Below are 57,671 nucleotides of genomic sequence, written 5' to 3'. Positions count from 1 at the left end.
CGCCATCAACATGCATCAGGTCGTTTCTGATGCAGATGACACTCTTGCGCTCCTTTCATCAAACAACGGATATTTTCCTGCAAAGATTATTTCCAAAGCTACAAAAGCCACTTCTTCCTTTAAAACACCGGGTGCATTCGATTGGGAAGTGATCAATTCAAATCATTCCGCGGAAACGCCCTTTCAGGCAAGATATTTCTGGGTAAAAATGGATTCTCATGCCAATACGATAAAAATTAATACCGTCCACATCGCATCAGTTTCGCACGATATCGCCGAGCAATATGCAAAAGATCTGTACTTTTCAAACTCAAGAAAACTCGGCTTTTATCATTCCTACAGATATCTGATATCCGATGCCTCGGACGGCACGAAGCTTCTTCTTTTCCTTGATCTGAGTACCGCGATAATAAATGCCAAACAACTTATGGTCCAGTCACTGGCGATCGGCATACTTGCTCTTATCGCCATGTTTATTTTGGTATTTCTTTTTTCCGGACAGGCTGTTGCACCCGCCGTCGAATCCTTGGAGAAGCAAAAGAGATTTATCACAGACGCAGGACACGAGCTCAAAACTCCTCTTGCCGTAATCTCCGCAAATATCGACGTTCTTGAGCTTGAGCAGGGCAAAAACGAGTGGACTTCAAGCATAAGAAATCAGCTAAAGCGCATGAACAGTCTTGTAAAAAATATGCTGACTCTTTCCAGACTGGATGAAGAGAGGATGCACGTTGTATTTACAGACTTTGACCTCAGCGAAACGCTTAAAGATGCCGCTATTTCTTTTGAACCAATCGCTGAATCGCAAGAAAAAAAATATAAGATTGACATCCCAGACGGAATACATATCGTAGGAAATAAGAGCTCAATGAACCAGCTCGCCTGTTTACTTATAGACAATGCCTTTAAATATTCGTCTCAGAACGGAAGCATCCATGTTCTTCTTTCAATGGGAAAACACATTGTCTTTGAAGTTTCCAATACCTGTGATACAATTCCTTACGGTAATCTGGACAGACTTTTTGACAGGTTCTACAGAGCCGATTACTCAAGAAGCAGAGAAACGGGCGGATACGGCATAGGTCTTTCCGTTGCAAGAGCTATCGTCACTTCCCACGGGGGAACGATCGAAGCGATACGTGACGGCGATAAGATAATAAGATTTGTCGTAACCCTTCCGAAATCACAGAACAAAAATACTCAGAAGAATAAATAGGTAATATGAATAATACTCTTAATATAATACATGAAGACAATGACATTATTGTTTGCCACAAGCCTGCAGGAATGGCCACTGAAGGCGCCACCGTCGGAAAGATGGACCTTGTAAGTAACATTCGCAACTACCTTGCGCGCAAGAACAGAGCGGCCGGTAAAACCGGCAAGCCTCCATACGTCGGAACCCTCTATAGACTGGATCAGCCCGTGGAGGGTGTCGTTGTTGTTGCCAAAAATAAAGCGGCGGCCACTTTTATCGCCAAGCAGATAAAAGAGCACACCACCGATAAGTATTACTATGCCCTTTGCTACGGAAATGTAGCTGACGACGCCGGACATCTTGAAGATCTTCTTGTAAGAAAACAGAACGATGGCCTGGCGCTCGTAGTGAGTAGAAAGGAGGCAAACTCACTAAAGAACCAGACCATCATCCTGGGTAAGGGCCAAGAACAGCGTATTTTTTCCGGAGAGATAAAGAAAGCTGTCCTTGACTATGAGGTTATGCAAAGAGATGAAAACTCATCGCTTTTGAAAATAAAGCTTCAGACCGGGCGTTTCCACCAGATCAGGGTACAGCTTGCTCACATGGGGCATCCCATCCTCGGCGACAGGAAATACGGAACAAAAGAGTCCCTTGAGTATTCCGAAAGATCGGGAAAAACAAACGTGTGTCTTGCCTGCTACCGATTTGGTTTCGTGCATCCTTCGAGCAAGAAAAAAGTATTTTTTGAGATTACAATTCCTCAGTCTTTGAAGCTATAGACCTCGAACAGATAATCTCCAGATTGCCATTTCTTTCACGCATTTCATCGAGCATACTCTTTGTAGAGGTTTTTGCTCGCAGCGTAATTTTATAGCTGAGTCTGTAAAGACTTCCCATTGCTGTGGTTCTGACCTCCATCAGCTCAGCCTTGTTAGTATATCTTTCAAATATGTCATCAAATATTCCTTCAAAATCAAGTCCCTCAGGAACTGTGATCTTGAGATATTTTTCCCCGTTAGCTCCGTTAAACATATTAATGTTGGTAAATATCAGGTTTGCAAGTGTAATAGTAACCACAAAGATTACTGCGATTCCAATGTATCCCATTCCGGTTGCCAAACCTGCCGCCATTGAAAGGAATATGCTTGTTATCTCTTTTCCGGAACCCGGTGCCGATCTGAAGCGGACCAATGAGAACGCTCCCGCTACCGCAACTCCGGCTCCTATATTTCCGTTTACCAACATGATGATAACCTGTACGATTGCCGGTATCAGCGCCAACGCCATTACAAAGCTACCGGTGTAATCATTTTTTATGGTGTACATAAATGCTATATATACGCCAATTGCCAAAGAACATAGAATAGAGATAATAAAAGTCAAACCTGTAATCGTGCCGTTAGGCATTATTGTGCCGAAAACTATGTCTGTCGTTGTCATGCTGTCAATACTCCCTTCAACTTGTCATTATGTCTTTTGTTAAACCGCTCTACGCAGTGCAACAATCTTAGATTTGTCTTCTTTCTTGGGTACGATGCCCTTTTCAGCCATCTCAGCCGTCTGGCCATACATGTACTCAAGATATCCTCTTCCGTACTTGGAAAAAGAAGTCTTTCTGATATTAAGTTCATCAAGGATCTTAGCAAGTTCAGGAGACATGGCTCCTGCGATCTTAAGCTCCATAAGGTGTTGTCCCGGAAGCAAGATCTCATGCCCGGAAGTACTTTCCTTGAGGCTAAGCTTATCAGTCCTCCATCTGATATTTGTATCAAATGTGATTCTTAGTTCAGGATCGTTTATGCCCACCATCGCGATTCGGTCATACGAAATAACCATCGCAGGGGCAATCCCTTTGTAGTACTTAAGAAAATAGTCTATCTCATTAGAGATCTGAGACTTTTCCTTAGGTTCCTTGTGATTTACAAGATAGTCAACAGCTTCCGAATATGGCATGGAAATTCTTCTTTTATAAACAACCCCCTTAAACTTCTTCTTGATCTCGATAAAAGATGTCGTATCATCTTTGGCCGTTCCGTAGCTTCTTAGTCGAAGCTTTTCCTTATAAACGGGCTTTTCAAGAGATCTCTCGATCAGTTTATAGTCAGGTGTGTCAAAATAAATGTTCTGTATGGAAGTCTTACCGTAGCAGTCTACTTTTGCCATATTTTCAAGCTTTTTCATGAGCTTTGTATATTGCTCATCATTAAGCAGATATTTAACTTCAATTCTTTGAAACACATCTTTGAACCCTGCCATTCCTTCTCCTTTCCGATTGAGTTTCTCACCTCCTTAAAAATTTTATTAGCCGAACCTAAAAATAACTTAAAATTACGAAAAAACATTCGCAATTTTGTTAATAATTATGTTATAATGAAATTGAAACATCGGCTGTCTTTTACGGAAAAAGCGAGGTGCCCATGTACAAAAAAGGTGATAAAGTCATTTTACTTGATTACAGTGGAAAACCGGTTGTACCCAACATTGTTGCAGTTATTGAAGATGTTTTTGGCAATGACAGAGTCAGGCTCTTATTGCCCGACAACGGATGCTGTATGGAATTTGTCGACAGATTTGAAAAGATCGACGAAAAGAAATACGACGAGATTCTTCATTCGGTAAAAGAAAATGAGAAGAATCTTCCGGTGGATCTGCAGCTGGACATAAGAAAATTTGCTGCAAAGCATCCCCGTCGAAGAAAAGATGAGATTCTTAATATGTTCGATCAGGATAAGCGCTATATCTCCATCCTTCAAGCTTATTCCGGACGTGTCATGATGTATGGAGAAGAGAATATAAACGAACATTTCCTCTATGAATACAATGACGCCGTCAGGGGCATCATTAAGACAAGAACTTTTTTCCATGAACTCGATGAATCAATCCCCGTTCCCGATCTGTGATTCGCCGCTGTTTGCCACATACAGCCCGATTCCCAAGCAGATGAACGCATAGGGTGTTGATAACACCTGGGAAAAAGACACCATTCCGTTAAGATAATATGAAACTATAGGGAGCGCGCAGATAATAGCTGCGGGCCCCTTTTCTTTATTGCATTTTTTTAGGCTTCCAAGAACATAGAAGGCAAGGAAAAGTAATCCGACAAGTCCCGCAAGACCGCCTTCTATAAGCTCTGTAAGGAAAATACTGTGCGCGTTTGTAAGTCTGTTTTCTCCAAACTCATTTATCAAGATTTCGGCCCGTGCAGGCTTTGAATAGGCATAGGTACTAAAACAATCCCTTCCCACACCGATAATTTTCCTGAAAGAAGGCAGTTCTTTGTACATATCAAGAGTCACGCGCCAGATTGTTCCGCGTCCGTTTCCCGCAATATCGTCAAATCTTAACATCACAAATATAAGTGCGGCAGTTGCAATAACGGATACAACAGTCCTGTATATCCTTCTGTTTCTTTCGCCTTTTAAGCTCTCTTCCTCTTCTTCCTTATTGATTGACAGTAACATGTAGGATAAAAGCCCGACGGTCATAAAAAATATTCCGCCGTTCATATCGCATATTCTTATAAGTATGTTATCCGAATACGTATATTTTTCGGGAAATATTCCAAGCAAGATCTTTACCTCGAACATGGAAAGTCCGAGAATAAACAGTTGTATCATGAGCGCCTGTAATCTCTCTTTTTCATAGAGGCAGTACCAGATAAGAAGGCCATAAGTACCTATAAGTATCAAAAGAGCGCTGTCACTTCCCTGCACAAGAAGTGACATAATAAGGGCAATGCTGTATAAACTCCAAAAATAGAACTCTTTTCCAAAAAGTTCACGAGTCACGGCAAATCCGATCCCAAGCGGTGCAAAGATTGAAAGATATCCGGCATACCAATTGATATTACCGATACATGCGACAAATGAAGGATCTGTTCCGGATACGCTTAGAACATGCATTCCAAAGCGCTCTGCTATAACTATGATGCTTATGACAAAGGGAGTTATAAAAATTGCGGCAAGTACATATCCGTTGGTGGATAAGCCCTCAGAATACGCAAAGCAGAAAAACAGCATAAGAAACATTGTGATAAATCCCGTTCTCCATCCTTCAATCCCAAAGAAACTTACTTTTTGATCGACAGAAAAAGCGAGATTGATCAGATTCAGACAGAGGAACACTTTAAAAAGGCTTCGTATCTCGGATTTCTCCACACCTTTTTCGATAAACTCAGAAATGTACGCAAAAATAATAAGCCCCGCGATGGCAGCGCTTATTATCATGTATATATTCCACTTTTCCTCTCCGAGCATATAATACCCGTCCTTCATATAGATAGGAAGGATAGCAGAAAGCATTATCAGATAAAATGTCAAAAGAATCTTTCTATACTGCATAACACAAAATCAAACCTTAAATCTGTAACCTACGCCCCAGATTGTCTCTATGTACTGAGGATTTGATGTATCATACTCAATCTTCTCACGGATTTTTTTGATATGAACGGTTACTGTTGCAATGTCTCCGATGGAATCCATATTCCAGATCTTTCTGAAAAGTTCTTCCTTCGTAAATACGTGATTCGGATTTTCTGCAAGGAATGTGAGAAGGTCGAACTCTTTTGTTGTAAAGCTCTTTTCCTCATCATCCACATATACTCGTCTTGCAGTCTTGTCGATCTTAAGGCCTCTTATCTCAACAAAGTCATTGCTCTCATGTCCCGATCCGACAAGTCTTGAGTATCTTGCCATGTGAGCCTTAACACGCGCAACAAGCTCCGAAGGGCTAAAAGGCTTTGTGATGTAATCATCTGCTCCAAGTCCCAGTCCTCTTATTTTGTCTATGTCATCCTTCTTGGCTGAAACCATGAGGATCGGCACATCTTTCTTTTCCCTTATGTGCTTACAAACTTCGAATCCATCCATTCCGGGAAGCATGAGATCTAAAATCACAAGATCGAACTCCTCGGCAAGAGCTGTGCGAAGTCCCGCATCTCCCGTGTTTTCGATAGCCACCTCAAAGTCACTGAGTTCTAAATAGTCTTTCTCAAGGTCAGCAATTGCCTCTTCATCCTCAACAATAAGTATTCTGCTCATACACTCTTCTGCCTTTCTTTAAATATTATGGTCAACTGTAACTGTTTCGGAACCACCTGCAAATTCAATGTACTTTCTGAGCACGAAATGCATACACGTTCCCTCTCCCTCATGGCTTGTTGCCCATATATATCCGCCATGATCTTCTATGATCTTCTTTACAATAGAAAGACCTATTCCGCTTCCGCCCTGCTTGGAGTTTCTGGAAGCATCCGTTCTGTAAAATCTGTCGAAGATATTCGGAATGTCTTTCTGGGCTATACCTTTTCCGTTATCTTCAAGTTCAACGCGGATCGAATCGACTTCGTCCAATATCCTTATGTCGATCTGTCCCGTTCCGTCATCCCTGTCCAGATACTTAACGCTGTTGCTCACTATGTTGTTCACAACTCTCTTAAGCTGCTCGGGATCTGCAACTATTTGCGTATCCGGTCCCGTAAGATTTGAATAATTAAGCTTTATGGATTTGCTCTCAAGATCTGCACCGATCTCTTCGATACAATCTCCGAAATACTCCGCAACACCCAGCTTTACAAAATTATACGGGATTCTGTTGTTATCAATACTGGAGTATAGCGTCAGCTCGTTAATAAGATTATTCATGTCATTTGCCTTATTATAAATAATCTTAATATACTTGCGCTGCATATCGGGATTGGCCGCAACGCCCTCCATAAGTCCCTGTGAATATCCTTTTATGGCAGTTATCGGGGTCTTAAGATCATGAGAAATATTACTGATAAGCTCCCTGTTCTGCCGTTCTCGTTCTATCTTTTCTTCCGCGGATTCTTTGAGCCTAAGGCGCATGTCCTCGTAGTTCCTGTAGATAGCACCTATCTCACCTTTTTCCTTTATATCTGTCGGAAGTATGTAATCAAAGTTACCGTCCTTGATGTGCTGCATTGCAATATTCAGCTCATCTATCGGTTTAATAAAACTTCTTCCAAGCCATGTCGTAAGCAATATACTCGTCAACAAAAGAACAAGCACTATCGACACTGCCATATATATAATAAGAGATTTTGGAAATTCTGCTTTTATTCCTGAAATAATATAAAGACTTCCGGGTTCTCCGGTTGAAAAAATAAAATTGTATTGCCTTACAAATAATCTTGATTCCGGTAATACAAATATACTGTTGCCGCCACCTTCGTAGTTGAGCTCGCTTATAATGCTCTCAGCATCTTCCGCATTTTCAGCGGCGACATAAAAACTTACGTCTCCTCTTTTTACAATTATATATGAATATAAAGAGGCCACCTCTTCATCAATACTCCGCAGTACATCGGGATCTTCCAGAATAAAAGGATGAATCAGCCTCTCCGCTTCTATGCCTTTTATTAATTCATCCGTTCCCCTTGCAAAAGCTTCGATAGGATTTGAGACCATATTGTAGTCCACAGACCCTGACCGTTCCTGTGATATCTGCTTTTGTGCAATATATCTTCCACCCACAAGGAACAATCCAAACACAAGGAAAAGCGGGAATATAACAATCACTACTGAAGTGATAATAAGTTTCGTACGGAATCGCATAATAACCCCCTACTTATTTTTAGTATACCATATTTTGTAAACAAGTGTGCATATTGAAGATAATTGTAAAAAAATATAGATACTGTCCAAAAATCGATAACACTATTTTGGAAGTATCTACATCTTTTCACTTTATATCACATATTCAAGCTTATCCGCAAAATGTCCGAGGAACTTGACTGTTCGCTCGTCTTTGGGATTTTTAAGCACTTCTTTTGCCGTTCCTTCTTCAACTACTTTTCCGTCTGCAAGGAACATGATCTTATCGGCAACATCAAGAGCAAATTCAAGCTCATGCGTGACGATCACGGATGTTATGTGCTGTTCTTTGGAAATTCTTTTTATTATCTCAAGTACGTCCTGAACTTTCTCGGGATCGAGCGCACTTGTAGGCTCGTCAAAAAGTATCACTTCGGGATTTAGCGCAAGTGCTCGCGCTATGCCCACTCTTTGCTGCTGTCCTCCCGACAATTGAGACGGGTAGTGGTCTTTCCAATCAAGAAGTCCTACTTGAGTAAGATTCTCAATAGCAATCTTTTCTGCCTCGTCTTTATTTATCTTTTTTGCCTTGATAAGCGGAAGGGTGATGTTCTGAAGCGCTGTTTTATTCTCAAAGAGGCTGAAATTCTGAAATACCATTGCTGTTGATTGTCTGATCTCCAGAATTTCTTTGCTTGTAAGTTTGGCAAGGTCGTAGCTCTTTTCCCCGATGGTAAGCGTTCCTTTATCAGGTCTTTCAAGGATGTTGATGCACCTTAGGGCTGTGGATTTACCTGCGCCCGAAGGCCCGATAATAGCTACAGTTTCTCCCTTATTAACTTCGATATCTATTCCGTTTAATATATTTTTGGCCCCGTATGATTTATATAGGCCCTGCAGCTTTATCATCTTTGCTTCTCCTTTATGCTATCTGAGCGTTCTTCGAGTTATAACTTAGTTTTTTCTCCGCATACTTTTGTAAGTAGGTAAGTCCCGTACTAAACAAAAGATATATGAGCGCAACTTCAATGTACAGTGCAAGCGGTTCGTAAGTCGTTGCAACGATTCTCTGTGTCTTCATGAACATCTCGGTTATCGTAATGTTCGCTGCGAGTGACGTATCTTTTACCAATGAGATAAAAGTGTTGAAAAGAGCGGGTATGCAGGCCTTTATTGCTTGAGGAAGAACTATATGATATATCGCCTGCCATGATGTCAGTCCGCATGCAATCGCTCCTTCTGTCTGGCTCCTTGGCACAGAGATTATCGCTCCTCGTATCGTCTCGGAAGCGTATGCTCCCACGTTTAATGAAAATGCTATGATAGCTGACGGAAGTGCAGGAATATTGAGCCCTACTCCCGGCAATCCGTAAAAGATGATAAACAATTGTACAAGTAGCGGCGTTCCTCTGAATACCCATACGTAGAATCTGAATATTTCAGAGAGTACCCTTATCTTCAACACTCTGACCACTGCTACTATGATAGCCAGTATCATTCCGATTGCAAAAGAGATAAGTGTCAGCGGAATTGTAACTGTGATTCCGGCCAATACGATATTTGGTAGCGCCTTTATTATTATATCAAGTAGTCTTGTGCTCATATATTTCTCCGTCTGTCTGCAATATTACTTTGCAACTGTTATATCTTCTCCAAAATACTTTTCTGAAATGCTCTTAAGTGTTCCATTATCTCTGATCTCTTTGAGTGCGGAGTTAACTGCTTCCTGAAGGTCGCTGTCGTCTTTTCTGATAAGGATTGCAGATTCTGTTGCTTCGTCAGATGTTGCTACAACCTTTGCATTTGCATCGGGCTGATTTGCCTTATAGTCAAGGAAAGTAACGTTGTCATTTACTGTTGCATCTGCGCGTCCCTGAATTACAAGCTGGATTGACTCTGAAAATCCGTTTGTTGATACAATCTTTCCGCCATAGCTCTCTGCAAGTTCTGCCCAGTTACTTGTGACTGTAAGTGCAACATCTTTTCCCTTTAATTCTTCAAAGCTGTTTATATCTGTGTTGTCACCGTTTACTATGACTACGCCGTACACGTATGTATATGGATCTGAGAAAAGATATTTCTCTTTTCTCTCATCTGTGATTGAAACCTGGTTTGCGATGGCATCATACTTTCCTGCATCAAGTCCTGCGATGATTCCGTCCCACTGAGTCTCTGTGAACTTTGCTTCAAGGCCGAGCTTGTCTGCTATAGCCTGTGCAACTTCGATATCAAAACCTGTGAGCTTATCACTTTCATCATGGAATGAATACGGTGCGTAAGTTCCTTCTGTTGCAAAAGTGATATATCCGTTTTCTTTTGCTGTCTCGTAGGTTGTCTTTGCTCCCGCTTCTTTAGCCTGTCCTGCTTCGCTTCCTGCCTCCGCTGATGCTTCTCCTGCTGTATTTGCTTCTGTTGATGATGCTTCCTCACTTCCGCATCCTGTAAGTATTGTTCCAAAAACACCGACTGTTAATAGTGCTGCTGCTAACTTTTTCATAATATCTTTTCTCCTATACTTCTGTAATTCTCTGTCCGCTTGGGATGGAATCATAGTATCATCGGAGGCGCCTGTTGAAAATTCAATTGATTTTATGTCTGGCAATAAGGATTCATTATCGCGGGGTGTAGTATGAATCATTCACTGCTATGAGTATTTGATGCAAAGTATATAAAAGTATATAATAAGATTAAAAGTATATAGAAGTATATAAACATTCACAAAGTATATAAATGTATATAGGAGGAGCAGCATATGGAACGAAATCCTTTTGTAATAAATTTCGGAAAAGTACCAAGTCAATATATAAGCAGAGAGCTGATAATCGATGAGATTGTTCAGGAGATGACTGACGAAGATTCGCAGAATACTTGCTTCATGCTTACGGGAACCAGAGGAAGCGGTAAGACTGTAACCATGACTGCAATTGAGAAAAAGATTTCCATGTCAGAGGACTGGATCGTAATAAGGCTGAACGCTGAGAGAAATATGCTCGAGAGCTTAGTCGGTAAGCTCTATGACAGCAGAGAATTCGTGACAAAATTTGTTGATGCAAATCTTAATCTTTCGAAGTTCGGAATTGGCCTTAATCTCAAGACCAAATCTCCTGTCGCTGATATTGAATCCGCGCTCGAGATAATGCTTAAAGAAGTTCGAAAGAAAAAGAAAAAAGTTCTCGTAACTGTTGATGAGGTGTCAAACACCGCCTATATGAAAGAATTTGCGAGCAGCTTTCAGATTCTTATAAGAGAAGAACTGCCTATTTTCCTACTGATGGCAGGCCTTTATGAAAACATCAGCAATTTAAAAAATGCAAAGAATCTCACTTTTTTATACAGAACACCGCAATATGAGATGGAGCCGCTTAACCTTACTTTAATTGCTGCGAAGTATTCAAAGGTATTCGGAATCGATAGAGAAAAAGCAATGGATATGGCACTTATTACAAAGGGCTATCCCTTTGCTTATCAAGCCTTGGGTAAATACATCTGGGAAGAAAAAAATCATGAATTAACCGAATCTGTACTTATAAAATTTGATGAAGCGCTCAGCTACTACGTTTATAAGAAGATGTGGTCCGAATTGTCTGAAAAAGATAAATGGTTCATGTCCTTCATAGTAAAAAAGGATGTCATGCCGGTTTCCGAACTACTTGAACTTACTAAGCAAAAGAAAAACGAGTTCTCACAGTACAGAGAAAGACTTAGAAACAAAGGACTTATCGATGTTTCCGGCAGAGGAATCATTAAACTTACTTTGCCCAGATTTGACGTGTTCGTAAAAAATGAATTGAGATATTTTTTTCCGGAGGATAACTATGATAAGACTCGTTGAACTCAAAGATAAAGAATCATGGTACTCCCTCGATAAGCATCTACCTGAAGCGGTATTTGATGAAAAGGTAGCATGCAAGCAGGGGTATGTTTATGTTAAAGATGAAAAGGTTATCGGTATGCTTAGATATAACCTTTTCTGGGACAATACGCCGTTTTGCACAATGCTCTTTATTGATTCTACTTATCGCAGTAAAGGCTACGGAAAGCAGATGATTGAATACTGGGAACAGGATATGAAATCACAAGGCTACGGAATGATCATGACATCTACTCAGGTCGATGAGGATGCACAACATTTTTATCGCAAGCTTGGTTACAAGGATTGTGGCGGATTTATCGTAGATATTCCGGGTTATGAACAGCCTATGGAAATGATCATGATAAAGAAAATATAGATGCAATATGACTTACATTAAATAAAGTCAGCTGAACATTGTTTTTTGACATTTCTACATACTAACAACACGAGGATAGCATAATGACAGAAAAAGAATTATGGGCAGAGTTTTGCTCAAAAAAGAATGTCTTGATGAGACAGATATGCCTTTTAATCAAGAGTCCAAAATAATATGTGAGAAATTCAGCGTTGAATATATTCCGGGCGAAAATCTACCGGATGAAGAACTTCTTTTTGTTGAACCTTCCATGAATTTTGAAAAAGAAATAGCGGCATATAGACAAGAAATGCTTGATGCTGATTCTTCTTTTGACGGATGTTTTTCTATGAAAAGAATGCCAAATATAAAAGAATATGTTGATCATTGCATTGAGTGGGCTAATCCCAGAAGGGAAGCAGATGAGCGTGGAGCCTGGGGAAATGTGCTTCTGGCCATAAGAAAGTCTGATATGAAAATGATTGGCTGCATGCAGGTTCACAACGTTCTCACTGAGAGAATGAAGAATTATACAGGACATGTTGGATATTCTGTTCGCCCATCAGAAAGAAGAAAGGGTTATGCAAAAAAAATGCTTGCTAAAGCAGTAGATTTTCTTTCGAGCTTTGGTTTTGAAGAAATCATTGTCAGTTGTCTTCCTGAAAATGAATCAAGTAAAAAAACTATTCTTTCTAACGGAGGCGAATATATAGAGACCGTTTTCTTGGATGAAGATAAGGTCTATCTGGAAAAATTTAAGATTAAAATTTGAGCCAGAGCAAAAAAAATTCTGGGAGGATTATGGGACAACTTAAGTGAGATAATTCTATATCAAAACGATTAAATGAAAGTTTAAGTTATTGGAGTAATGATATGGGATTATTTTGGGTTGGGATATCTTGTCTTTTGGTAGCAACTGTAATGATGCTACTTCAATATGGGTTTTATGCTTTTTTGATAATAATATTTATCATTTTGCTTCTTTCTTCTCGAAAGAAATGATGTGCAAGAAATACATGCAAAAAAATGTTAGAGGGTAATTATTTTATGAGAAGAAATATATTGTTTATTATTGTGCTTACGGGAACAGTACTTCTTGCGGGATGTTCAAAAACATCGCCGGAGGATGGCAATATCCTTGTTATTGAGGAGCAGCCTGCAGAGGCAGGAGCTGAGTTTGTGACTGTACATGGACTTAAATATGTGATTCCGGAGGGATTTGAGGATGCTTCGGTACATCCCGAAGGTTATGAGAAAGGTAATGCTGCAGGCGGCTATACTCATACATATAAGAATGAAAGTCTTGGCATGGAGATTGAGGTAGCTGAGTACGTCTGGGCAAATGTGCCGGTTGAAGCTGAGAACAAAGAAGAATTCTTAAAGAAACAGTATGATAGTTCTGTAGGAGCTGATTTCGAGTCAGAGATAGGTGATGATTATTTTTATAATTCAATACTTGATGTAGCAGGCACACGCACTTATTTCCGTGAAATCGTAACAGATGATGCAGCATTTGATATTACAATAACTTATACAGACGGTGACAGTGAAAGCGAAGCTGTAAAAGATGAATTTATTAATTCATGCACTATAGATAAAGAATGATGGGATAATGAAAAGTTTCGGTTTGATATTGACCTGTCTTGGGGATATCTGTACCCTGCTCTATTCAAGCTAGTTATGGATGATATTGATATGAGAAAAACACAACGTAATACGAGTATTATTATTTTTGCTTTCTCTCAGATGCCATCTTCTTTGCCCTTTCCAGTACCTCAGATAAATTATCAGCAGATAACTGTTCTCCATATGCTTCCGCGTTTTTGAGGAGCTGAAAGTTTTTCCTCTCGCTACTTCGTTCCTCATCATAGAGATTTTTTAAATCTATGGAACTATAGATTTCATCTAAAAAAGCCACTGCCTCTTTAGAATGCTGTAAAGAATCGATACTTCCGTATAGATTTTCCACTGCGGTAATGATATCCTCTTTACTTATTTTTTCTTCTGAGATGACCCCAATAATATCAGACCTGTCATATTTATAAGGACGCAGTGAAGCTAATTTCATTGCAATAATATATGGTCCAGGCATAGTTCTGACATGAAGAATATTTGAAAAGGTTTTATATGGAATTGAATATTGCGGTATCTTATCAGAATATGAGCGAGTCTTTTTAAAATCATCATTGAGCCAACCGCTTTTTAATCCATTTTCATCACCAACAATATTTATGGCATCTTTCATAACGGAAGATGCTCTTATAAATGCATCTATATCTGTAGTTGAATTACGGAAATTGAATCTTGATACAATTGCTGCTCCGCCTATCAATATAATTTCCGCATCAGTATATTTTCCATTAAGCTTTCTAAATTTTTTACCTAATTGCTTAAGATAATTATCCAAGTTTTCTTTTGAATAAAAGATATCATTATCAGCCATGTATCACATCTCCCTCGACAATGTTGAATGCTAAAAATTCAGGGATAGCATCTTTTTCCATCTTTTTTAGAAGCGAATTTTTATTGGTCAGCTTTTTTTCTATAACCGCATCAATTGGATAGATTTTCTCTTTTAATTTTTGACTTCTGATGTAGTTGTAGTTTGTACATTTGGGAATATCATTTAATCTGCTGAGATAATCAACCATGGCAACCATATACATTGCCTCAGCGTAACAACATAATCTCCAAAAGCGATCTATCTTCTTATCTTCCAGAACCTCAATAACATACTCGACCTGGCCCATACGATTCACCAAATGGCATTGTTCACTCTTAAATAATGTGAATGTATATTTCTGATTGCATAAAAAGACCAAATCTTCCACTGACAGATCCAACGCTTTTGCTATTGGCAAAACTTTGCCCAAGGCACAATTATTTATATCAGATTTGCCATTTACCAAATTATATACTGTCGGATATGATACTCCGGATAATTCTGCCAACTTGTATAAAGAAATTTTCTTATTTTTTATATACTCATCTATAAGCATATCTTCTACCTCGCACTCATTATATACGTTGTCGTATATATCTCTTGTCCAAATTATATACGCTAACGTATATAGCAGTCAACACTAATTATATACGTAACCGTATATATGATCAGACAAAAAAATCCGAGACTTTTACATCCCGGATTTTTCCAAATATATTTTTATCCCAAATTTCTGATAAGATTAACCATCTCAATAGCGCCCTGTGCACATTCAAAGCCCTTGTTTCCTGCTTTTGTGCCGGCTCTCTCGATTGCCTGTTCAATATTGTCTGTTGTGAGGACACCGAACATAACGGGAATACCGCTGTTTAAGCTGACCTGCGCAACTCCTTTTGAAACTTCTGCGCAAACGTAGTCATAGTGCGATGTCGATCCTCTGATAACTGCGCCGAGGCAGATAACGGCATCGTACTTGCCACTCTTTGCCATCTTGTCAGCGATAAGAGGAATCTCAAATGCTCCGGGAACCCATGCAACTTCAATGTCATCATCATTTACATTCTCTCTCTTAAGCGCATCAACCGCACCACCGAGGAGCTTTGACGTGATAAATTCATTGAATCTTGCTACTACAATACCTACTTTAATCTTTTCCGATACCAGATTTCCTTCATAAACTCTCATATATTTTTCTCCTTATCAATATTTATGAATTTGTATTTAAATGTTGTCAGGGACTAAACTCTATCAATTGCAAAAACTATGTTAGCCCCTGAGTTCATTGTGGTCCCATTTATTAAAATCTCAATATAATCGCTATTTCCGAATCGGTCACACCTTCAGGATATGTCCCATGCGGATTTTCTTGGTCTGAAGGTAGAACATATCAAACGGATTTGCCTCTATCTCTATCGAAACGCGCTGTGTTATCTTCATCCCGTAGTCTTCAAGCTGATATACCTTATCCGGATTATTGGTCAAAAGATTCAGCGACTTAATTCCAAGGTCTCTAAGTATCTGCGCTCCTGTGTAGTATTCGCGCATATCTCCGGGGAATCCCAACGCAAGGTTTGCATCAAGAGTATCTGCTCCCTCGTCCTGCAATTTATAGGCTTTGAGCTTGTTCACAAGCCCGATGCCTCGTCCTTCCTGACGCATGTACAAAAGAACTCCGCGTCCCTCTTCAGCGATCATCTTCATCGCCTTATCAAGCTGCTGTCCGCAGTCACATCGCATCGAACCAAAGACATCCCCCGTAAGGCACTCGGAATGCACTCTGCAAAGAACATCTTCTCCGTCTGAGATATCTCCCATAACAAGCGCCACGTGATGCTCACCGTTTATCTTGTTAATGTAGCAATGAGCCATGAATTTTCCGTATTTAGTCGGCATGTTTGCGATTGAAACACACTCTACAAGGTTATCGTAAATCTTTCTGTACTCAGCGATATCGGCAACCGTTATGTACGTAAGGTCATGCTCTTTTGCAAACTCCTTAAGATCGCCCTCGCGCATCATTGAGCCGTCATCCTTCATAATCTCGCAGCACAGTCCGCATTCCTTAAGCCCTGCGAGTTTAAGAAGATCCACTGTTGCTTCCGTATGCCCCTGTCTTTCTATAACACCACCACTTTTGGCAACAAGGGGAAAAAGATGTCCCGGCCTTCTTAAATCATACGGATCACAATCATAAGATGCACACATTCTTGCCGTCAAAGCTCTTTCATCTGCCGATATTCCCGTAGTTGTATCCTTGTGATCTATGGAAACGGTAAATGCCGTCTCATGGTTATCCGTGTTGTTATTGACCATAGGATTAAGACAGAGCCTATTGGCAATTTCTTCGCTTATCGGCATGCAGATAAGCCCGCGTCCGTACTTTGCCATAAAGTTTACGACTTCTCCGGTCACATTCTCAGACGCACATATAAGATCCCCTTCATTCTCTCTTTTCTCATCATCAGCAACTACAATTACTTTTCCTTCTCTCAAATCGGAAAGTGCCTTCTCTAAAAGCTGCTTATCCATTTCTGCTATCCTCCTTAATAAAACCCGTTCTGTAAAAGAAATTCTTTCGTGATACTTCCGTTATCCTTATTTGTGTCGCAAAATTTTTTTATGTACTTTCCTATGATGTCTGTTTCAAGATTTACTTCATCTCCAACCTTTTTCGCGCCTAAAATGGTTTCCTTTAAAGTGTGCGGAATTATGGAAACGCTGAATGATGAAGTGCTGAGCCCGGCAACCGTAAGGCTTATCCCGTCTATTGCTATCGAGCCTTTTTCTACAATTCCTCCAAGGATTTTTTCTGAAGTTGTTATCTCAAACCACACCGCATTACCGTCATTTTTTATCGAAGCTATCTTGCCGGTTCCGTCTATGTGTCCCGAGACCATATGCCCGCCAAATCTGCCGCAGGCGCTCATGGCTCTTTCAAGATTTACAGGACTTCCTGTTCTGATTTTCATAAGGCTCGATCTTGAAAAGGTTTCATTCATAACATCGCAGGTAAAAGAGCTTTCGGTATAAGTTACAACGGTAAGGCAGATGCCGTTTACCGCGATACTATCACCGATATTTACATCTTCCAAAACTTTTTTACATGATATGCACAGGGTGCTTTCCTTAGAGCCTTTAGATATACTCTTGACTGTCCCCATTTCCTCAATTATTCCGGTAAACATTTATACTTAACCTCGCTTTCTATAAGCAGATCTTCTCCGACTCGAGAAATCTCTGTGACATTAAGTTCTATTGCCTCATCCGGTTCATCTATAAAAATGCCTGTTACAGGACTCTTTCCCATTCCGCCAAATATCTTAGGTGCCATAAATGTGTGCACTTCATCAACAATGTGTGCTCTTAGCGCACTGTTATTAAGAGTTCCACCGCCTTCAAGGAGTATTCCGTCAATCCCAAGTTCTCCAAGTTTTTTCATCAGGATGTTTAAATCTATTCCCTCAGAATTCATCGGGACATTTACTATCTTGCAGCCCTTTTTCTCATATTCGGAAAACTTCTCTTTATCCTCTGAAGCGGTAGCTATTATGGTCTTAGCAATATCTGCTGTCTGAACAACTTTTGAATCAAGAGGTGTCCGCAGGTTTGTATCGCAGATTATCCTGACGGGATTTCTGTGCGGCGTATCAAGACGGCAGTTTAGCATCGGATCGTCGGCAATAACGGTAGATACTCCGACCATTATTCCCATTAGTCTGTTTCTGAGAACATGAACTTCTTTTCTTGATTCTTCACAGGTTATCCACTTTGATTTGCCTGTGTCTGTCGCAATCTTGCCATCTGCTGTCATCGCATATTTCATGACTACGTAAGGGCGCTTTTTCAAAATATATTTATTAAAGACTTTGTTTAATGCTGTACACTCGTCTGCAAGAACTCCCGTCACAACCTCTATTCCGTGATTACGAAGTATCTGTACACCTTTTCCCGCAACAAGTGGATTTACATCAAGTGCGCCCACGACAACTCTCTTTATGCCGTTTTCTATGATTGCCTCGGTACAAGGTGGTGTCTTTCCGTGATGACAACACGGCTCAAGTGTCACATATATGGTTGCACCTTCGGGAGAATCACTGCAGTTTTTAAGAGCATTTCTCTCTGCGTGAAGTTCTCCGAATTTTTCATGATATCCTTCACCTATAATTACGCCGTCTTTTACTATTACAGCTCCTACAAGCGGATTTGGATTGACAAAGCCTGTGCCTTTTAAGGCAAGTTCAATGGCTCTTTTCATGTATAATTCATCATTCATTTGTTGACCTCTGTTGTGGTATATGTACTAAAACTTCTAAGTGCTCTGGAACAAAGAGTTGCAAAGCAACTCTTTGCGCGCCGATGCGCGCAAGCTTTAGCTTGCATAATACTTCTGCGCATCGGTCGCATCCATAGCGGAGCGTTTTTTTGATAGGAATTTCCTATCAAAAAAATGAGCCCTGAACAAAAATGTTCAGGGCTTAAAATAAACTACTGCTGTATGGGATATGTACTAAATTCGAAAAAAGCTCATTAAGTACATCCCCATGGCTCGCACTAAGCTCGTCAATACCTCGCTAAGTGCTCTGCTCAAAAAAACACCCTGAACATATAAATTGTTCAGGGTGCTTATAAGCTTTTTATTCAACTGAGCTTTACTTAATGATGTTCTGCTCTCGGCATAAATGCCTCGCCGGAACTAAGTTCGATGACAGAAATCAAAGATTTCTTATCTCACTTATCACTAAGTGCTCTGCATACTTCTTCCATCCAGACTATACTGTCGGCATCGGAATCACACCGATTCTGCCTTGCGGCTCGTGGGCTATACCACCGGTAGGGACTTTCACCCTGCCCTGAAGTTTTTATTAAGTTACTGCTATTGTAAGCAGATTAATTCGTCATGTCAATGATCAAATGTTCAAAAGCTTTGCATACTCAGTAAGAGCGCCTTCTGTCTCGTGTGCAAGAACTCTCTTTGCAAGTACCTTACCAAGCTGAACACCTTCCTGATCGAAGCTGTTGATGTTCCATACAAATCCCTGGAACATAACTTTGTTCTCAAAATGAGCAAGAAGCGCACCGAGAGACTTGGGATTAAGCTCATCACCTACGATGATACTTGAAGGACGTCCGCCCTTGAAGTTCTTGTTGAGGTTATCATCTGTTTTACCACATGCAAATGCAACGATCTGAGCTGCTACGTTAGCGCAGAGCTTCTGCTGGCTTGTGCTTCCCTGAATATCAACATCATTCTGAAGCTGGCTGTTCTTAAAGCCGATGAACTGAAGAGGAATGATGTCTGTTCCCTGGTGAAGGAGCTGGTAGAATGAGTGCTGTCCGTTTGTTCCGGGCTCACCGAAGATGATAGGGCCTGTTACATAGTTAATAGGCTCACCGAAACGGTTTACGCTCTTTCCGTTTGACTCCATGTCAAGCTGCTGAAGGTGAGCGGGGAAACGGCTAAGTCCCTGTGAGTAAGGAAGAACCGCTGTGCTTGAGTAACCAAGTACGTTGCGCTCATAAACTCCGATAAGTGCATCGAGCATAGCAGGGTTTTTCTTAAGATCTGCATTTGCAGAAAGCTTGTCCTCTTCTGCAGCACCGTCAAGGAACTGCGCAAACACGTCAGGTCCGAAAGCAAGTGAGAGCACTGCTCCGCCAACGCCTGATGTTGAAGAGTAACGTCCGCCGATGAAGTCATCCATGAAGAATGCTTCAAGGTAGTTCTCGCTCTTTGCAAGAGGAGATGTCTCTGATGTAACTGCGATCATATGCTTAGACTGATCAAGTCCTGCCTTCTTAAGCGCATCTGTAACGAATGATTCGTTTGTAAGTGTCTCAAGTGTTGTTCCTGACTTTGAAACCAGGATAAATATTGAATGAGCAACATCAATGCTGTTAAGTACAGCAGATGCATCATCAGGATCTACGTTGCTGATGAATTTTGCTTCCATCTTGAAATTGCCTGTTCTGTGTGCCCAGTTCTCAAGTGCAAGATACATAGCGCGAGGACCAAGATCACTTCCGCCGATACCGATCTGTACAACAGTTGTGAACTTCTCTCCCTTTGCGTTTGCAATCTCACCTGAGTGAACTTTATTTGCAAAATCTGCGATTCTCTTCTGTTCTTTTACATAGAATTCTCTTTTATCAACTCCGTCAGCTTCTACCTTGTTTCCAAGCTGTCCCCTTGTAAGCTGGTGGAGAACCATTCTCTTTTCCCCGGTGTTAATAACTTCACCGTTATAAAGCGCCTCAAACTTCTCGATAAGCTGTGTCTCTTTTGCAAGCGCATCAAGAGCATTGATAATATCATCATCAACTTCCTTGGCTGCGTAGTTGTATGCAAGGCCGGCTGCCATAGGCACTGAATACTCTTTTACTCTCTTAGCTCCGCTTTCCCCTGACATAGCTTCAACTAAATTTACGTGTTTGATACCTTCAAGATCGTTATAGGATTTAATTGTATCAAGATTGTTCCAACTAACCATTATAAAATCCTCCTGTTTGGCGCGTGAAATTGGGTTTCGCCATTCGTCTAAAGTTTATCAAAGATGTTTTTTCTAATCAAGACGATTACAGAAAAAAATGACTTGGATCATGAGTGATTTTCTCATAAATCCAAGTCATTTTATGTTCTAATCTATAAGCTGTCAAAAAAACTGATTAAATCTGCAATTTCTTAGAGCTCTGCGATTATCTCCATTACGATAGCTGCGCAGTCTTTTGCTGCCTTTGCTTCAAATGTGGGATAGTCAACTTCCGCACCGCCGTCTGCCTTATCTGAGATTGCTCTGATGATAAGGAAAGGAGTGTTGTTAAGATAGCTTGCCTGAGCGATGGCTGCACCTTCCATCTCTGTGCAAAGTCCGCCGTGCTCTTTGATTATGGCGTCCTTAACTTCGGCGCTACTGATAAACTGATCGCCGCTACAAACTCTTCCTTCAAAAACTCCGATATCGGGAGCCGCCTTCTTGATTGAAGCCTTTGCCTTTGCTCTCAGCTCATCATCTGCCTTAAACTCTGCTGCTCCGATCTGAGGAATCTCGCCCTTTTTGTATCCGAATACTGTGATGTCAACGTCGTGATAGCATGCATCTGTTGAAAGAACTATGTCTCCGATATTTATATCTGCATTAAGAGATCCTGCGATTCCTGTGTTGATCACGTGTGTTACACCAAACAGATCGATAAGGATCTGAACACAGATTCCTGCGTTTACTTTACCGATTCCGCTTCTTACTACAACAACTTCGGTATTTCCTATTGTTCCTTCATAAAACTCCATAGAAGCTTTTTTTACAGTATTCTTTACTGTCATGTTGCTCTTTAAGGTTGCAACTTCAACCTCCATGGCACCTATAATTCCAATTTTCATATATATTTCTTCTCTTTCTGTCTTAATTATTCGGGATAAACAAGGTGCTTATCCGTGATGTTATAAAGCGTGTTATCAAGATATCTCTTTGCAAGGAAGTTTGCCATTCCAAGGTTCATATCAAGATAATTTCCGCAGTCTCTGGGGCTTGCTCCGGGAACTTCTCCCTTGAAGTCGCGGATAAACTCATACATTTTTGTAATGATCGGAACGATTTCTTTTGACTCCAAATCTCCTGCAAGAATAAGATAAAAACCTGTTCTGCATCCCATAGGTCCAAAGTATATTGTCTTATCTTTGTACTCAGGATCGTTTCTTAAAAATGTTGCTCCCAAATGCTCCATTGTATGAATCTCTGCTGTATTCATAACAGGCTCTTTATTAGGTGCTGTCATTCTAAGATCGAATGTTGTTAATGTCTCCTGTCCAACCTTGTCTTTTCTTGAAACATAGATTCCCGGTTCAAGATCAAGGTGATTGACTGTAAAACTAGCTATTTTCTCCATTATTTTTCTCCTCACTCCCATTGTGGTTCTGAAAATATCTCGTATGACAATGCAAGATACTTCTCTATATTATCATAGTCTCGATTCGCTATCGCAGTGTACAACGTATCGACCAGGAAAAGCTGAGCAAATCTCGAGCTTGTTATTCCACTCTTTTTATCAATCTCAGGTGAAGTTGCAAAAAGAACATAGTCGCATCTGGTTGTGAGTGCATTGTTGCCAAGCTTTGTTATCGCAACAGTTGTCGCACCCGCGTCCTTAGCGGCTGTGAAAAGCTGCATGATCTGCTTATTTCTGGCATTGTCACTAAAAAATATAGCAACATCCGCCGGTCCTATCTGTGAAACGGTCATCAGGCTAAGGTGCTGATCCTGGTTAAATACAACATTATAATGGATTCTGAGCAACTTGCAATAAAGATCGTATGCGGCTAGTCCTGCCGTACCTACGCCAAATATCTGTATCTGCTTGGCGTTTATTATCTTATCAACGGCATCATTAAAAGTGCCCGCGTCAAACAATCTGTACGTAGTCTGTACAGCCTGTACGCTTGTTGCACAAATGTTATCTGCAATAGATTGCAGTGATGTGTACTCATTGACATCCTTAAATGAAATCTTAGGCCCTTTATCAGCTACCGTAAGCGACGAATTTGCTTCCGTGTAGTAAGCATTCTTAAGGTCTTTGAGACCGTCATAGCCTATAGCCTGTGCAAAACGTGTCCATGCAGCCTGTGTGGTGCCGGACAAACGCGCCAAATCTTTGATAGGATACTGGAAAAGATCATCCTTCCTCTCGAGAATATAATCCGCAACTTTCTTTTCAGATGAAGGAAGCGCGTTATAACAACTCTTTATTCTCTCGCTTACAATATTCATACAGAATGCCTCCATTTATACTTGCACCTTTTAAGTATAACGTAATTATGGATATAATGAAATAAATTTTCACAAACTCATTCAATTTTTTCCCTGTCCAAAAATTCAGAAAGTTGCTCGATTGGAATGGGTTTGGAATACTTATATCCCTGAAGATATCTTGCATACATTTCTTTACATCTGTTCTGATCCGTTTCATCCTCAATACCTTCATACAACACATCATATTCCATATCATTAAACATGTGCGCCATGTGAGTTACCATTTTCTTTGACTTATTATCTGTTCCGCTTGCGATAACAAGTGAACGGTCAAATTTGATTATGTCAAAGGGAAGTTCCATTATTCTTTCCATGTTGGAATAACCTGTTCCAAAATCATCGAGATAGAATGTTATTCCGCTCTTTCTAAGCTCAAAGAGTTTTTCTTTAAGTTCCATAAAGTCTTTTTCATTCTGACTTTCAGTAATCTCGATTGCTATCTTTTCAAACGGAATTCGGGCATCTTTGACTATTCTTGTTATGTTTTCACAAAAATTTTTTTCCTTTATGTCTGTCATAGAGAAATTCACTGATATTCTCTTGATGACGTATCCGTCATCCAATAATCTTCTTATCTCATTGCAGGTTTTTGAAAAGATAATAAGGCTGAGCATGTGGATAAAATTGTGTTTCTCAGCTATAGGTATGAACCTGTCCGGAAATACCATTCCGATCTTCTCAAGCCTTAGTCTCATAAGTGCCTCTGCAGTATCGAATTTTCCTGTTTCAATATTATATACAGGTTGGCAATATACAAGAACTCTGGGGTCTCTTAGATCCTTTCTTCTGTTTATGTCCGCAAGCTGCTCAACTATATATTTGTGACTCTTGTATTTACCGATATCCTCCTCATTGACTTGATGTATTTCATTTGAAAGCATTCTGTTTTCCACATAATCAATGATTCCGATGTAGTCTTCAGCATTTTCTATCTCATCCGTAGTCTGCAAAATTACCATCTTGTATTCCAATTTATAAATTAGATATTGTTCTGTTAAAGTAGTTCTGACTTTTTCAATTTTCTGCAAGCAATCAGGATTTGAGGCCATTCGCACAGAAAGTACCATCTTTCCCTCTGAAATCTGGAACAGTTTGGCACCTTTATATGTGTACGTAGCCATTTCCCTTATCTTGTCGGTCAGTTCTTTAGGATACTTGCGACTTTTCCTGTCATTCACTGCCAGATGCAGAAAATAGATAAGCAGTTTTTCTTTTTTCTTTGTTGCATTTTCTATGTTCTCAATAAATGAATCCGCGTGAAGAGAACCCGTATCCAGATTATATGGATTCGAGTGCATAAGATACATTATGGATATTGCAGGAAATAGTAAAGCTGAAATAGTAAATGATTTCTGATTGTGTCTCTCCTGAATCAAGGTGACAACAAAAGACATTATGATAGTAGCATAAAGAGCCGTAACAATGGGTCTGTACATATGCTTCCCGTATACTATAAGTAGCAGCAATATAAGTGCGGCAAAAAATATATAGCCACTTGAAGCAATATACTGTCCCCGTTGAATATTCTCATTATCGATGATGTTGAATCCAAATCCGAATATCATCCCGAGCAGATCGACGGATGCAGTAAAAGTAAAGACTCCGACAGCAATAAAATCGATTATCCTTCCTATCGAGTCTGAAAGTTTCATTTGATTTTTTGTATAAATGAGATATAGCGCAAGAGCAAGCAGAACTGAAAAATGCGTGATATATTTTGTTAGATATATGATAAATCTCGGACTTTCATCAAGTTTAACGATACTCTGGCGAAAATAAAGGTTGGAAACTGCTGCGATAAATGTACACAGCAGTATCACTTTATATATCTTAAACTCAATACTTTGTCTGATATAAGTTACACGAATAAGAATTGCCAGAACGACCACTACCGCCATGACAATAATATCGCCTACCGGACTGTATCCATTAACATAAGATGTAACATCGATCATTTTCGCACCTCAAACTCGAAAATACTCTACCATATAATGATAACCCTTATGATGTAAATACAAATAAAGTCCCTATTAAGATTTGATAAAAAATTTCAGCTATTGAATTTTTAATTCATTGTCTATAAGACCGACTATAGTGTCAGTCGCACTGTGAAGATTACTGTTCCTCATATTTTCTATATATTTCTCACGGTTCTCGTAAAGATCTTCTATTGATTCAACAAGTATATCTTCATCAAGGTCGTCATTGTCAATAACAATTGAGAATCCCTGCTGTTCAAATGACCTTGCGTTTAGCATCTGGTCACCTCTGCTTGATTTGGTTGAAAGAGGTATCAGTATATTGGGCTTTTTGAGCGCAAGAAGCTCGCAGATTGAGTTTGCACCGGCTCTTGATACAACAATATCCGCCATTGCAAAAATATCTTTAAGCTCATTTTTTACGTATTCAAACTGCTTGTATCCGGGAAGAGTGAGCTTTAGATTGTCCATCTTCTCTTTTCCGCAGATATGAACAATATTGAAGTTCGGTAATAATCTTGGAAGAGCATATCTTACAGTCTCATTTACGGACTGTGCTCCCAGACTTCCGCCGATTACCATAAGTACAGGCTTGTCATCTTCAAAGCCGCAGATTTTTCTTCCTTCTTCAGCATTTCCCATACTGAGTTCTTCTCTTATGGGTGTTCCTGTAAGAACTGCTTTCTCCGCAGGAAGAAGTCTCATGGTTTCAGGGAAATTACAACAGATTCTGTTGGCACCTGCGATACTGAGTTTATTTGCAAGTCCCGGTGTCATATCAGATTCATGTACAATATATGGAATCTTAAGCGCGCCTGCAGCTCTTACTACCGGCACACTTACAAAGCCTCCCTTAGAAAAAACTATGTCAGGCTTTATCTTTTTCAATATTTTCTTTGCTTCTGCAAATCCTTTTAACACTCTGAAGGGATCGGTAAAGTTTTTCGGATCGAAATATCTTCTCAGTTTTCCTGTTGCTATTCCGAAATAAGGTACGTTATAGTCCTCAATTAATTTCTTTTCTATTCCGTTATATGAACCAATATAATAGATATCATATCCGGCTTTTCTAAGTGCAGGGATCAGCGCAATATTTGGAGTTACATGTCCGGCGCTTCCTCCACCTGTAAGTACAATTTTTTTTGTAACAGAATCACTCACGATTATTCCTTCTTCCGTAAAAAAATTCTTAACTATGTGCAGATAGTATACCATCTTTTTTGCAAATAAACTATATATTTATTCTGTCATTTCATATACAAAACGGTCATCTTTTTCATATGCCGGCATTTTTTCTTTAACTATCTTGTCAGACATTGTTTTGACTTCATTAAGCTTTTCCTTGTAATTGCTGAGTGTTAGCTCGTTCTGCCCCTGTATTATCTTATCAATCATATACTTATTTATGTCCTGAGAAAAATGTATCGAATCCATATAGTTATTAAGGTCTGTAACTATCTCTTCTTCTCCCTGAAAACAGAACACTCTGGCGTTGTCATACTTAAGAAGTTCCTCTGTCATCATTTTCTCGCTCTGAATAAAGGCATCTCTTTCACCGGTCCTTACCGCACCATCCCACCATAGCATTGAATATGCAGGGTAAAAGAAAATAAACTTGGTATCGGGGTGCTCTCTTACTTCTTTTGTAAGAAGCTTTATATTTTCCTGCACTTTATCTTTATGTACATCTTTATCCAGCATCGGGATTATATCTTTCTTTCGAAAATAGATTGAAAGCGTCTGATCTTCTCCGAATGTTTTCCACTTAGCCCAGTTGTATGAAAGTCCTTCGTCGTAATCTCCGATAAATGAGTTTGCGACCTGATAAGGAATTTTTTCAAACAGTACATCCTTGTTAAACAAATAGTTCACGTCATTTATTGGATTCTTATCATAAAGATACATGGGACATCCCGCTGCTTCGAAGGTTGTCTGTGCATCAGCGACAAGTGACGACGGATCAATGTTATAAAAGACATATTCAAGGTCGTGCTTCTCATAGGCAACATCAAGAAGATAGCACAGGTCAGCCGTCGCACCGTAAGACCTTATCGCCTTTATAGATTTAACGCCGTATGCATCGTCATACCAGGCATTGTTGTTATTCTCCATAACCGAAGATCCTACCAAAAGCGCGTTGTAATCGAAGTTTCTGAGTGTTCCGACACACTGATATTCTTTGTCATTTAGCACTGCCTTAAGTCCGCACCACGGCTTGTGATAATGATAGAACGGGTCAAAAAATATAACTGTCCCCGCGATAAGCACAGCTACCGCAAGTATCGATATCAGAAATCTCTTTATGAACTTTTTTGAACTGTTTTCTTTTTCCATATTCTTCTAAATTAAAACTGAAAATAAATAAACGTACTTACTGCCGACAATGATATAAAGGACCACAGGAAAAGAACCGTGATACCTATAAGTGTCTTTTTATCAAATGTTGTCGTTTCTATAATTTCTTCAGTGTTCTTTCTTGTGATGATGAATCCGCTTACTGCAAGATATGTCACCATGGTTATCATGTAGATCACGTTTTCATCTATTCCGCCCATCTGGGATAAGAACTGTCTGAATACATAATTTTCTGCGATATCAAGATTTGCAGCGGTTCTTGTAAGGAATCCGGGCCAGGTGAAGAAAAATAATCTTCTAAACATCGCAAGAGCTTTTTCAACAGATTCCGATCTGAAGAATATAAGCGAAGCTACAAATGCTATAAATGTCATGGCTCTTCCTAGTGCTTTTGGAATCACCAGCAGCGGCTCTTTTCTAAAGAGGAATTTTCCTTCTTTTTCGGTGCTCACGATTCCAAGATCATCCCATACTACGAGAAGTCCCTGCATGAGTCCCCAGCATACATACGTCCAGCCCGCACCATGCCACAATCCGCTAAGTATAAATACTATGAGGACATTGGCTATTGTGCGATATCTTCCTTTTCTGCTACCGCCCAGCGGAATGTAGACGTATTTAATGAAAAAGCGCGACAAAGTCATATGCCATCTCTGCCACAGTTCTTTTGCGGAAGCTGCCTTATAAGGCGAATTAAAGTTTGTGGGAAGTCTGTACCCAAGCATCAGGCTGATGCCGTTTGCCATGTCACAGTATCCCGAAAAGTCAAAATAAATCTGGAAAGTATATGCAAGCATAACGGCTATTACAGTTAACGTATCAAGGTAATATGTCTGCTCAAAGCCGTAATTTACAATTTTGGACAATACATCTGCCAGAATAACTTTCTTTGAAAGTCCCAATACAAAAGATATTATTCCGGCTGAGAATTTCACAGAATCATATGTCCTTAGCGACTTGTCTCTGAACTGATCTATCATCTCTTTGTGAAATGCGATCGGTCCCTGTATAAGCTTCGGGAAATAAGCGGTATAGAGGGTATATTCGACAAAGCTGTAATGCGGAGCTTCCCCGTTTGCCCTGTCAACAATATAAGATATCTGCCCAAAGGTAAAAAAGCTGATTCCTATGGGCATGATTATCTTATCAACTGTCAGTCCCGTTTTAAAAACCACGTTGAGATTGTCGGCGAAAAAGCCAAGATATTTAAAGTAGAATAGGAGTCCTAAATTAAATAGCACTCCTATTATCTTTATAAGCTTTTTATGAATATTACTGTCTGTGGTATTTCTTGAATCTATCTTTTTTAAAACCGCACTGAGTGCATAGTTCACTCCAATACTTACCGACAGGATAATCAGGAAATTAACACCAAAAGTATAGTAAAAATACAATGACATTATGATAAGTAATACGTCTGCCACCGTATATTTCTGCAGTCTGTTAAGTGCATGCCAACCAATCATCAGTACCGGAAGAAATACCAATATAAACGTAAATGAATTAAAACCCATTGATACTCTCCATTTATATATATCATAGAGAGTATATCATATTGTGAAAGAAATTTTTATAATTTCTGTTCAAACTTTGAGTCTTATGACATTCCAGCTTCTTGCGGGAAGTGTCGTCTTAAGTACGCCATTATCGTTGACTGCAGTGCTTGTGTTATCTGAAAGTTTTACTTCATCAGGGTTGTTTTCTGTATTTCCGGCTTTAACATCTTTGTGTGTAAGAACGCTGTGAAATTCAACTTTATAATCGGAGAACTGTCTCAGATCGCAGGTAAGTTCAAAATCATCCTCAAGGTTTTTATTTACGGCAAATACGGTAAGTGCGCCGTTTTCCTCATCGCTTATTACTACGGAGTCAACATAAGGTGCATCACCGTGTTTTGACTCATAAGTAGGCACTTTGACAATCGTATTAAGAACTTCACCTCTTCCGTATCTGCTTGACTGCATAAAAGGATAGAAGATTGTTTGCTTAAACACGCCGTTATCTGTTGTTGTTATAGGGCTGAGTACATTTACAAGCTGTGCAAGGCATGCGATCTTTACTCTGTCTGCGTGTCTTAAAAGTGTTATCATCATTGATCCCACAAGAAGTGCATCTTCGAGGTTATAATCTTCTTCGAGCTGATGAGGATGCTCAGTCCATTTCTCAAGCTCTGCATCTTTTTTCTTTGAATGGTACCATACGTTCCACTCATCAAATGAGAGATTGATTGTCTTATCAGACCTCTTTGTTGCCTTTACGCAGTCACAGATACTTACAACGCTCTCTATAAATTTATCCATAGATACGTTGCTTGCAAGGAAATTGGGTGTGTTGTCTTCTTCATTGTCATAATATGTATGAAGCGAGATGTAATCGACATTGTCATAGCTGTTCTCAAGAACAACTCTTTCCCACTCGCCGAATTTAGGCATTCCGATTCCCGATGATCCGCATACTACGCACTCGATCTCAGGATCGATCATCTTCATTAAGTGACCTGCGCGTCCTGCCTTAAGTCCGTATTCTTCAGGTGTCATGTGACCTATCTGCCATGGGCCGTCCATCTCATTTCCAAGACACCATAATTTTATCTTGTATGGATCCTTAACTCCGTGCTTTATTCTAAGATCACTGTAATATGTGCCTTTCTCGATATTGCAGTATTCAACTACATTTTTGGCATCTTCGATTCCTCTTGTTCCGAGATTGATCGCATACATTGGCTCTGAACCGACTTTTTTGCACCAGTTCATGAATTCATCGAGTCCGAATCTGTTGCTCTCAACTACTCCCCATGCAGGCTCAAGTCTCGCAGGTCTTTCTTCGACAGGTCCTACGCTGTCTTCCCATCTGAACGCCGAGACAAAATTTCCTCCGGGATATCTTACGATGGGAACATCAATCTCTTTTACCAGCTCAATAACGTCCTTCCTAAATCCGTTTTCATCGGCAAATTTGTTGCCGGGCTGATAAATACCTTCGTACACCGCTCTTCCGAGGTGCTCAATAAAAGATCCGTAGATTCTTTTGTCCACTTTCCCTACGGTAAAACTTTTATCTATGCACAATGTTACTTTGTTTTCTTTTTTCATTTTACATTCTCCTAAAATAATTTATATTTATATAAATATAATATTCCATTCTTTGCAAAAAGAAAACCGAAAAATGCGTTTATCTGTAAAAAAAATGATAATATATATTGGAGAGGCTTAAATGATAATGCCCTTAAAACTTTACATGCGAGGTATTTTTAATGAGCAAAAAAAATTCAGTTCTTAAATTCGGCATTTTCTCTGCATTTCTTGGTGGAGCGTATGCTCTGACCAATTATATCTATAAGCTTACATCCGTTCCTGTTCAGCATACCGACGAAAGTCCCGATTATGACAAAGCTATTACGGCCGGAAGAATGTTTGTAAGAAATCATAAAGATAAACAGGATATGTATATCAACAGTATTGACCAGCTCAAGCTGCACGCTGCATACATCCCTGCAAGTAGCAATTCGCACAGATATGTTATCCTTGTTCACGGTATCAAAGATAATCACGAGTACAACGGTATCTATGCTCAGTATTATCTTTCACTTGACGTAAACTGCCTCCTTCCCGATCTTCGCGGATTTGGAAAGAGTGAGGGTAAATATGTCGGTTACGGCCTTGATGACAGGCTTGATCTCATGGAATGGATCTATTGGATAATAAAAAGAGATCCGGAGGCTTCTATTCTTCTTCACGGAATGTCAATGGGCGCCGCAACTGTACTTATGACAACAGGTGAGCATCTTCCTGAAAATGTAAAAGCCGCTATTTCAGACAGTGCTTATTCAAACTTAAGAAAGCAGTTTGCAAAAACATATAAGACTATGAAAGGATCGATACTTCCTGCTTCAGTTGTGGTCGCACTTGCAAGATTTATAATCTATCTTCGCTCAGGATTTGATATTAACGATGTAAGACCTATCGATGCCGTGTCAAAATCAAAGACTCCGACACTCTTTATACACGGTGATGAGGACGAAGTGATAGATCCGCAGATGTGCTCACGTCTTTACGAAGCGGCAAAGTGTGACAAGCAGTATTGCATGATCTTAGGCTCAGGACATATTCACGGAATCGTTACAGATCCTGTAAATTACTGGGGTAAGATAAGATCATTCTTATCAAAAACAGACTTTTAAATATTTTAAGTATATTAAAAGGGAAGCGCTGTAATTAGTGCTTCCCCTCTTGTTTATTATCATATTATTCCCAGAGACCTAAGTATAAACAACCAGAATGTCAATGTAAATGAACATGCAAATGTTGTCATCATAACTATGCTGCTACTGAGGACTCCTTCGTGTCCCATGTTTTTAGCCATGATATAACAGCTTACGGTTGTCGATGATCCAAGCATGATCAATATCGCAACGATCTGCTCACCCTTAAATCCCATATTTACCGCTATTGGCATGAATATTCCCACAAGAACAAACAGCTTTATAAAAGTTGCGATAAGTGCGGGTTTTATTTCATTGAGCGCCTTTTTTACTTCAAAAGATGCTCCCATAGAAATCAATCCAAGCGGTGTTGCAAGCCTTGCTATATTATCCGTGAAATTTACAAATAAAGTAGGTCTTGGGATTCTTAGAAGTGACCATATAAGGCCTATGATTATTCCTATTATGATCGGATTTTTGGCTATTCCTACGGCAGTTTTCTTTATAAGTTCGCTTCTGCCATTGTTTTCACTTTCTTTTTCTGCCGTAAATATCAGTATTATAACTGCAAAGATGTTGTACAGTGGAACGCTTCCAAGTATCATGAGAGGTCCCATTCCCGTACTTGCATCTCCGTAGATGTTATGAATAAATGCAAGTCCCAGTAAAGCGGCGCTGCTTCTGTATGCTCCTTGTATAAACTCTCCTCTTTTGCCTTTATCTTTTACACATAGTACAGAAAAAAGAGATATGACTCCGATACTTATTATCGTCGCCAAAAAACAGAACAATACAAATTTACCATTCCATGTTCCTCTAAAATCCTGATCTGCCAGATCTTCAAAAACCAACACGGGAAGTGCTATTTTGAAAACAAATTTATTCATCCATGATGCGGTTTTTTCATCTATAAAACCTATCTTGTTCAGAATAAATCCAAATATCATTAAAAGAAAAACCGGAAATGTTGCATTTAAACTAAAGACTAAATTATTCATTTTTATTTCTCATATATCTGTTTTTTATTTTAATATAATTCCTACAGGGCAATGATCGGAGCCAAGAGCTTCACTGTAGATTTTGGCATCCTCTATAGATGGCATAAGAGATTTTGAAACTACAAAGTAGTCAATACGCCACCCTGCATTTTTTTCCCTTGCATGGAATCTGTATGACCACCATGAATATGCTCCCTCAAGGTCGGGATAAAAATATCTGAATGTATCCACAAGGTCTGCGGCAAGAACATTGTCAAACTTGGCTCTCTCTTCATCTGTAAATCCCGCATGTCCTCGGTTTGTCTTGGGATTCTTAAGGTCGATCTCTTTGTGAGCTACATTTAAGTCACCGCAATAGATAACAGGCTTTGTCTCTTCAAGTTTTTTGATATACTTAAGAAAATCATCTTCCCAAACCTGCCTATATTCAAGTCTTGAAAGATCTTCTTTCGCATTTGGTACATACACCGTTACGAGGTAATAATCATTATATTCGGCTGTAATGACTCTTCCTTCGTGGTCGTGCTCTTCAATACCAAGTCCGTATGTTACGGAAATCGGCTTTTCTTTTGTGAAGATCGCTGTTCCAGAATATCCCTTCTTTTCCGCATAGTTCCAGTATTCTTCATATCCGGGAAGATCCATCTTGATCTGTCCTTCCTGAAGCTTAGTTTCCTGAAGGCAGATTACATCAGGATTCTCTTTATCCATAAATTCCTGAAAGCATCCTTTTGATACACATGCTCTAAGTCCATTAACATTCCATGATACAAGCTTTAATCCCATGTTAGAAATTTCCTTTTACTCTCTGCAGACTTTCGTCTGTTTCTTTTAACATCTCTCTTAGAGAAAGATTGTCTTCATAACTGAATTCGCATACCGAATATTGCAGGTAGTTGATATATCTCTTCGATCTATCAAGAAGTGCTGCATTTTGAGATGACATTTCCTCACGGAAATTCTCAGCCATTCCTTCTTCCGAAGATACCGAGATAGCTGCAAATTCATCACCGCGGATTCTACCGTGTATGCAATCTTTAAACACAATATCCAGTATTTCTGCAACTTCTCTAACTGCCTGATCACCTTCATTGTGTCCGTATACATCGTTTATTTTCTTAAGAGAATCCATCCTGATATATGCAACAACCGCATATTTTCCGGCTTCAAAATTCTCTTTGAGATAGTCATAGGCTTTCGCAAAAAAGCCTCTTCTGTTTAGACCTCCCGTCAAATAATCCTGTCCTCCGATGTGATCAAGAACCGAATCATCCCTTGCAAGTTCTTCCTGAACCTCAAGAAGCTCTTTCTTGGTCTTTTCCATCTCTGTCTCAAGATATGAAACCCTTGAAGTTATCGTAACTATTCCTACAAGGCTGTCAAAATAATTATCAATAAGTATTCTCGGATTAAACTCGGTGATCATAAGTCCGAGCTGATACTGACCTACAAAGATATTGCTTGCAACAAGAACTTTTGGCGTTCCATTTTCAAAGATATTCAATATCCCATCTGTATCTATTTCCGTGTTATTGTCGGTTACTATTTCAGTTCCGTCTACAATTGCACTCTTAATCTTAATTTTATCGGGAAATTCCCATGGATGTTTGAAAGTATTTCTGATTTTCTTGTCATAAAGGAACAGTCCACAGTTTTTTACACCAAGCTCTGTATTTATCTGTCCCATTGACTTATATAGACCTTCATCTTCAAATTTCCGATTGAACAGTCTTGTTCCTATATCGGAAATTACAGAAAGAGCCTTTGCTTCAGACTCTTCAATGAATGAGAAAACACAGGACGGTTCTTCATTTGAAAGCTTCCCTGTTTCCGCATATGACACTGCATCACAAATAGCCTGATATCCCTGCTGTTCGAGATATCCGTGATCAGACATTATTTTTTTTGAAGCAACATATCCTTCCTGCTCGGTAAGAGTCAGAAAAGGAATCTCAAAAAAGCTCTTCAAAAGAGCTTCTTTTTTCAAAATGGCAACATTCTTTCCGATTCGCTCGATATCGATAACTACCGCATCAAATCCAAGTTTTGTTGCATATTTAAAAAGAGCCGTGTTCTGAAATTTGTACGGATGCTTTTCATCAACATCATCATTGTTTACAAGATATTTGCCCGGCATTATGACAAGGGTTATTCCCTTGTCAACTGCCGCTTTATTTGCACCTATACAGATTTTTTTTACTTCATTGTCCTCTAGTTCAGAGATTACAAGTCCGATTTTCATACTTCCCCCACACTCGAAATATATTAAACGTCTTCTTCGATTTCTCCGTCGTTTACTTCATCGATATTATCGAGTTCTTTATCTCCGTCAGAGATTTTTTCTCTAACTTTGGCAATTTTTGCTACTGTAACGCCCTTATCAAGATTTATCATCTTAACTCCGGATGTTACTCTTCCGTGGACAGTTATCTCATCCATACGAAGCTGAATTATGATTCCGGCATTTGTGATCATCATGATCTCATTATCTTCATTAACTGCCTTAACACCGACAACAGCTCCTGTCTTTTCGGTTATCTTGTAGCACTTAACACCTTTTCCGCCTCTGAACTGGTTATTGAATTCACTTAGAACTGTTCTCTTTCCATATCCTTTTTCAGAAACTATAAGGAGTGAGTCACCCTGAGTATTGAGCTGCATTCCGACGATTTCATCCGTATCGTCGAGTGTCATTCCTCTTACACCCATAGATGCTCTTCCGGTTGCTCTTACATCTTCCTCATCGAAGTGAATACACATTCCGTTCTTTGTTACAAGGAATACTTCAGCTCCCTTCTGAACACTCTTAACCTCTATAAGCTCATCATCATCTCTGAGATTGATTGCTGCAAGTCCTGTCTTTCTGACATTTATGAAATCAGTTATAGGAGTTTTCTTTACAGTACCTTTCTTTGTTACCATAAAGAGACTCTTACTTTCATCTTCAAAGCCTTTAACAGGAATCATTGCTGTGATCTTCTCTCCGGGAGCAAGCTGAAGGAGATTAACGATTGCCATTCCTCTTGAAGTTCTGGATGCCTCAGGAATCTGGTAAACCTTAAGTCTGTAGACTCTACCCGTATTTGTAAAGAACATTACATAGTTATGGGTAGTTGTCATAAGGATATCTTCCACAAAGTCATTGTCGATAGTGGTGATTCCTTTTATTCCTTTTCCGCCGCGATTCTGTGATTTGAAGTTATCAATTGACATTCTCTTAATATATCCGAGATTTGTCATTGCAATTACTGTATTTACATTAGGGATCAGATCTTCCATATCGATATCGGAATCGTCATGTCCGATCTGTGACTTTCTGTCATCGCCGTATTTATCGGAAATCTCTGTTATTTCTTTTTTGATAACTCCGAGAAGTATCTTTCTGTCTGCAAGAATAGCTTTTAATTCCTCGATTTTCTTAAGGAGTTCAGCATGTTCCTGTTCAAGCCTGTCTCTCTCCAAACCTGTGAGAGTACGAAGTCTCATATCAACAATTGCCTGAGCCTGAACATCTGTAAGTCCAAAGCGGGCCATGAGTTGTTCCTTGGCAAGAGCAACTGTTTCACTGCCTCTTATGATCTTGATTACTTCATCGATGTTATCAAGGGCAATAAGCAATCCCTGTAAGATATGATCACGCTCTTCAGCTTTGTTAAGATCATACTTTGTTCTTCTTGTTACTACGTCTTCCTGATGAGCGATGTAGTGTTTGAGCATCTCTGTGATGCTCATAACCTTAGGCTGGTTATTTACAAGTGCAAGCATGATGATTCCAAATGAATCCTGCATCTGTGTATGTTTATAAAGCTTATTAAGCATGATGTTAGGGTTAACGTCATTTCTAAGCTCAATTACAACACGCATACCTTCTCTGTCAGATTCATCTCGAAGTGCTGTAATTCCGTCGAGTTTTTTAAGTTTAACGAGCTCGGCGATCTTTGCGATCATATTTGCTTTATTTACAAGATAAGGAAGCTCTGTAACTACAATTCTGTTCTTACCGTTCTGCATAGGCTCGATATCTGTTACAGCTCTTACTATTACTTTTCCTCTACCAGTTCTGTATGCTTCCTCAGCTCCTCTTGTTCCAAGTATTATTCCACCGGTAGGGAAATCCGGAGCCTTGACGATTGAAAGGATTTCCTCAATATCTGTATCTCTGTCCTCAAGTACACGGTTATCAATCATCTTTACAACCGCTGCTATTATCTCTCTTAAGTTGTGAGGAGGAATGTTTGTTGCCATTCCTACAGCGATACCTGTTGTTCCGTTTACCAAAAGATTCGGATATCTACTTGGGAGAACTGAAGGCTCTTTTTCTGTATCATCGAAGTTTGGAACGAAATCTACTGTATCTTTACCGATATCCGCAGTCATCTCCATTGCGATTTTTGTAAGACGAGCCTCAGTATATCGCATAGCCGCAGCGCCGTCACCGTCAACAGATCCAAAGTTTCCGTGACCGTCAACAAGACAACATCTCATTGACCATGGCTGCGCCATATTAACGAGTGCTCCATAAATAGAACTGTCACCGTGAGGGTGATATTTACCCATTGTATCACCGACGATACGCGCACATTTACGATGCGGCTTGTCGGGACCGTTGTTAAGTTCAATCATAGAGTACAGAATTCTTCTCTGTACAGGCTTAAGACCGTCTCTAACATCAGGAAGCGCACGTGATGCGATTACGCTCATGGCATAATCAATGTAGTCTGCTTCCATTGTCTTTTGAAGGTCTACTTCTTTTATTCTGTCAGTAGTGACTTTATCAAATACATCTTCTGACAGTTCATTGTTGTTATTGTTATTATTATCAGCCATTTCTTTTCCTTTTTACGTTCTTTAAATATCCAGGTTCTTTACAAACTTTGCGTTCTTTTCAATAAACTCTCTTCTGGGTTCAACTTTATCACCCATAAGTGTTGTGAAAGTAACGTCTATATCCGATTCAGATTCTTCATCCATATTTACTCTAAGGAGAACTCTTCTCTCGGGATCCATTGTTGTCTCCCAAAGCTGCTCGGGATCCATCTCACCAAGACCCTTATAACGCTGAATCTTGTTGTTCTGATCTCTTCCGACATCCATAAGAATCTTATTTAGCTCTTCATCACTGTATGCGTACCATACCTTCTTGTTCTTTTCAAGCTTATAAAGAGGCGGCTGAGCAAGATATACATGACCTTCTTTGATAAGCTCAGGCATAAATCTGTAAAGGAATGTGAGCATAAGTGTTGCAATATGCGCACCGTCTACATCGGCATCGGTCATAATAATGATCTTGTCATAACGAAGTTTGCTTATATCAAAGTCATCATGTATGCCTGTTCCAAACGCTGTGATCATTGACTTGATCTCTGCATTTCCGTATATTCTGTCAACTCTGGCTTTTTCTACGTTGAGAATCTTTCCTCTAAGAGGAAGTATAGCCTGTGTTGCTCTGCTTCGCGCAGTCTTAGCCGATCCGCCGGCGGAATCTCCCTCAACTATGAATATTTCACAGTTCTTAGGATCTTTATCCGAACAATCTGCAAGTTTTCCGGGAAGTCCCAATCCATCGATAGGAGACTTACGTCTTGTAAGATCTCTTGCTTTTCTTGCTGCATCTCTTGCTCTCTGCGCAAGGATTGCTTTTTCAAGAATCTGTTTTGCAACACTCGGATTCTGCTCAAGAAAATATGTAAGCTGCTCACCTACTATTCCTGCAACAGCTCCTCTTGCTTCAGAGTTACCAAGTTTCTGCTTGGTCTGACCTTCAAACTGAGGATCCTCAATCTTTACACTTATGATAGCTGTAAGACCTTCTCTGATATCTTCACCTGTAAGATTGTCATCGTTATCTTTGAGCATCTTGTTTGCTCTTGCATAGTCGTTAAATGTCTTTGTAAGAGCTGCCTTAAATCCTTCAAGATGTGTACCACCTTCAGGTGTATTAATGTTATTTACGAATGTATAGATACTCTCTGTATATGAATCGTTATGCTGAAGAGAAACTTCAACCTGTACGTTGTTCTTATTTCCCTCAAAATACATAATGTCTTCATAAAGAGCTGTTTTACTTTTGTTGAGATATTCAACAAATTCTTTTATACCACCTTCATAGTGGAATGTCTGAACTACAGGCTCTTCGCCTTCTTCAGTACGAAGATCGGTAAGAGAAATCTTAAGTCCCTTGGTAAGGAATGCCATTTCTCTAAGTCTCTGCTTCAAAACGTTATAATCATAGATTGTTGTCTCTTTGAAAATAAGTGCATCGGGCTTAAAGTATACTCTTGTTCCCGAAACTCCCTCAGGTGCTTCGCCAACAACCTTAAGAGGATAGCATACTTTTCCTCTTTCATATCTCTGCTCATATACTTTTCCGTCTCTTGTAACCTGAACTTCAAGCCATTCAGAGAGCGCATTTACAACTGAAGCACCAACACCGTGGAGTCCGCCTGATACCTTGTATCCTCCACCACCAAACTTTCCACCTGCGTGAAGGATTGTAAATACAACCTCAACACCGGTAAGACCGGACTTGTGGTTTACATCAACAGGAATTCCTCTACCATTATCTTTTACAATAATAGTGTTATCTTCGTTAATTGTTACTTCGATATGATCACAAAATCCAGCAAGTGCTTCATCTACGGAATTATCCACGATCTCATAAACAAGATGGTGTAATCCTCGGCTTGCTGTAGTTCCGATATACATACCAGGCCTTTTTCTGACTGCTTCAAGTCCTTCCAAAATCTGAATTTGGTCAGCGCCATACTGTACTTCTTCGTTGCTCATGTTCTACTCCGTTTCTTAGTTTTCACTACTTACTGTTCCTTCGGTTACTTTGAACAGTTTATCTATTTCAAATCTGTTATTAACAAACTCATCAAGACCGGTACATGTTATTATCGTCTGAATATCTCCGATGGTGTTTAAGAGATAATTCTGTCTGTTGCTGTCAAGCTCTGACAATACATCATCCAACAGTAATACCGGATTTTCTTTTTTTGCTCTCTTAACTATCTCTATTTCTGAAAGTTTAAGTGACAAAGATGCTGTTCTTTGCTGGCCTTGTGAACCAAATTTCCTGATATCTATAGCATCTTCCGCATTCATTTTTTTTATCATAAAAGAAAAATCATCTTTATGAGGTCCGACAGTTGTTTGTTTGGTATAAGTATCTTTTTTTCTTGCCTGCTTTAATCTGCTCTCAAATTCCTCAAGCTTCACGTTAGGTTCATAGAAAACCGACAGAGTTTCTTTTTCTCCCGTCAGCTTTTCGTGAATAGGTCTTATTATTTCATTAAGATCTTTGATGAATTTTTCTCTTGTCTTTATAATGACGGATCCGTATTCGAATAATTGCTTATCCTGAACGTCCAAAAGTACACTGTTTTCAGGATGTTCAAAAAGATCCTTTAGAATCTTATTTCTTTCGACAACCAATTTATTGTACTTAGAAAGATTATTAAGATATATCTGATCAAGCTGACACAGCTCCATATCCATGAATCTGCGCCTTTCAGAAGGACCGTTTTTTATTATGCTCAGATCTTCCGGTGAGAAAAAAACAACATTCAACCTGCCAATCAGATCAGATGCCCTCTTTATCTTCTGCCCGTCTATGGCTATTCCTTTGGACTTGCTCTTTCGAAGGTGCATATCAACGCGATATTCTGCATTGTCTTTTTCCAAAATGGTTCTTATATGCGCTTCTTCTTTGCCAAATCTGATTATTTCTTTGTCCTTACTCCCCTTATGTGACTTTGTCGTTGCAGAAACAAAGATTGCTTCCAGAATATTGGTCTTGCCCTGCGCATTGTCACCATAAAGTATATTAGTGCCTTTACTGAAATTTATCTTTATATTCTCATAATTCCTGAAGTCAGCTAATTCCAATGATTTTATTATCATTTTTCTATCTTTACCTGTACGCCATCGTATTCAAAAGTGTCTCCGTCATAAAGTTTACGACCGCGTCTAACCTCAACTTCGCCGTTTACTTTTACAAGACCGGCTTGTATATCCATCTTGGCATCAACACCAGAACCCTCGAGACCGGCTTTTTTCAAAGCCTGTCCGAGTTTTATAAATTCATCTTGTTCTCTTAATTTTACTATTTCCATCTTAAATCAGGTCCTTTGGTAATTAATTAATCAACTGTCGTAAAGTTGACCGGTAATACCAGATATGTATAAGTTGATTCCTTGTCCCTAATAAAGCAAGGTGCTTTAGGATTAACAAGATAGATATCAACTACTTCATCCTCAATTGCTCGCAGTGCATCGATAAGGAATTTAGGATTAAATCCTATCATTAAATCTTTTCCCTGCTTATCAATATCGATTACTTCATCCATACTTCCTATTGTTGATTTTATCTTTAATTCCATATTGGTATCTGTAATGGATATTATTACAGGTTTCTTGTCACCTTCTTTTACAAGAAGTGTTGCTCTGTCTATACAATCAAGTAATTCTTTTCTGTTAATGCTCATCTTTGTTTCATAATCACTTGAAAGCATCTGATCTATGCTGAAGTATTCGCCTTCAATAAGTCTTGAAACAACAACTGTATTATCAAACTCAAAGAGAATATGCTTGTCGGTAAAATAGATATGTACTATTTTCTCAGTGCTGTCTCCGAGAATCTTACTTATTTCACTAAGTGCTTTTCCGGGAACTATCACTTTTTTGTATGAATACTCTTCAGAAAGTTTTACTTTTCTGATAGATATTCTGTGACCATCAAGAGAAACGAGCTTTAAGATATCTCCGTCAACTTCAAAAAGTTCTCCTGCCATCATCTTGTTTGCATCATTCTCTGAAATTGAAAAGATTGTCTGTTGAATTATATTTCTGAGAGTAAACTGAGAAACAGAAACTCCGTCTACTTTCTCTATTGACGGAAGATATGTGAAATCATCACCTTTTCTTCCAATAAGGTTGAACTTTGCTTTTTCACAACTGATTATTACTTTGTTTGAACTGTCTGATTCAATAGTAACGGCATTGTCAGGAAGCTTTCTTACAATATCTACAAATATCTTTGCATCGATTGCTATATATCCTCTTTCTTCAATGTTACCTTCTACTATTGTCTGAATACCAAGTTCCATATCATTGGCGATGAATTTGATGACTCCTTCTGTTGCATCAACCAATATACATTCAAGAATAGACATTGTTGTCTTAGAAGGAACTGCTTTTGATACAATCTGCAATCCACTAATAAGATTCGACTTTGAGCAAACGACTTTCATTTAACCACATACTCCCTTCAGAACATAAAAAGTATAAAATATATATAAAAATATAGTAAAAGAATTAATAATAGCTGTTGAAAAGTGTAAAACCTATTCCATTATACAATCTATGCGGCTTTTTTACAAATTTTTAGGTGTTGAAAACAAAAAATTAGGTGTTGAAAAGTAAAAAGTTATAAACAGGCCTAATTTTAACAAATGAGGGTGAAAAAAAATATCCACCCTCAATCAACATCAAATAACATTTAAATAACATCCTAATAACAGGTTTTCTACATAGATATCCACAATAAGTTATCCACAATTTATAATGAAGGATTTAGTTTCTTCATTATTATATCCATGTTTTTGTTGAGATCGTCATCAACCGCGGTAAGCTTCTTTATCTTGTTGATTCCGCTGATTACGGTCGTGTGATCTTTTTTACCAAGCAGCTTTCCTATTTCTTCAAGTGAAGCTTCGGTATTTTCTCTACATAGATACATTATTACCTGACGTGGAAGAACAATCTCTGCCTGTCTCTTCTTGGAAACGATGTCATCTTTCTTTACTCCATACTGTTCACACACAGTATCAATGATAAGCTGAGGTGTGATAACTTTGGATTTATCCGGATAGATGATATCTTTAAGAGCTTCCATAGCATTTTCAAGTGTTACATCTACATTGTTAAGTCTTGAATATGCAATGATCTTGTTATAGGCACCTTCAAGTTCTCTGATGTTTGACTTGATATTTGTAGCGATGTAGTTGATTACATCATCATCAATGTTCTTACCATAGTTCTCAGAATTCTTACGCAGGATGGCCATCCTTGTTTCATAGTCGGGAGACTGGATATCGGCGATAAGTCCCATCTCGAAACGGGATCTGAATCTCTCTTCAAGAGTTTCCATTTCCTTAGGAGGCTTATCGGATGAAAGAATAATCTGTTTTCCGGCTTGATGAAGCTCGTTGAATGTGTGGAAGAACTCTTCCTGAGTTGATTCCTTTCCTATAATAAACTGAACGTCATCGACCATGAGAACATCAACTGTTCTGTATTTATCGCGAAGCTTAGACATACTTTCTGTCTTACCGCTTCGGATAGATTCGATAACTTCGTTTGTAAACTGCTCTGATGTTACATAAAGAACCTTGGCTTTACGATTATGCTCCATGACAAAGTGGCCGATGGAGTGCATAAGGTGAGTCTTACCAAGTCCCGGTCCACCGTAGAGGAAGAGGGGATTGTAAGATATTCCCGGAGATTCGGCAACAGCAAGTGAAGCGGAGTGCGCGAACTTATTGTTGCTTCCTACGACAAAGGTATCAAATCTGTATTTAGGATTTAGATTTGAGTGTTCGTAGTTATTATTGGATGCATAGCTGTTTTCAGAAGCATCTTCTGAATTATTTTCATGAGTTTCTTCATTATTAATAGTATCTTTCTTTAAGATGAAAGATACGTCCACCATTATATCCAAAAACTCCGAAATGGTAACTTTAATAAAGTCCATGTAATGGTTGATTATGTACTGAAGAGCCATTGAGTTGTCTGAAGGAATCAGGATAGTGACGTTGTTGTCCGAAACACTATATACACTTAATGGATCAATCCATGTTTTATAAGATATCTCTGTAATTCCGGATTCAATCTTTATAGTGTGCTTTATTGATTCCCAATTGTTTTTTAATTTATCTGTGATTTCTTTTGTTGAATACATGAAAAACTCCCCAATTACGCTTTTTATCGACTTGTAGACTTTTACTATTTTATCTTAAAAAACTTTAAATATCAAACAAGGGTATAATGTGGAAAACTATCAGAAAAAAAATTTCAAACATAATTAAATTTTTACACTGTGGATAAATGGTCATTTTTCCACTTTAAGCTATCTACCGTTATAAATGGCGTGGTTACTGGATTTCCGATTAATAACCACAAAATTATGCTCCGGTTTATCCACAAAATACAAGAAAAATGTGGATAAAATAACGTGGTATATATTAATCAACATGTTATCCACAAAATCAACATTTTGCTGTGGATAAGTTTTGTCAACACAATATATGGGCGAATTAATTTTTTTATATTTTTTTCAAAGATTTGCCCTATTTTTCTGCGTTTTTATGGCTTGACTGCCTTGATTTTATTTATTATAATTATAAAGATTTTTTCCACACTGATATGATCTGTAATTACTAAATGTAATTGCGTTGTATAATTAGTAAAGAAGGAGGTGTTTACGATATGAAGATGACATTCCAGCCTCATAAGCTCCAGAGAGCCAGAGTTCACGGCTTCAGAGCAAGAATGGCTACTAAGGGCGGCAGAAAAGTTCTTGCAGCCAGAAGAGCAAAGGGAAGAAAGAGATTATCTGCTTGATAGTAAAGGTCACAAAATTGTGACCTTTTTTCATCTTTCCGATATAAAAAGGACAATGATATGCTTTTTTCTGATTCGATGAAAAAGACAAATGATTTCCGCAATGTTTATAAGAATGGAAAAAGTTATGCCGATAAGTATTTGGTTGTTTATGTGTGGAAAAATAACAGTTCTTCCAATAAACTTGGGATTTCATGCAGTAAAAAAATTGGGAACAGTGTTGTAAGGCACAGATTTGCAAGACTTGTTCGAGAAGTTTACCGACTACATGAAGATGTATTCAATAGTGGTTTGGATATAGTAGTCGTTGCCAGAGCCTGTGCAAGAGATGCGAGCTATCATAATATAGAAGATTCTCTTTTAAGCTTGGCAGGGAAGGCCCGCATAAAGAAAAATGGCGGTGAAAAATGAAAAAGATACTTATCTTTTTGATTAAGTTATACAGAAAGTACATTTCTCCTTTAAAGAGAACAAAATGTCCGTATATTCCGACTTGTTCGGAGTATGGACTGGAAGCTATAGAAAAACATGGGGCATTTAAGGGAAGTCTGCTCGCAATCTGGAGAATAATAAGATGTAATCCGTTTTCCAGTGGCGGATATGATCCCGTTCCGTAATGTACAGGAGGTTTATTTTGACACCAGTTCTTTTAACCCCTTATCAGGGACGTATTGTAGGACCTATCGCAAAGTTGCTTGGATATGTTATGACAGCCATATTCAACTTGCTTGATAGAATTGGTATTCCTAATTTTGGTCTTGCAATCATATTATTCACTGTAGTTATTTATATTGCTCTTCTTCCTTTGACTTACAAACAGCAGAAGTTTTCTAAACTTCAGTCAAAGATGAGTCCTGAACTTAAAGCTATTCAGGAGAAGTATAAAGGCAAAAAAGATAATGACTCCATGCTTGCGATGCAGCAGGAGACTAAAGAAGTTTACGCTAAATACGGTGTTTCGCAGACAGGTAGCTGTTTACAGCTGTTTATTCAGATGCCTATCTTATTTGCACTTTATCGTGTTATTTATTCAATTCCCGCTTATGTTGGAACTGTAAAAAAGGCTTTTTATCCTCTTGTACAGCAGATTGCAACTGCAGATGGCGGTGTTGATTTCATAAGAAATAACGTTTCCAGTGCAAAAATGTTTACCAGTCAGTTTGATAACCCGCTTTTTAAATCAGGTGATGTTACTTATGTGGAAAACACTCTTATCGATGTTTTGAACAGAGCGTCATCTTCTGATTGGGATAAGATCACATCAAATTTTAATAGTTTCAATGATTCTATTTTAAGTACACACAGTCTTTTGGACAGATACAACAATTTTCTTGGAATGAATATCGCAGATACTCCTTTGTTTATGATAAAGAGTGCATTTGCAGATAAAAACTTTGTTTTACTTATCGGAGCTATTCTTATTCCTTTTCTTGCATTCTTTACTCAGTGGGTAAATACAAAGCTCATGCCACAGCAGGTTCCTGCAGAGGGTAAGATCGATCCTAACGATCCTACAGCTCAGATGCAGCAGTCTATGAAGACTATGAATATTATGATGCCCATGATGTCAGCAGTTTTTTGTTTTAATTTTAATGCAGGTATGGGTATCTACTGGATAATTGGTGCGGTTATCAGATCTATACAGCAGGTTCTTATCAACAAGCACATTGATAGAACCGATATTGATGCTGAGATTGAGAAAAACATTGAGAAATATAAGCAGAAGCAGGAGAAACTTAAGACTACTCCTCAGATGAACAGATACGCAAACATGTCTACAAGAAATATTGTAAGTAGCGCATCAAGTTCTGTTTCTATGGAAGAGAGAGAGAATGAGCTCAAGAAGGTTAGAGATAGTTTCTCAGGAAAAGAAATTAAAAAGGATTCTCTTCTTGCCAAGGCAAATTTGGTAAAAGAATTTAACGAGAAAAATAATAAATAAGAGAAGATATATTGTTACTGTCTATTTTGGGAGGGAAAAATGGAGTATAGAGAGTTTACAGCAAAAAATGTCGATGATGCTATTACTGAAGCCTGCGAATCTTTTTGCGTTACAAGTGATAAGCTTGATTACGAAGTAGTTACAAGCGGATCGTCAGGTTTTTTGGGGATAAATGCTAAGCCTGCAATCATCAAGGCAAGAGTTAAAGAAGAGAAGAGTGAAGAAATCAAGATTGATGATATCAAGATAGATACAAAAGTTTCATCTAAGCAGGAAGTAAAAAATAAAAAAGAAAAAGTAAAAGAGACTGTAAAGGAAATTGAAAAGGCAGTCAGCTCAGACATAAATGCTGATGAAGTATGTGATAAAGCAAACAAGTTTTTAAAAGAAGTATTCGATGCAATGAAGATGGAAGTTGTAGTTAAGACTTCTTTCAACCAGGCTGATAAGATTCTTGATATTGAACTTAGCGGAGATGAGATGGGAGTTCTTATAGGTAAGAGAGGACAGACACTTGATTCTGTTCAGTACCTTGCTTCTCTTGTTGTTAACAGAGATTATTCCGAGTACATCCATGTTAAGGTTGATACAGAAAACTACAGAGAGAGAAGAAAAGCTACTCTCGAAAATCTTGCAAAGAACATTTCTTATAAGGTTAGAAAGTCCAGACATTCAGTAGCTTTAGAGCCTATGAATCCTTATGAGAGAAGAATTATTCATTCAGCTCTTCAGGGAGACAGGTTTGTTACTACTCACAGTGAAGGTGAAGAACCATTCAGAAGAGTAGTTGTTACATTAAAGAAATAATAAACATTGCCCCTCGAAGTTATATACTTTGAGGGGTATTATTATATGTAGAAAAATATTTATTAAAAAGAAACGGGACAAAGATATGTCAGGTGTTTTTAATAATTTTAATGATGATACTATCTGTGCTGTTGCGACCGCAATGTCTGATTCCGGAATCGGAGTTATAAGAGTAAGTGGAAAAGATGCAGTTGCAATTTGTGATAAGATCTATCGTTCTGCCAAGATGGAACAGACTTTAAAAGAACATGCTCCCAATACTATAAAGTATGGATATGTCTGTGACGGTGAAAAAATCATTGATGAAGTTATGATATCATTTATGAAAGCTCCTCACAGTTTTACCAGAGAAGATGTTATCGAGATCAATTCTCATGGTGGTGTTCTCATAATGAATCAGATTATTGAACTGCTTTTAAAAAGCGGATGCCGTCTTGCTGATCCGGGTGAGTTTACCAAAAGAGCTTTTTTAAATGGAAGAATCGATCTTACTAAAGCCGAAGCGATAATGGATATAATAAGTGCTCAGAATAATTTTGCTCTTGATAGTTCCAGAAATCAGCTTCGCGGAAGTATTTATGATAAAGTCAAAAGTTTGAGAGAGCAGATCATTTATGAGATGGCATTTATTGAGTCTGCACTTGATGATCCTGAAAATTATGATCTTACCGGATATCCTGAAAAACTTAAAGCCAAAGTTTCTGATCTTACAAGTGAGATTGAAAAATTACTCAGTACAGCCGATGAAGGTAAGATAAGAAAAGATGGAATAAAGACTGTTATTGTTGGAAAGCCGAATGCAGGTAAGTCTTCTCTTTTAAATACTCTTATCGGAGACGAAAGAGCAATAGTTACCGACATTGCCGGAACAACACGTGATATTATTGAGGAAACTGTAAGACTAGGAGACATAGTCTTACATCTTATTGACACTGCCGGTATAAGAGACACAGATGATATTATTGAGAAGATGGGTGTGGATAAAGCAAAGAGTAAGATAGAAGAAGCAGATCTTGTTTTATACATTCTCGATTCTACACGTGATATTGATGATGAGGATAAAGAAATCATCAGTTTGTGTGCGGATAAGAAAACAATTATTCTTCTTAATAAAAATGATCTATCAGATGACATAAAAATTAATGAGGATAATGTGTTTAAGTTTTTCACAAATGTGGATAACGTTCCTGTTATAAAAACTTCGATGTTGAAAGGAAATGGAATCGATGAATTAAAGGATGCTTTATCCAAACTTTTCTTCAACGGTGACATTTTGCCAAAGCAGGAAATTTACATCACAAACTTAAGACATAAAGAACTACTGCAGAAAGTTTATGACAGTCTTAAACTTGTGGATGACAGTATTTCAAAAAATCTTTCGGAAGATTTTTATACAGTCGATCTTTCAAATGCGTATGCTTACCTCGGTGAGATAATCGGAGAAGAAGTAGGCGACGATCTTGTGGAAGAAATCTTTTCAAAATTTTGTATGGGAAAATAATTTATGAATGTTTTTACTGAAAAATATGATGTTGTAATAATTGGAGCAGGACATGCCGGATGTGAGGCGGCACTTGCCTGCAGCAGACTTGGTCTTGAAACTATAATTTTTACTATGAGTGCGGACAACATTGCATTCATGCCGTGCAACCCTCACATTGGCGGATCTTCCAAGGGACATCTTGTAAGAGAAATAGATGCTCTTGGTGGAGAGATGGGAAAAAATATTGATAAGACTTTTTTGCAGTCTAAGATGCTTAACACTTCTAAAGGACCTGCTGTTCATTCGCTCAGATGTCAGGCTGACAAAATGGAATATTCCAAGAAGATGAAAGAGGTACTTGAAAGCCAGGAGCATCTTACCATTAAGCAGGCGGAGGTTTCAGAAATTCTTTACAGTGAACCTTCCGATGAATTGAAAGCTGAAGGTTATAAGCATGTCATTACCGGTGTGAAGATTTTTTCCGGAATAACTTATGAAGCTAAAGCTGTTATTCTTTGTACGGGAACTTATCTTAAGAGTCGTTGTCTTACAGGTGAAGCTATTACATATAGTGGACCCAATGGACTTCAACCTTCAAACCTTTTGTCACAATCACTTATCGATGCGGGAATAGAACTTAGAAGATTTAAGACCGGAACTCCTGCAAGAATGGATGGAAATACCATTGATTATTCCAAGATGACAGAGCAGTTTGGAGATGATCCTGTAATTCCATTTTCATTTGATACCGATCCTTCGGATGTACAGAAACCTCAAGTATCTTGTTGGCTTACATATACCAATGAAAAAACACATGAAATAATACGCAATAATATTGACAGGTCTCCGATTTATGCGGGAATCATTGAAGGTGTCGGACCGAGATATTGTCCTTCTATAGAAGATAAGGTTGTAAAGTTCCCGGATCATGAAAGACATCAGGTGTTTGTTGAACCCGAAGGAACATTTACAAATGAGATGTACATAGATGGAATGTCATCATCACTTCCTGAGGATGTTCAGATTGCAATGTACAGAACAGTACCCGGACTTGAGAATTGTCGAATTGTAAAAAATGCTTATGCAATTGAGTATGATTGTCTTTGTCCCGGACAACTTCATCCGACTCTTGAAATAAAAGATATCAGAGGACTTTTCTCAGCCGGACAGTTTAATGGAAGTAGTGGATATGAGGAAGCTGCTGCGCAGGGATTGTATGCCGGAATTAATGCAACGATGCAGATTAAGAACAAACCTTATTTATCTATCGACAGATCTGAAGGATACATTGGTGTTCTGGTTGATGACCTTGTTACAAAAGAAAATCTTGAACCATACAGAATGATGACTTCAAGAGCAGAGTACAGATTACTCTTAAGACAGGATAACGCGGATATAAGACTTAGAGGAAAAGGGCATGAAGTAGGTCTTATAGATGATGAACGATATAATAAGTTACTTAAAAAGATTGAGCTTACTACAAAAGAAGTTGAGAGATTAAAGAGTATAAACATCGGAGCCAATTCAAAGATTCAGGATTTTCTGACAAGGTGTGGAAGTACACCGTTAAAAACAGCAGTATCTCTTGCTGAATTATTATGTCGCCCCGAGATGACTTATGAAATGATCGCAGAGATTGATGTCGACAGACCGTTACTTCCCAAGGATGTTATTGAACAGGTTGAGATTAGTATCAGGTATGAAGGTTATATCAACAGGCAGGAGAGACAGGTTGAGCAGTTCAAAAAACTTGAGAGAAAACTTATACCTGCAGATATTGATTATAATGATGTCAGCAGTTTGAGACTCGAAGCAAGACAGAAGCTTGAAAAGTTCAGACCTGTAAATATCGGACAGGCATCTCGTATAGGTGGAGTTAATCCTGCAGATGTTTCTGTACTTATCATTTATCTTGATTCATTGAACAGAGGAAAACAGAATGAGGAATAAATACAACAAGATGATTGAAGACTTCCGTTCTTACGGAATTGAACTGACTGATAAGCAGCTCGAGCAGTTTGATAAATACTTTGAGATTCTGATTCGAGTAAATGAAGTAATGAATCTTACTGCTATAACAGATTTTGATGATGTGTGTAAGCTTCACTTTGTCGACAGTATTTCTTGTGCTCCGTTTGTTGATTTCAAAGATAAAGAGTATTCATTGATTGATATTGGAACGGGGGCCGGATTTCCGGGAATACCACTTAAAATTGTTTATCCCAATCTTCATGTTACATTACTCGATTCATTGAATAAGAGAATCAATTTTCTCAATGAAGTAATAGACACACTTGGTCTTAATGAATCTGGAAGTATTGAAACATTACATGGAAGAGCAGAAGACTTCTCATCAAGCAAGGGTGGATCACTAAGAGAAAAATTTGATTTTGCTGTTTCAAGAGCTGTAGCCAATATGTCTACTCTTACAGAATATTGTCTTCCATATGTTAAGGTTGGTGGTGAGTTCATTGCCTTCAAAGGTGATAAAGGATCTGAAGAAGTAGAAGCGGCGAAAGGAGCAATTCATCTTCTTGGTGGAAAACTTAAAGAGTGCAAAGAATTCTTATTGCCCGATACAGACATAACACGTACAATTTGTATTGTAGATAAGAAGGAACGTACTTCAAAAATGTATCCGCGCAAGGCAGGAACGCCTGCAAAAAAACCTTTATAGTATGATTAAATATGTTTCACGTGAAACATATTTGACTGTGAAAATTATATACAACTAATTGTTTCACGTGAAACATTAAAATACAAAATGTAGTAATGTTCCGTGAAACATAAAAATAGTCATGAAACATTCAAAAATTACATACATTTACATATAGTAAATGAAGCGCAATCTGGAAAATAATATCATATTTTCTAAAGATTGTGCTTTTTTTATGTTCTATAATTTTAATAATGTGGTAAAATCAGATTAGTGTTTCACGATGATGGGAGGCGTAATGGGAAGAATAATCGCAATTGCAAATCAAAAAGGCGGAGTCGGAAAGACTACCACATCAATCAATCTAGCATCTGCTTTGGCAGAGAAAGGTAAGAAGGTACTTGTTATCGATACCGATCCTCAGGGAAACACAACAAGTGGATTTGGTATTGATAAGAATGAAATCGATCATACTATATATGAATTGATGATTGGTGAGTGCAGCATTGATGAAGTAATAACCAAAAATGTTGTAAAAGGAATCGACGGAGTTGATATTATTCCTTCAAATGTAAATCTTGCCGCAGTAGAGATTGAGTTGATAGATTCTGATAATAAAGAATATATTTTAAGAGAGGCAATTAGTAGTATAAGAGATGACTATGATTTCATTATTATAGATTGTCCGCCGTCACTTAGTATGCTGACAGTCAATGCAATGACTACAGCTAATACTGTTCTTGTACCTATTCAGTGTGAGTACTATGCACTTGAAGGTCTTAGTCAGTTGGTACATACAGTTAATCTTGTAAAAGACAGACTCAATCCGGAACTCGATATGGAAGGTGTTGTCTTTACAATGTTTGATTCTCGTACCAATCTTTCACTCCAGGTTGTAGAAAACGTAAAGGAACATATACAAGAGAATGTGTATAAGACAATAATCCCAAGAAACATTCGTCTTGCAGAAGCGCCCAGTTACGGTCTACCTATAAACGTTTATGAACCTAAGTCCGCAGGAGCCGAAGCATATCGACTTCTTGCAAATGAGGTTATCGACAGAAAATTTGATTAAAGCGGAGGGGCATAAGATATGGCAGTAAAGAATGTGAAAAGAGGATTAGGAAAAGGGCTTGATTCAATAATACCTGCGAAGTCATCTTTCGCAGTTACAAAAGAAAGAGAAGTTTCATTTTCTGAAGAACAAAGTATCAGTGAAGGACAGGTTATTCATGTAAATATAACTCAGGTTGAACCAAACAGAAATCAGCCAAGAAAATCTTTTGATGAAGACAGTCTTTTGGAATTAGCTGAATCAATCAAACAGTATGGAATAATCAATCCTCTAATCGTAACAGATAAGAATGATCACTATGAGATTGTAGGTGGCGAGAGAAGATGGCGAGCTGCCAAGAAAGCAGGAATAAAAGAAGTTCCGGTTATCGTAAAAGATCTTAGTGACCATGAGATTGCAGAGATTTCTCTTATTGATAATATCCAAAGGGAAGATATAAATCCTATTGAAGAAGCTCTTGCATACAAAAAGCTAATTGATGAATTCGGATATACACAGGATATTGTTGCGGAGAAAGTTTCAAAGAGCAGAGTAACTATCACTAACTCACTTCGTCTTTTAAAGCTTTGTGAAAAAGTAAGACAGATGGTTATTGACGGACTCATAACAACAGGACATGCACGAGCACTAATATCTGTTGAGAGTGAAGAAGAGCAGACAATGCTTGCGCAGAAAGTTTTTGATGAAAAGTTAAGTGTTAGAGAAACCGAGAAACTTGTTAAGAATCTTGGTAAGACACCAAAGCCTAAAAAGGTTGTAGAAACAAATCCAAGTCTGGATGCAATTTATGCAAATCTATCTGAGAGATGTAAGCAGGCAATCGGAACAAAAGTTGATATCACATCCAAGGGTAGCGGTTCAGGAAAGATTGAGATTGAATTTTATAACAGCGACGATCTTGAGAAAATAATAAACAGACTATGCACAGAATAATCGGAGACAGAATAAAATGGAAAGTAACATATTAAATCTTTTGGGTCTTGGAAACATAGATCCTGCAATTTTTATCTTGGCACTTTTAGCATTAGTATTAATTCTTCTACTTATTGTTATCATACAAGGATGCAAGATAAGTAAAGTATCAAAGAAGTTTAATAAGTTCATGACAGGAAAAGATGCGAAATCACTTGAAGATGAAATCGTAGATCTTTTTCACGAAAACAAAATGATAAGAGCGGAGAACGATAAAAACCGTAAGGACATTCAGGACATCAACAAAAGAATGCAGAGAACCTTCCAGAAAATCGGACTTGAGAAATATGATGCATTTAGTCAGATGGGTGGACAGCTCAGCTTCGCACTTTGTATGCTCGATGAAAATGACAACGGATTCCTTATGAATTCAGTTCACAGCACAGACGGACTTAACTATTCATATTCGAAAGTTATCAACGCCGGAATAGCAGATGTTGAACTCAGTGATGAGGAAAAGAAAGCATTGGATAGTGCACGCGAAAGTGTAAGAAGATAAGAATAAAATATATAAACATACATGGAGGAGATCAAAATGATCGACATAAAATTTTTACGTGAAAACCCTGATGTGGTAAGAGAGAACATCAAGAACAAATTTCAGGATGAGAAACTTCCTCTAGTAGATGAGATTATAAAACTCGACGAAGCAAGAAGAACAAACCAGCAAGAAGCGGATGAGATCCGTGCACATAAGAATAAGATTTCTAAAGAAATCGGTGCAATGATGGCACAGGGTAAAAAAGAAGAAGCAATGGCCCTCAAGGATGAAGTTGCAAAAGAAGCAAAGCGTCTTGAAGAACTCGAAGAGAATCAGAAGAAGCTTGATGAAGAAGTTACAAATAAGATGATGATCATTCCTCAGATCATCGACAAATCTGTTCCTATCGGAAAAGATGATTCTGAGAATGTTGAGATTGAGAAGTTCGGTGAACCTGTTGTTCCCGATTTCGAGATTCCTTATCATACTGATATTATGGAGAGCTTCTGCGGAATCGATCTTGATGCTGCAAGAAGAGTAGCAGGTAACGGATTCTATTATCTGCTCGGGGATATTGCAAGACTTCACTCTGCAGTAATTTCTTACGCAAGAGATTTCATGATCGACAGAGGATTTACATATTGTGTACCTCCTTTCATGATCCATGGAAATGTAGTTGCAGGTGTAATGAGTTTCCCTGAAATGGAAGCTATGATGTACAAGATTGAGGGAGAAGATCTTTACCTTATCGGAACAAGTGAACATTCAATGATCGGTAAGTTCATAGATCAGATTATTCCCGAGGAAGAATTACCTTTACCTCTTACAAGTTATTCACCTTGCTTCAGAAAGGAAAAAGGTGCACACGGAATTGAAGAGAGAGGCGTATACAGAATTCACCAGTTCGAGAAACAGGAGATGGTTGTAATCTGTAAGCCCGAAGAATCAAAAGAATGGTATGACAAACTTTGGAAGAATACAGTAGATCTTTTCAGATCAATGGACATTCCTGTACGTACACTTGAGTGCTGCTCAGGAGATCTTGCAGATCTTAAGTGTAAGTCATGTGACGTAGAGGCATGGTCACCAAGACAGAAGAAGTACTTCGAAGTAGGAAGTTGTTCTAACCTTGGAGATGCACAGGCAAGAAGACTTAAGATCAGAATTAAGGGTAAGGATGGAAACTACCTCGCACACACACTTAATAACACAGTAGTTGCTCCTCCGAGAATGCTTATTGCTTTCCTTGAGAATAACCTTCAGGCAGACGGAAGCGTAAAGATTCCTGAAGTTCTTCGTCCTTACATGGGAGGAAAAGAAGTACTTATTCCTAAGAAGAAATAATAACAGCAGTAGAAAGGTGAAAATATTCCTTGCATAAATTTCTAAGAGCAGTCGGTTTTTCTAAAATAAAAGACAGGAATGAGTTGACCGGATTAATTACCGATTCTATTCAGAAATCTTCAAGAAGAGGATATGTGTCCATAGAGGATAATGTTATTCTTGCGGAGTTCATGCATGACTATGCAAATGAAAAAATAGGACTCGCGGTATGTGGGGAATTTGATGAACAAGATAAGTTCATATATGAGTATTACTATCCGTACATAGTCCCTTCGCAGATCAGTACGGAAGAAGATATAACAATAGAACGCCATGCAGCCCAATATTCATATGCAGGAATCTGTAATGAAAACAGGGTTGGCGTTTCACTTATCTTTTACCTTCAGAATATAATTCCTTACATCAAGTATGAGAATGAGGATCACTTTCCTGTCAGAGGAACGACACTTAGTTTGTCAGCGCTGTCGATAAAAGGTCAGATAATGATGCCGATTGCAAAGACAGAGCAACAAATAGAAGTGGCCAAAAAGAAAACCAGTTATAGGAACAAACTTATAGATAATGCAAGACGAGGTGATGAAGCAGCAATTGAATCACTGACTCTTGACGACATGGACATATACACAACGCTTTCGAGAAAAATCAGAAAGCAGGATGTGTATAGTCTGGTAGATACATATTTTATGCCATACGGAGTTGAGTGCGATCACTACTCCGTTTTAGGAGAGATAGTCAAAGTTGATAAGACGGAGAACTATCTGACAAAAGAAGTTATACACATAATGAGGATTAATTGTAACGGACTTGAATTCGACTTGTGTATAAATGATGCCGACCTGCTTGGTGAACCTGCGGTCGGAAGAAGATTTAAAGGTAACATTTGGATGCAGGGATATATCAATTTTCCCGGAACAAATTAATAGAGAAGGAGAAAATGGATATGGCTACACCTCATAACAGTGCCGAAAAAGGCGAAATTGCAAAGACCGTGCTTATGCCCGGCGATCCACTCAGAGCAAAATTCATTGCAGAGAATTTCCTCACAGACATTAAGTGTTTTAACGAAGTAAGAGGAATGCTCGGATTCACAGGTAAGTACCAGGGAAAAGAAGTGTCTGTAATGGGACACGGAATGGGAATTCCTTCAATCGGAATCTACACTTATGAACTTTTTAACTTTTATGATGTGGATAACATCATCAGAGTTGGAAGCGCCGGTGGATTAAAAGAGGATGTTAATGTAATGGACATCGTCTTCGCAATGGGTGCTCACACAGATTCCAACTACGGATTCCAGTTTGGACTTCCCGGAACATTCTGTCCGACAGCAAGCTATGACTTATTGGAAAAAGCAGTAAACATAGCAAGAGAGAAGAATGTAAAATTCCACGTGGGTAACGTACTTTCTTCAGATGCATTCTACAAGAAGTGCAATGAGAGTGAACTCTACAAAAACATGGGAGCACTCGCAGTCGAGATGGAGACAGTTGCTCTTTACATGAATGCAGCAGAAGCTAAGAAGAATGCACTTACAATCCTTACAATATCAGACCATCTCTTCAAGGCAGGAGAACTTTCTGCAAAAGAGAGAGAGACCGGATTTACTGATATGATGGAGATTGCACTTAAGACAGCAATCCAGCTTTGAGAGTGAATCAGATTATTGAATATTTGAAATAAAAATATTTATAAGTATTGAAAAACACAATTTTCAGGGAAGCGCTTTGTTATGCGTTTCCCTTGAATTGTGTCTCAGATTGTGCTAATATACAAAGGTCATGTTTGCGTAGCTCAGTTGGATAGAGCGTCCGCCTCCTAAGCGGAAGGTCGTGCGTTCGAATCGCATCGCGAACATTAAGAGAAGCTTTTAATCGGGCTTCTCTTTTTTTGCTTATACAAGAAAATAGAAAAATAATATTCAGATATTGTAAGTGAGAGCAAGGGAGGCGTTATGGAAATCTGGGATGCATATGATGAAAACTTTAATAAGGTTGATGGAGTAACATTGATTCGAGATGAAGAAATACCTGACGGATATTATCATCTTGTAAGTGAGATAATCTTAAGACATACTGATGGAACTTATCTTATGATGCAAAGAGATTTTAGGAAGCATCTTGGTGGAAAGTGGGAATTAACAGCAGGAGGATCAGCTCTTCAAGGAGAAGATTCGCTGGCATGTGTAACCTAAGCTCCCGTGAATTTATACCAAGGATTCGGTATAAACTCATCTGACTAATCATCGCAAAGCCTTGTGCTTACTGGCTTTGCAACTACAAAATATTGTATCAAAAGTGCCCAGTTTGCTTGCGATTCCTCTTTATCCTTGGTATAATTATACCAAGGAGGTAATTACCATGGAACTGAAAATCAATGAGCCTTGGATCACCAGCAAAGTCAGATGTCAGAACGGTTACGCTTATATCGACAAGCCTTTTTGGAACGCTGAAAAACAGTGCGCTGACCATAAGCGAGAATACATCGGTAAGTATGATGGCAAAGTCTTTACTCCAAACAAGACATATCATCGTCTCAAATCTGAGTATG

Annotated in this window: 56 protein-coding genes, 1 tRNA gene and 1 riboswitch (1 of these 58 running past the window's edge); of the genes, 25 read left to right on the top strand and 32 right to left on the bottom strand. The window is 38.6% G+C overall.

What is annotated here, in order from left to right:
* Both BLP87_RS12080 and BLP87_RS12075 read left to right on the top strand, forming a co-directional pair.
* On the top strand, positions 1–1,216 hold the 3' portion of the coding sequence (locus BLP87_RS12080; protein WP_074462898.1) for a sensor histidine kinase. It extends 86 nt beyond the left edge of the window; only the last 1,216 of its 1,302 coding nucleotides appear in the window; its start codon lies off the left edge, out of view; the stop codon is at positions 1,214–1,216.
* A 5-nt stretch (positions 1,217–1,221) separates the two neighbouring features.
* Entirely contained in the window at positions 1,222–1,980 is a 759-nt protein-coding gene (locus BLP87_RS12075; protein ID WP_074462897.1) for an RluA family pseudouridine synthase, read from the top strand.
* On the opposite strand, the gene BLP87_RS12070 is transcribed toward BLP87_RS12075, so the two are convergent.
* Positions 1,952–2,641 carry a DUF4956 domain-containing protein gene (locus tag BLP87_RS12070; RefSeq protein ID WP_074462896.1) on the bottom strand — a complete coding sequence of 230 codons (690 nt, stop codon included), beginning with the start codon at positions 2,639–2,641 and terminating at the stop codon, positions 1,952–1,954. The two genes, BLP87_RS12075 and BLP87_RS12070, sit on opposite strands and share 29 nt — an antisense overlap.
* Positions 2,642–2,680: 39 nt before the next feature.
* Entirely contained in the window at positions 2,681–3,457 is a 777-nt protein-coding gene (locus tag BLP87_RS12065; RefSeq protein ID WP_074462895.1) for a polyphosphate polymerase domain-containing protein, read from the bottom strand.
* A gap of 161 nt (positions 3,458–3,618) precedes the next feature.
* Here BLP87_RS12065 and BLP87_RS12060 point away from each other — a divergent pair, with 161 nt between their 5' ends.
* Positions 3,619–4,101, top strand: a complete 483-nt coding sequence (locus tag BLP87_RS12060) for a hypothetical protein (protein WP_074462894.1) — start codon at positions 3,619–3,621, stop codon at positions 4,099–4,101.
* Here the strand turns inward: BLP87_RS12060 and BLP87_RS12055 are convergent.
* The 6 genes from BLP87_RS12055 to BLP87_RS12030 all read right to left on the bottom strand — a co-directional run bounded on the left by BLP87_RS12055 (position 4,078) and on the right by BLP87_RS12030 (position 10,252).
* Complete coding sequence (locus BLP87_RS12055; RefSeq protein ID WP_074462893.1) at positions 4,078–5,541, bottom strand: O-antigen ligase family protein; 1,464 nt, start codon at positions 5,539–5,541, stop codon at positions 4,078–4,080. The two genes, BLP87_RS12060 and BLP87_RS12055, sit on opposite strands and share 24 nt — an antisense overlap.
* Before the next feature lie 9 nt (positions 5,542–5,550).
* Complete coding sequence (locus BLP87_RS12050) at positions 5,551–6,240, bottom strand: response regulator transcription factor (RefSeq protein WP_026656260.1); 690 nt, start codon at positions 6,238–6,240, stop codon at positions 5,551–5,553.
* Between the two features lie 18 nt (positions 6,241–6,258).
* Entirely contained in the window at positions 6,259–7,776 is a 1,518-nt protein-coding gene (locus tag BLP87_RS12045; RefSeq protein ID WP_074462892.1) for a sensor histidine kinase, read from the bottom strand.
* Between the two features lie 132 nt (positions 7,777–7,908).
* On the bottom strand, positions 7,909–8,664 hold the full coding sequence (locus tag BLP87_RS12040) for an amino acid ABC transporter ATP-binding protein (RefSeq protein WP_074462891.1): 756 nt from the start codon (positions 8,662–8,664) through the stop codon (positions 7,909–7,911).
* A gap of 13 nt (positions 8,665–8,677) precedes the next feature.
* Positions 8,678–9,358, bottom strand: a complete 681-nt coding sequence (locus BLP87_RS12035; protein ID WP_074462890.1) for an amino acid ABC transporter permease — start codon at positions 9,356–9,358, stop codon at positions 8,678–8,680.
* Between the two features lie 24 nt (positions 9,359–9,382).
* Entirely contained in the window at positions 9,383–10,252 is an 870-nt protein-coding gene (locus BLP87_RS12030) for an amino acid ABC transporter substrate-binding protein (protein ID WP_074462889.1), read from the bottom strand.
* 255 nt (positions 10,253–10,507) lie between these two features.
* On the opposite strand from BLP87_RS12030, the gene BLP87_RS12025 reads away from it, so the two are divergent.
* The 4 genes from BLP87_RS12025 to BLP87_RS12010 all read left to right on the top strand — a co-directional run bounded on the left by BLP87_RS12025 (position 10,508) and on the right by BLP87_RS12010 (position 13,568).
* A complete protein-coding gene (locus tag BLP87_RS12025) occupies positions 10,508–11,587 on the top strand; it encodes an ATP-binding protein (protein WP_074462888.1) in 1,080 nt (359 codons plus the stop codon).
* On the top strand, positions 11,571–11,984 hold the full coding sequence (locus BLP87_RS12020) for a GNAT family N-acetyltransferase (protein WP_074462887.1): 414 nt from the start codon (positions 11,571–11,573) through the stop codon (positions 11,982–11,984). Before BLP87_RS12025 ends, BLP87_RS12020 begins: the two co-directional genes overlap by 17 nt.
* A gap of 100 nt (positions 11,985–12,084) precedes the next feature.
* Positions 12,085–12,735: a GNAT family N-acetyltransferase gene (locus BLP87_RS12015; protein WP_083334599.1), complete on the top strand. Its 651-nt coding sequence runs from the start codon at positions 12,085–12,087 to the stop codon at positions 12,733–12,735.
* A gap of 275 nt (positions 12,736–13,010) precedes the next feature.
* Positions 13,011–13,568 (top strand): hypothetical protein, encoded by a 558-nt coding sequence (locus tag BLP87_RS12010; protein ID WP_074462886.1) that lies wholly within the window; start codon positions 13,011–13,013, stop codon positions 13,566–13,568.
* A 121-nt stretch (positions 13,569–13,689) separates the two neighbouring features.
* On the opposite strand, the gene BLP87_RS12005 is transcribed toward BLP87_RS12010, so the two are convergent.
* The 15 genes from BLP87_RS12005 to BLP87_RS11935 all read right to left on the bottom strand — a co-directional run bounded on the left by BLP87_RS12005 (position 13,690) and on the right by BLP87_RS11935 (position 30,633).
* Entirely contained in the window at positions 13,690–14,406 is a 717-nt protein-coding gene (locus BLP87_RS12005) for a DUF6036 family nucleotidyltransferase (RefSeq protein ID WP_074462885.1), read from the bottom strand.
* Entirely contained in the window at positions 14,399–14,962 is a 564-nt protein-coding gene (locus BLP87_RS12000; RefSeq protein ID WP_051563141.1) for a helix-turn-helix domain-containing protein, read from the bottom strand. Before BLP87_RS12000 ends, BLP87_RS12005 begins: the two co-directional genes overlap by 8 nt.
* Before the next feature lie 164 nt (positions 14,963–15,126).
* Positions 15,127–15,591 (bottom strand): 6,7-dimethyl-8-ribityllumazine synthase, encoded by a 465-nt coding sequence (gene ribE, locus BLP87_RS11995; RefSeq protein ID WP_026656274.1) that lies wholly within the window; start codon positions 15,589–15,591, stop codon positions 15,127–15,129.
* Between the two features lie 147 nt (positions 15,592–15,738).
* On the bottom strand, positions 15,739–16,935 hold the full coding sequence (locus tag BLP87_RS11990) for a bifunctional 3,4-dihydroxy-2-butanone-4-phosphate synthase/GTP cyclohydrolase II (protein ID WP_074462884.1): 1,197 nt from the start codon (positions 16,933–16,935) through the stop codon (positions 15,739–15,741).
* 14 nt (positions 16,936–16,949) lie between these two features.
* On the bottom strand, positions 16,950–17,591 hold the full coding sequence (ribE, locus tag BLP87_RS11985; RefSeq protein ID WP_074462883.1) for a riboflavin synthase: 642 nt from the start codon (positions 17,589–17,591) through the stop codon (positions 16,950–16,952).
* Positions 17,576–18,679 carry a bifunctional diaminohydroxyphosphoribosylaminopyrimidine deaminase/5-amino-6-(5-phosphoribosylamino)uracil reductase RibD gene (gene ribD, locus BLP87_RS11980; protein ID WP_074462882.1) on the bottom strand — a complete coding sequence of 368 codons (1,104 nt, stop codon included), beginning with the start codon at positions 18,677–18,679 and terminating at the stop codon, positions 17,576–17,578. Before ribD ends, ribE (BLP87_RS11985) begins: the two co-directional genes overlap by 16 nt.
* 475 nt (positions 18,680–19,154) lie before the next feature.
* Positions 19,155–19,268, bottom strand: a riboswitch (FMN riboswitch).
* A gap of 45 nt (positions 19,269–19,313) precedes the next feature.
* Complete coding sequence (locus tag BLP87_RS11975; RefSeq protein ID WP_074462881.1) at positions 19,314–20,894, bottom strand: glucose-6-phosphate isomerase; 1,581 nt, start codon at positions 20,892–20,894, stop codon at positions 19,314–19,316.
* 191 nt (positions 20,895–21,085) lie between these two features.
* On the bottom strand, positions 21,086–21,781 hold the full coding sequence (locus tag BLP87_RS11970; RefSeq protein WP_074462880.1) for a 5'-methylthioadenosine/adenosylhomocysteine nucleosidase: 696 nt from the start codon (positions 21,779–21,781) through the stop codon (positions 21,086–21,088).
* 26 nt (positions 21,782–21,807) lie between these two features.
* Positions 21,808–22,287 (bottom strand): S-ribosylhomocysteine lyase, encoded by a 480-nt coding sequence (locus BLP87_RS11965; RefSeq protein ID WP_074462879.1) that lies wholly within the window; start codon positions 22,285–22,287, stop codon positions 21,808–21,810.
* Between the two features lie 11 nt (positions 22,288–22,298).
* Entirely contained in the window at positions 22,299–23,165 is an 867-nt protein-coding gene (locus BLP87_RS11960; RefSeq protein ID WP_026513448.1) for a MurR/RpiR family transcriptional regulator, read from the bottom strand.
* Positions 23,166–23,242: 77 nt separating this feature from the next.
* The gene (locus tag BLP87_RS11955) at positions 23,243–25,162 is read right to left on the bottom strand and encodes an EAL domain-containing protein (RefSeq protein WP_074462878.1); all 1,920 of its coding nucleotides are present in this window, start codon (positions 25,160–25,162) and stop codon (positions 23,243–23,245) included.
* 99 nt (positions 25,163–25,261) lie between these two features.
* Positions 25,262–26,347, bottom strand: a complete 1,086-nt coding sequence (locus BLP87_RS11950) for an undecaprenyldiphospho-muramoylpentapeptide beta-N-acetylglucosaminyltransferase (RefSeq protein ID WP_074462877.1) — start codon at positions 26,345–26,347, stop codon at positions 25,262–25,264.
* A 78-nt stretch (positions 26,348–26,425) separates the two neighbouring features.
* The gene (locus tag BLP87_RS11945) at positions 26,426–27,520 is read right to left on the bottom strand and encodes a hypothetical protein (protein ID WP_074462876.1); all 1,095 of its coding nucleotides are present in this window, start codon (positions 27,518–27,520) and stop codon (positions 26,426–26,428) included.
* A gap of 11 nt (positions 27,521–27,531) precedes the next feature.
* Positions 27,532–29,055 carry an MBOAT family O-acyltransferase gene (locus BLP87_RS11940; protein ID WP_074462875.1) on the bottom strand — a complete coding sequence of 508 codons (1,524 nt, stop codon included), beginning with the start codon at positions 29,053–29,055 and terminating at the stop codon, positions 27,532–27,534.
* A 69-nt stretch (positions 29,056–29,124) separates the two neighbouring features.
* Entirely contained in the window at positions 29,125–30,633 is a 1,509-nt protein-coding gene (locus BLP87_RS11935) for an arabinosylfuranosidase ArfA (protein ID WP_074462874.1), read from the bottom strand.
* A gap of 161 nt (positions 30,634–30,794) precedes the next feature.
* Here BLP87_RS11935 and BLP87_RS11930 point away from each other — a divergent pair, with 161 nt between their 5' ends.
* Entirely contained in the window at positions 30,795–31,721 is a 927-nt protein-coding gene (locus BLP87_RS11930; protein ID WP_074462873.1) for an alpha/beta hydrolase, read from the top strand.
* A 59-nt stretch (positions 31,722–31,780) separates the two neighbouring features.
* Here BLP87_RS11930 and BLP87_RS11925 read toward each other — a convergent pair whose 3' ends face one another.
* From BLP87_RS11925 to dnaA, 9 genes are all read right to left on the bottom strand, one after another.
* A complete protein-coding gene (locus BLP87_RS11925) occupies positions 31,781–32,740 on the bottom strand; it encodes an AEC family transporter (protein ID WP_074462872.1) in 960 nt (319 codons plus the stop codon).
* A gap of 24 nt (positions 32,741–32,764) precedes the next feature.
* On the bottom strand, positions 32,765–33,526 hold the full coding sequence (locus tag BLP87_RS11920) for an exodeoxyribonuclease III (RefSeq protein ID WP_074462871.1): 762 nt from the start codon (positions 33,524–33,526) through the stop codon (positions 32,765–32,767).
* Position 33,527: 1 nt separating this feature from the next.
* Positions 33,528–34,982 (bottom strand): GGDEF domain-containing protein, encoded by a 1,455-nt coding sequence (locus BLP87_RS11915; protein WP_074462870.1) that lies wholly within the window; start codon positions 34,980–34,982, stop codon positions 33,528–33,530.
* 23 nt (positions 34,983–35,005) lie between these two features.
* Complete coding sequence (gyrA, locus tag BLP87_RS11910; protein WP_083334596.1) at positions 35,006–37,567, bottom strand: DNA gyrase subunit A; 2,562 nt, start codon at positions 37,565–37,567, stop codon at positions 35,006–35,008.
* Between the two features lie 21 nt (positions 37,568–37,588).
* On the bottom strand, positions 37,589–39,526 hold the full coding sequence (gene gyrB, locus BLP87_RS11905) for a DNA topoisomerase (ATP-hydrolyzing) subunit B (protein ID WP_074462869.1): 1,938 nt from the start codon (positions 39,524–39,526) through the stop codon (positions 37,589–37,591).
* A 15-nt stretch (positions 39,527–39,541) separates the two neighbouring features.
* Complete coding sequence (recF, locus tag BLP87_RS11900; RefSeq protein WP_074462868.1) at positions 39,542–40,645, bottom strand: DNA replication/repair protein RecF; 1,104 nt, start codon at positions 40,643–40,645, stop codon at positions 39,542–39,544.
* Positions 40,642–40,857, bottom strand: coding sequence for an RNA-binding S4 domain-containing protein (locus BLP87_RS11895; protein WP_074462867.1), 216 nt, complete (start codon positions 40,855–40,857; stop codon positions 40,642–40,644). The genes recF and BLP87_RS11895 overlap by 4 nt, the downstream gene beginning before the upstream one ends.
* Positions 40,858–40,883: 26 nt before the next feature.
* A complete protein-coding gene (dnaN, locus tag BLP87_RS11890; protein ID WP_074462866.1) occupies positions 40,884–41,993 on the bottom strand; it encodes a DNA polymerase III subunit beta in 1,110 nt (369 codons plus the stop codon).
* Between the two features lie 308 nt (positions 41,994–42,301).
* Positions 42,302–43,702 (bottom strand): chromosomal replication initiator protein DnaA, encoded by a 1,401-nt coding sequence (gene dnaA / locus BLP87_RS11885; protein WP_074462865.1) that lies wholly within the window; start codon positions 43,700–43,702, stop codon positions 42,302–42,304.
* Positions 43,703–44,229: 527 nt separating this feature from the next.
* Here dnaA and rpmH point away from each other — a divergent pair.
* The 17 genes from rpmH to BLP87_RS11800 all read left to right on the top strand — a co-directional run.
* Positions 44,230–44,364 (top strand): 50S ribosomal protein L34, encoded by a 135-nt coding sequence (gene rpmH, locus BLP87_RS11880; RefSeq protein ID WP_013282343.1) that lies wholly within the window; start codon positions 44,230–44,232, stop codon positions 44,362–44,364.
* Positions 44,365–44,424: 60 nt separating this feature from the next.
* A complete protein-coding gene (gene rnpA / locus BLP87_RS11875) occupies positions 44,425–44,775 on the top strand; it encodes a ribonuclease P protein component (protein WP_074462864.1) in 351 nt (116 codons plus the stop codon).
* Positions 44,772–44,981 (top strand): membrane protein insertion efficiency factor YidD, encoded by a 210-nt coding sequence (gene yidD / locus BLP87_RS11870; protein ID WP_074462863.1) that lies wholly within the window; start codon positions 44,772–44,774, stop codon positions 44,979–44,981. Before rnpA ends, yidD begins: the two co-directional genes overlap by 4 nt.
* A 17-nt stretch (positions 44,982–44,998) precedes the next feature.
* Positions 44,999–46,306: a YidC/Oxa1 family membrane protein insertase gene (locus tag BLP87_RS11865; RefSeq protein ID WP_074462862.1), complete on the top strand. Its 1,308-nt coding sequence runs from the start codon at positions 44,999–45,001 to the stop codon at positions 46,304–46,306.
* Between the two features lie 39 nt (positions 46,307–46,345).
* Entirely contained in the window at positions 46,346–47,113 is a 768-nt protein-coding gene (jag, locus tag BLP87_RS11860) for an RNA-binding cell elongation regulator Jag/EloR (protein ID WP_074462861.1), read from the top strand.
* 85 nt (positions 47,114–47,198) lie between these two features.
* Entirely contained in the window at positions 47,199–48,614 is a 1,416-nt protein-coding gene (gene mnmE / locus BLP87_RS11855; RefSeq protein WP_074462860.1) for a tRNA uridine-5-carboxymethylaminomethyl(34) synthesis GTPase MnmE, read from the top strand.
* Between the two features lie 3 nt (positions 48,615–48,617).
* Entirely contained in the window at positions 48,618–50,546 is a 1,929-nt protein-coding gene (gene mnmG, locus BLP87_RS11850; RefSeq protein ID WP_074462859.1) for a tRNA uridine-5-carboxymethylaminomethyl(34) synthesis enzyme MnmG, read from the top strand.
* Entirely contained in the window at positions 50,536–51,273 is a 738-nt protein-coding gene (gene rsmG, locus BLP87_RS11845; RefSeq protein ID WP_074462858.1) for a 16S rRNA (guanine(527)-N(7))-methyltransferase RsmG, read from the top strand. Before mnmG ends, rsmG begins: the two co-directional genes overlap by 11 nt.
* Before the next feature lie 277 nt (positions 51,274–51,550).
* Positions 51,551–52,327 (top strand): ParA family protein, encoded by a 777-nt coding sequence (locus BLP87_RS11840; RefSeq protein WP_074462857.1) that lies wholly within the window; start codon positions 51,551–51,553, stop codon positions 52,325–52,327.
* Positions 52,328–52,345: 18 nt separating this feature from the next.
* The gene (locus BLP87_RS11835) at positions 52,346–53,260 is read left to right on the top strand and encodes a ParB/RepB/Spo0J family partition protein (RefSeq protein ID WP_074462856.1); all 915 of its coding nucleotides are present in this window, start codon (positions 52,346–52,348) and stop codon (positions 53,258–53,260) included.
* A 16-nt stretch (positions 53,261–53,276) separates the two neighbouring features.
* Positions 53,277–53,798: a DUF4446 family protein gene (locus tag BLP87_RS11830; RefSeq protein ID WP_026656309.1), complete on the top strand. Its 522-nt coding sequence runs from the start codon at positions 53,277–53,279 to the stop codon at positions 53,796–53,798.
* A 36-nt stretch (positions 53,799–53,834) separates the two neighbouring features.
* Positions 53,835–55,124, top strand: coding sequence for a serine--tRNA ligase (serS, locus tag BLP87_RS11825; protein WP_027208998.1), 1,290 nt, complete (start codon positions 53,835–53,837; stop codon positions 55,122–55,124).
* A 29-nt stretch (positions 55,125–55,153) separates the two neighbouring features.
* Positions 55,154–56,044, top strand: a complete 891-nt coding sequence (locus tag BLP87_RS11820) for a DUF3881 family protein (RefSeq protein WP_074462855.1) — start codon at positions 55,154–55,156, stop codon at positions 56,042–56,044.
* 20 nt (positions 56,045–56,064) lie between these two features.
* Complete coding sequence (gene deoD, locus BLP87_RS11815) at positions 56,065–56,772, top strand: purine-nucleoside phosphorylase (RefSeq protein ID WP_026513422.1); 708 nt, start codon at positions 56,065–56,067, stop codon at positions 56,770–56,772.
* A 132-nt stretch (positions 56,773–56,904) separates the two neighbouring features.
* A tRNA-Arg gene (locus tag BLP87_RS11810) sits at positions 56,905–56,978 on the top strand.
* A 97-nt stretch (positions 56,979–57,075) separates the two neighbouring features.
* Complete coding sequence (locus tag BLP87_RS11805; RefSeq protein WP_176756645.1) at positions 57,076–57,315, top strand: NUDIX hydrolase; 240 nt, start codon at positions 57,076–57,078, stop codon at positions 57,313–57,315.
* Between the two features lie 166 nt (positions 57,316–57,481).
* Positions 57,482–57,671: hypothetical protein (locus tag BLP87_RS11800; RefSeq protein ID WP_330390059.1), on the top strand; the 190-nt coding region annotated here is incomplete at its 3' end.

Origin of the sequence: Butyrivibrio hungatei (assembly GCF_900101605.1) — a bacterium.
GTDB classification, from domain to species: domain Bacteria; phylum Bacillota; class Clostridia; order Lachnospirales; family Lachnospiraceae; genus Butyrivibrio; species Butyrivibrio hungatei_B.
Note: the sequence above shows the minus strand (reverse complement) of the source record. Positions and strands in the feature narration are given on the sequence as shown.

Excerpts from the sequence above, each read along its gene's own strand:
- BLP87_RS11975 (WP_074462881.1), bottom strand. The coding sequence starts at position 20,894 with ATGGTTAGTTGGAACAATCTTGATACAATTAAATCCTATAACGATCTT.
- BLP87_RS12055 (WP_074462893.1), bottom strand. The coding sequence starts at position 5,541 with ATGCAGTATAGAAAGATTCTTTTGACATTTTATCTGATAATGCTTTCT.
- BLP87_RS12035 (WP_074462890.1), bottom strand. The coding sequence starts at position 9,358 with ATGAGCACAAGACTACTTGATATAATAATAAAGGCGCTACCAAATATC.
- BLP87_RS12070 (WP_074462896.1), bottom strand. The coding sequence starts at position 2,641 with ATGACAACGACAGACATAGTTTTCGGCACAATAATGCCTAACGGCACG.
- BLP87_RS12010 (WP_074462886.1), top strand. The coding sequence starts at position 13,011 with ATGAGAAGAAATATATTGTTTATTATTGTGCTTACGGGAACAGTACTT.
- BLP87_RS12060 (WP_074462894.1), top strand. The coding sequence starts at position 3,619 with ATGTACAAAAAAGGTGATAAAGTCATTTTACTTGATTACAGTGGAAAA.
- BLP87_RS11830 (WP_026656309.1), top strand. The coding sequence starts at position 53,277 with ATGGAAAGTAACATATTAAATCTTTTGGGTCTTGGAAACATAGATCCT.
- BLP87_RS11895 (WP_074462867.1), bottom strand. The coding sequence starts at position 40,857 with ATGGAAATAGTAAAATTAAGAGAACAAGATGAATTTATAAAACTCGGA.
- rnpA (WP_074462864.1), top strand. The coding sequence starts at position 44,425 with ATGCTTTTTTCTGATTCGATGAAAAAGACAAATGATTTCCGCAATGTT.
- ribD (WP_074462882.1), bottom strand. The coding sequence starts at position 18,679 with ATGAATGATGAATTATACATGAAAAGAGCCATTGAACTTGCCTTAAAA.
- rpmH (WP_013282343.1), top strand. The coding sequence starts at position 44,230 with ATGAAGATGACATTCCAGCCTCATAAGCTCCAGAGAGCCAGAGTTCAC.
- BLP87_RS11935 (WP_074462874.1), bottom strand. The coding sequence starts at position 30,633 with ATGAAAAAAGAAAACAAAGTAACATTGTGCATAGATAAAAGTTTTACC.
- BLP87_RS12050 (WP_026656260.1), bottom strand. The coding sequence starts at position 6,240 with ATGAGCAGAATACTTATTGTTGAGGATGAAGAGGCAATTGCTGACCTT.
- BLP87_RS12005 (WP_074462885.1), bottom strand. The coding sequence starts at position 14,406 with ATGGCTGATAATGATATCTTTTATTCAAAAGAAAACTTGGATAATTAT.
- ribE (WP_026656274.1), bottom strand. The coding sequence starts at position 15,591 with ATGAGAGTTTATGAAGGAAATCTGGTATCGGAAAAGATTAAAGTAGGT.
- BLP87_RS11840 (WP_074462857.1), top strand. The coding sequence starts at position 51,551 with ATGGGAAGAATAATCGCAATTGCAAATCAAAAAGGCGGAGTCGGAAAG.
- BLP87_RS11965 (WP_074462879.1), bottom strand. The coding sequence starts at position 22,287 with ATGGAGAAAATAGCTAGTTTTACAGTCAATCACCTTGATCTTGAACCG.
- gyrB (WP_074462869.1), bottom strand. The coding sequence starts at position 39,526 with ATGAGCAACGAAGAAGTACAGTATGGCGCTGACCAAATTCAGATTTTG.
- BLP87_RS11990 (WP_074462884.1), bottom strand. The coding sequence starts at position 16,935 with ATGGATAAGCAGCTTTTAGAGAAGGCACTTTCCGATTTGAGAGAAGGA.
- BLP87_RS12020 (WP_074462887.1), top strand. The coding sequence starts at position 11,571 with ATGATAAGACTCGTTGAACTCAAAGATAAAGAATCATGGTACTCCCTC.
- BLP87_RS11920 (WP_074462871.1), bottom strand. The coding sequence starts at position 33,526 with ATGGGATTAAAGCTTGTATCATGGAATGTTAATGGACTTAGAGCATGT.
- BLP87_RS11925 (WP_074462872.1), bottom strand. The coding sequence starts at position 32,740 with ATGAATAATTTAGTCTTTAGTTTAAATGCAACATTTCCGGTTTTTCTT.
- BLP87_RS11805 (WP_176756645.1), top strand. The coding sequence starts at position 57,076 with ATGGAAATCTGGGATGCATATGATGAAAACTTTAATAAGGTTGATGGA.
- BLP87_RS12075 (WP_074462897.1), top strand. The coding sequence starts at position 1,222 with ATGAATAATACTCTTAATATAATACATGAAGACAATGACATTATTGTT.
- BLP87_RS11835 (WP_074462856.1), top strand. The coding sequence starts at position 52,346 with ATGGCAGTAAAGAATGTGAAAAGAGGATTAGGAAAAGGGCTTGATTCA.
- BLP87_RS11970 (WP_074462880.1), bottom strand. The coding sequence starts at position 21,781 with ATGAAAATTGGAATTATAGGTGCCATGGAGGTTGAAGTTGCAACCTTA.
- dnaN (WP_074462866.1), bottom strand. The coding sequence starts at position 41,993 with ATGAAAGTCGTTTGCTCAAAGTCGAATCTTATTAGTGGATTGCAGATT.
- ribE (WP_074462883.1), bottom strand. The coding sequence starts at position 17,591 with ATGTTTACCGGAATAATTGAGGAAATGGGGACAGTCAAGAGTATATCT.
- BLP87_RS11955 (WP_074462878.1), bottom strand. The coding sequence starts at position 25,162 with ATGATCGATGTTACATCTTATGTTAATGGATACAGTCCGGTAGGCGAT.
- BLP87_RS11940 (WP_074462875.1), bottom strand. The coding sequence starts at position 29,055 with ATGGGTTTTAATTCATTTACGTTTATATTGGTATTTCTTCCGGTACTG.
- BLP87_RS11945 (WP_074462876.1), bottom strand. The coding sequence starts at position 27,520 with ATGGAAAAAGAAAACAGTTCAAAAAAGTTCATAAAGAGATTTCTGATA.
- BLP87_RS11915 (WP_074462870.1), bottom strand. The coding sequence starts at position 34,982 with ATGAAAATCGGACTTGTAATCTCTGAACTAGAGGACAATGAAGTAAAA.
- recF (WP_074462868.1), bottom strand. The coding sequence starts at position 40,645 with ATGATAATAAAATCATTGGAATTAGCTGACTTCAGGAATTATGAGAAT.
- BLP87_RS12045 (WP_074462892.1), bottom strand. The coding sequence starts at position 7,776 with ATGCGATTCCGTACGAAACTTATTATCACTTCAGTAGTGATTGTTATA.
- gyrA (WP_083334596.1), bottom strand. The coding sequence starts at position 37,567 with ATGGCTGATAATAATAACAATAACAACAATGAACTGTCAGAAGATGTA.
- jag (WP_074462861.1), top strand. The coding sequence starts at position 46,346 with ATGGAGTATAGAGAGTTTACAGCAAAAAATGTCGATGATGCTATTACT.
- dnaA (WP_074462865.1), bottom strand. The coding sequence starts at position 43,702 with ATGTATTCAACAAAAGAAATCACAGATAAATTAAAAAACAATTGGGAA.
- deoD (WP_026513422.1), top strand. The coding sequence starts at position 56,065 with ATGGCTACACCTCATAACAGTGCCGAAAAAGGCGAAATTGCAAAGACC.
- rsmG (WP_074462858.1), top strand. The coding sequence starts at position 50,536 with ATGAGGAATAAATACAACAAGATGATTGAAGACTTCCGTTCTTACGGA.
- BLP87_RS11930 (WP_074462873.1), top strand. The coding sequence starts at position 30,795 with ATGAGCAAAAAAAATTCAGTTCTTAAATTCGGCATTTTCTCTGCATTT.
- BLP87_RS11960 (WP_026513448.1), bottom strand. The coding sequence starts at position 23,165 with ATGAATATTGTAAGCGAGAGAATAAAGAGTTGTTATAACGCGCTTCCT.
- serS (WP_027208998.1), top strand. The coding sequence starts at position 53,835 with ATGATCGACATAAAATTTTTACGTGAAAACCCTGATGTGGTAAGAGAG.
- BLP87_RS12015 (WP_083334599.1), top strand. The coding sequence starts at position 12,085 with ATGGGCAGAGTTTTGCTCAAAAAAGAATGTCTTGATGAGACAGATATG.
- BLP87_RS12000 (WP_051563141.1), bottom strand. The coding sequence starts at position 14,962 with ATGCTTATAGATGAGTATATAAAAAATAAGAAAATTTCTTTATACAAG.
- mnmE (WP_074462860.1), top strand. The coding sequence starts at position 47,199 with ATGTCAGGTGTTTTTAATAATTTTAATGATGATACTATCTGTGCTGTT.
- mnmG (WP_074462859.1), top strand. The coding sequence starts at position 48,618 with ATGAATGTTTTTACTGAAAAATATGATGTTGTAATAATTGGAGCAGGA.
- BLP87_RS12040 (WP_074462891.1), bottom strand. The coding sequence starts at position 8,664 with ATGATAAAGCTGCAGGGCCTATATAAATCATACGGGGCCAAAAATATA.
- BLP87_RS12025 (WP_074462888.1), top strand. The coding sequence starts at position 10,508 with ATGGAACGAAATCCTTTTGTAATAAATTTCGGAAAAGTACCAAGTCAA.
- yidD (WP_074462863.1), top strand. The coding sequence starts at position 44,772 with ATGAAAAAGATACTTATCTTTTTGATTAAGTTATACAGAAAGTACATT.
- BLP87_RS12030 (WP_074462889.1), bottom strand. The coding sequence starts at position 10,252 with ATGAAAAAGTTAGCAGCAGCACTATTAACAGTCGGTGTTTTTGGAACA.
- BLP87_RS12065 (WP_074462895.1), bottom strand. The coding sequence starts at position 3,457 with ATGGCAGGGTTCAAAGATGTGTTTCAAAGAATTGAAGTTAAATATCTG.